This is a genomic window from Betaproteobacteria bacterium (genome assembly GCA_009693245.1).
In the GTDB taxonomy this organism is placed as follows: domain Bacteria; phylum Pseudomonadota; class Gammaproteobacteria; order Burkholderiales; family SHXO01; genus SHXO01.
Genome location: SHXO01000015.1, coordinates 1 through 41,509 on the forward strand (window position 1 = coordinate 1; position 41,509 = coordinate 41,509).

The following is a 41,509-nucleotide window of genomic DNA, read 5'->3' on the forward strand; positions in this document are numbered from 1 at the left end:
GCATTTCTTCGGGACAACCCCCGTCGGCGGCATGACCGCGAACTCCGGCTTGCGTCACCCCAGCGATGAACGAAGCCCAAACCCGATGCGCACCAGCAAGACAACGAGGGCGGCGCCGGTGCCGCCGTGACGCAAACGGATCGTGCCCGCGCACTCGGCAGGCGATTCATTAGCCACCGCTGCCAGCACACCACGATGCTCATCTTTGCGGAGCCCAACTACAAGTAGACCTCAAATGACGCAAAACAAAGCCTCACTTGACGGATAAAAATGTAAGCGGGCGCCACCACCCGCGCTGGCACTTCTGGACACTCATCTCGCGGCCGCATTGAGTACCTCCAGGAATTTCTCCGCCGGTTGATAGCCTACCACCCGGTAACCCGTCTCTTGCCCGCCCCGCCGGAAGAAGATGATGCCCGGAGGGCCGAAGAGGCCGAAGCGTTTTAGGATGGCACTGTCTTCCGCTGTGTTATGTGTGACGTCCGCTTGCAACAGAACGAATTGCTTGAGAGCCTGCTCCACCTTGGGGTCGCTGAAGGTGAAGAGTTCCATCTCCTTGCACGACACGCACCAATCGGCGTAGAAATCCAGCATGACGGGGCGGCCGTTGGCGGTGGCGATGCGCTGATCGAGATCGGCGGTGCTACGGACGCGCTCGAAGGCAACAGCGTGGCTCGGCGGAGCAGCGCCCTCGCGGAAACCTGATAGCGGTTGCAACGGGTCGCGACCGCCGGCTAGCGCGCCAACCAGCAACGCTACGCCAATGAGCAACATAATGACGCCCACACCTTTCCATAATTTACGGAAGCCGGAAGTGTGTGCGGGCAAGGGATCGATGGCGTGCAGGTAGATGGCGCTGACGATGAGGAGCGCGGCCCACAGCAGCATGTGAATGACGGCTGGGATGACAGGTGAGATCAACCAGATGGCCACTGCCAGCAGCAGCACGCCGAAGAAGTTCTTGACCGATTGCATCCACGCGCCTGCTTTCGGTAACAGCGCGCCAGCGGACCACCCCACCAACAGCAATGGCGCGCCCATTCCTAGGGCCATGGCGAAGAGGGCGGAACCGCCCAGCACCACGTCCCGGGATTGCCCGATGTAAACCAGCGCGCCCGCCAGGGGTGCGGCGACGCAAGGCCCCACGATGAGAGCGGAGAGCACTCCCATGATGAACACACTGCCAACGGTGCCGCCCTTTTGCTTACTGCTGGCGGCGGCGAACTTGGTTTGTAGGGACGAGGGCACCTGCAATTCGTAGAATCCGAACATGGAAAGTGCCAGTGCGACGAAAATCAACGCGAAGGCGCCCAGCACCCAGGCATTCTGCAAGGTGGCGGAAAGCATCGACCCGGACAGCCCGGCCGCCACGCCGGCCAGCGCGTAGGTAATGGCCATGCCGAGCACGTACACCGCCGAGAGGGTCACGGCTTTCGTTCGCGTGAGATGCGCGCCCTGGCCGGCGATGATTCCCGAAAGTATCGGGATCATGGGAAAGACGCACGGCGTAAGGGCCAGCAATAAGCCGAAACCGAAGAAGCTTGCGATAAGCGCCCAGAAGCTTGTGCCGCGAAAAAGTCTTGCGACCTGCGTTGTTTCGTCGAGTGGTTGCGCCTCCACTCGCGCGGTGGCCGGTGGCGCCACGGACGCCGGCTCTTCGGCGGGTTTGGCTAGGTCAATCGGAAGCGCGGCAGTGGTGGCTAGTGCCGCAAGGGTCAGTTGTACGCTCTTGGTCGTGGGGGGGTAGCACAGGCCCTTTTCGCTGCATCCTTGGAATTTGAGATCGACGGCGATTTCCTGCTTCGCAGCATCGGTACGCTTGAGGGATGCGATGGCCTGGAAGGGCCGGTGAAATACTTCCGTATCGCCAAAGTTGGGGTCCGATTTCTTCTCCCCGCGCGGCAGGGTGAACTTGTCGATTGATACACCGCTTCCCTTCGCGATGCTGGCGGAGGTTTTGTCGCGGTAGAGGTAGTAACCCTCCGCGGGTTTGAATTCGGCCACCAGGGTGTGGGCGTCCTTCGCGGTGAGGTTCACCTTGAAGGCTTGCTCGACGGGAAGAAATTCTTCCTCTTTCTCGGTGCTGGCGAAGTTCTTGAGTCTGGACAGCAAGCCGCCTTCGCTCGCCGGGGCGCTCTGCGCCATGGCGAGCTTGAGGGTGGTCCAGCGCGTTTGCGGCGTGTAGCAAATACCAACATCGGCGCAACCTTGAAATTGCGACTTCAACTTCATTTCGTCCACGCCTTCCGCACCCGACATGGGCACGCGGATGACGACATCGCCGCGATAAGTTTCCACCTTGCCGAAGAATTCGTCTTCCTTCAACTTCCCGGGCGGCAACTCGGGCGCGCCGAAGGTAACGCCGTTGGTGCCGGAGGCGAACTGGAACTTATCGCGGTAGAGGTAGTACCCTTCCGCGATGGCGTAGCGATACTCCACCATGTCGGTAGCGGCCAGCCGCACGGAGAAGCGGAAGGCTTGCTCCGGCGGCAGCACCTCCTCGCCGGCCTGGGCCAGACGGACGAAGCAGGCGAGCAACAGGAGTAATTTCCTCATGCGACTTCCGCGCGGATCCAGTTCATGTACGACGCCGATCCCGCCTCGATGGGGAGCGCGACGATCTCCGGGATTTCGTAGGGATGATGCGCACGGATCGCCTGCTCCAGCTCGGCGTAGCGGTCTCGCGTGGTTTTGATAAGCAGGGGTACTTCTTCGGCACGCTCGATCTGCCCTTTCCAGCGGTAGACCGAGCGGCAGGGCGCCAGGATGTTGACGCACGCCGCCTGCCGCGCTTCCACCAGAAGGGTCGCGAGGGTTTCGGCGGATGCTTGGTCGGGTAGGTTGGTGAGAACCACGATGGCTTCGTTCATGGGCAGGAGTGCATCATACGGTTTGGAGTCCGGTTCGGTTTCTCGCCGCCACTTCCGCCAGCGCGGCCGCGACATTGGGATAGCGAAACACCATTTTCAGTTCATCGATCGCCCGGCGGTTACTCAACCGGCGGGACTCTTGAAGAAAAGACAATGCATTGGCCGGAATGGTTTCCGTTGCTTGGCCCATGCTCACGCGTGGCGGCCGCGCAAATCCTAGGGCATCCGCCACCGCGTCGAAGTAGTCCCCCGCCTTGATCCACGCGCCATCGCTGGCGTGATAGACGCGGCCCCCTTGCCCCCGGTTCAAGGCCAAGAGCACGAGCCGCGCCAAATCCGAGGCGTGGACGTGGTTGGTGTAACTGTCTTCCTCCGCGCTAATGCTGGGCGTGCCGCGCTTCAAGCGCTCCACGGGCAAGCGGTCATGGGCATAGATACCAGGCACCCGCAGCACGCTCACGCGCACCTTGGAGCGTTTGCTCCAGTCTCGCAGTTGGCCCTCGGCGTGGGCGCGGCGGCTCGCGCGCTCGGTATTGGGCGCGATGCGATCCCACTCGTTCACCACCTCGCCTTGGCGGTCGCCGTAGACGCCGCTGGTGCTCAGATAAATAAACCGCTGTGGTAGAGTACGGCGCCTCGCGAGCGCGCGAACCAAGTTCACGGTGCGAGAATCCTGGGTGCCGGAGCTTGGCGGCGGCGCGAAGTGAAGAATGTCCTGCGCAATGCCCGCCAACCGGCGCAGGGATTCCGGCCGGTCCAGATCGCCCATGACGGGCGTAACGCCCGCCGCCCGCATCTGCGCGGCCCGCCCCGCCGAGCGCGCCAGCCCGTAAAGACGGTACCGGCCGCGAAGCAGGGGAAGCATTCTGGAGCCCATGTCTCCATATCCCACAATGAGAAGTCTGCGCATCGTGCGCATATTAGAACGCGAGGACGTAATGAAGTACCAGGTCACTATTCGGCCAACTAACCAAATCATTGAAGCCAATGACGATGAAACGGTGCTGGCCGCCGCCATGCGCCAGGGCATTACCATTCCCTACGGGTGCCGCAACGGCGCCTGCGGCTCTTGCAAGGGAAAGCTCGTGGAAGGCGAGATCGACTACGGCACTTACGCCGCCCACATTCTTCCCGATTACGAAAAGCGCGCAGGCTTCGCGTTGTTTTGCCAGGCCAAACCCCATTCCGACTTGGTGATCGAGGCGCGCGTGATCAACGTCCCCGGCCAGCCGGAGATGAATAAGCTGCCGTGCCGCGTGCAGAAGATCGAGCGTCCCACGGAAGATGTGGCCATTCTCACCTTGAGCTTGCCGGCCGCCGAACGACTCAATTTTTTCGCCGGGCAGTACCTGGAAATCATCATGCGCGACGGTAAACGGCGCGCTTACTCCATGGCCAACCCGCCCCATGGCGAGAATGTGGTGGAGTTGCATATCCGTGCCATGCCAGGCGGGGCCTTCACCGACTACGCCTTCAACCGCATCAAGGAGAAGGACATCTTGCGCTTCGAAGGGCCCATGGGCACTTTCTTCCTGCGCGAGGACAGCGACAAGCCCATCATCCTGCTCGCCAGCGGCACGGGCTTCGCGCCCATCAAGAGCTTGATCGAGGAAGCTTTCCACAACGGCATTCAGCGCCAGATGGTGCTCTACTGGGGCGGGCGCAAGCGCGCGGACATCTATCGCATGGAGCTGGCCCGGCAATGGCAAGCGAAGCACGAGAACTTTAGCTTCATCCCAGTGCTGTCCGAATCCCCGGAATCGGACGGATGGACTGGGCGTACCGGCTTCGTGCACCGCGCGGTGATGCGGGATTTCCCCGATCTATCGGGCTACCAAGTGTATGCCTGCGGCGTACCGGTGATGGTGGATGCCGCCAAGAAGGATTTCAGCGAGCAATGCAAGTTGCCGGAGGAGGAGTTCTTTTGTGATTCCTTTACGCCAGCCGCGGTGGCTGCCTCCTAGCGCACAAAAAGCACGTCTACCACAGAGGCACGGAGGCACGGAGAAAGGCTTTTCATTCACGACCCCATGTTCTTGCTCGCGAGATAGGCACTCTTTCAACCGCAAATCAAAAATGACTTCGCCTTTCTCCGTGCCTCTGTGCCTCTGTGGTGAGGTTCAAGCTTTAAGCATTCCCGGCCCACTCATTCTGGCGTGATTCGCGGTTTTGCGAGATGGCGAGTTTGAGGGCTCGTTCCAAGTGTTCCCGCACCCGGCTCGATTCACCCAAGTAATCCAGCAACCGGGCAAGTTCCAAGCGGGCGGCGAAGCTTTCTTCGATGGCAAGGCTCGCCTCCAGATAACTTCTGGCCTTTCCCCACAGGGCGGCGCGCGCGCAAATTTTTCCCAGGGCCAGGAGCAGCGCCCCATCCTTGGGGTGATCCCTCAACCAGGATTCGGCGTATTCCAACTGGCGCCGCGGATCGTCGCCGGTGCATTGGGCGTAGGTGTCCAGCAACGCCGGCTCCCATTGTTGCTGGAGAGATTTTTCGAGGAAGGCGGACGCCTCCTCCTTCTCGCCCACGGCCAGGAAAGCCTTGGCGCCTGCGTTCGCCGTGGCACTCTCCAATCGGTCTTCTGCCGCTATGCGGCTCCAGTACTCCCTCAGCGCGCGCGCACCGGGGCCCATGGCCCGCAGATTTTCTCTGTGGCAATGGCCCCGCAACCTGGCAAGCACCGCGGGTTCGAAGACTTTTCTGCGCTCCAGTTGGGGTAGCAGTGCGAGTACCTGGTCCCAATTGTGAGCCAGTTGCTGGGCGCGCAGTTCGAGATTGAGCGCGGCGGAGTGTTTTTCGGGTAAGCGCGACAACGCGCTCAAAGCGTCGTGATAACGCCGCTCGTCCAGCAGCAATTCGGCTTGCGTGATCAACCTCAGGTAGGCGCGGGCGGGTGCGTGATGTTCCATGGCGGCCAGATAATCGTCGCGCCCCTGAAAATTGCGCAGTTCATGGGAGCTACGCGCGGCGATCACGCCCGCTAGCGCGCGATGCTCCGGGCTCGCCGCGGAAGCGGCGGCGCGCTCGGCCTTTCCGTAGTGCGATTCGAAATAGGCATTGAGCGCTTCTTCCAGCGCCCGGCGCGATTGCTCGAACCTGGTATCCGCGCGAAACGCGCGCGCCTTCTCCGGCAGGGCGCGCATGAGCTGCGCACCGCGCACCAGCGCATAAAAGGCGACACAAGCAAGCAACAGCAATAGCACCGCTAAATTCAGCGATAGTTCGATGCGATGGGCCTGGAGGGCTATCAGCACGTAACCAGAGTTGTAATGTGCCGCCAGGGTGAGCACCACGGCGAGTGCAAATAACCCGGTTCCCAGGATGAGCGCGCGCATCTACCGGATACCCCTTTCGCGCGCGAGTTTGTCTTGATGCACGGCATCGAGGCTGGCGTGGATTCCGGGCAACTCGATGGACACATCGCTGGCATTGAGTCGCCCCAGGGTAGACAAGGCCAGGGCCACCTTCTTGTCGCTCGTGTCGAAATAACGCTGGATCCACTGGCTGGCCGCGCGCAAATCGGACTTGTAGTTGGCTTCATCCTGGCTCGACAGGCTCACTCGCGCGCTCAACAGCCGAATCTTCAAGTTCTCGCGCAGGAAAAAGCTTTGCGCCGGTGCGAGCAGCGGTACTTCTGGCCGCGACACCATTTCGATGCGCACCAGATTGCGTACGTCTTGCCAAAATTCCCGAAGAAAGCGCGTGAACGCACTGTCATTGGGATTGGCCGCGGGTGCTGGATGCACGGCGGGCCGTTCGTGCATCGCGAGCGGCCACAATTCCACCTGGTTGGCGATGTTTTCGATGCGCAGGGCCATTCCCACGATGTCGGCGGACGGCGCGCTCTTGAGCCGTTCTAGATCGCCTTGAATGGCGCGCCGGACCTGGGTGAACTGCGTGCTATCGGCGCGCTGCAAGCGGCTGTCGGCATTCTCCAGCGCCACCAACGCCGCCTTGAGATTTCTGGCCAGCTTCAATTGCTGGCTGGCGATCACCAGCATTTGCTCCACTTCGGCCAGCACGCGCTCATCCCGGCTGCGCGACAGTTCCATGTACAAGGACTCCAACGCCAGGCGCTGGTTTTGGGTTTCCGCGAAGCGGCTCTCCAAGGTATTGACCTTGAGGTCGAGCACGCGAACGGCCTCGCGCGTTTGGTCGGCGAGCAGCCGGCTGTCTTTGTTGAACTGTTCCGCCGCCGCGAGCTTCTGCACCAATTCCCTCTGCAAATCGCCGATCTGGCCGCGCGTGTCCAGCCAAATTCCGGCCACCAAGAGCAAGACTAGAACGACCGCGGCGATGAGTAGGGCAGGGCCATGCCCGCGGCCTGGCAAGGGTGCGGGTTGTGGCACTGGCGGGGGGGCGTTAGGTGTTGGGTCAGTCACAGATGCAAGATCTGGTTTCAGGATGGCGGCGCATTCTCACGGCGCAGCCGCGAAGTGAGTGATCAACCCGCGGGCGAGCGCCTCGTCGCCGGGCGGGGTAACGATCACTTGTTTCACCCCTTTTTCACGTGCGCGCGCGGCGATTTTCGGGTGCATGACGAACATGACCGCGGCGCACAGGTAAGCATACCCGCCCTCTCCGAGCAAAGTGAAGAGGTTCTCCAACCCTTCGGCGCTATTGATCACGACCGCCTGTATGTTTCCCTGGGCAAAGCGTTGCAGGACGGGCGCGGGATCGCTGGCGGGTAATAAGCGCCGGTAGCATTCCAAATAATCCACGCGGGCGCCGCGCTCGCGCAGGGTACCAGCAAGCAATTCTCGGCCGCCCAGGCCTCGCACGACCAGCAGGTTCTTGTCCTGGACGTTTTGCAACGCCTGGATGCGCAAGAGCGATTCGCTATCCGAGCCCTCGGTTGGCGCCAGGACGCGGGAAAGCCCTTGTTCTCGCAACGCCTGGGCCGTCGCGTCCCCCACGGCCAGAGCGGTCAAATTCGCGGGCCATGATCCATGGGCACGCACCGCGGCCATACCGTAGCGCGCCGCGTTGGCGCTGACAAAAATGGCGTATTCATACTGGTCCATCCGCCGCAAGATGGCGAGCGGCCCGGCGTGAAGCTCGATGGGTTCTATCTCGATGGTAGGAAAAAGGACCGGTACCGCGCCTGCTTCCTCGATCATCCGCGCGAGCCCCGCGGCTTGGGCTCCGGGGCGGGTGATGAGGATTTCAATCGCGCTCAACTTGGGGGAAAGGTCTTCAGCGCATCGAGAATAGGCGCCGCGCCTTGCATGCGGAGTTTGTCCGCCAATTCGAATCCGATTTGCCGCGCGCTATGCATGGACACTTCGCGCGTGAGTTCAGCGCGCACATATTGCGAGCCGTCGGGGCTCGCCACCACTCCGGTCACATGGGCAAACCGGCCTTCCATGCGTGCGTGCACGCCCAAGGGCAAGATGCAGCTTCCTCCCAGCGCCAGGCTCACAGCACGCTCGATCTGAACGCAAACGGCGCTCTCATGATCGTGCAACACGCCCACGAGATCCATGACGCTGGCACTACGCGCCAGGCACTCTATGCCCAAGGCACCTTGGCCCACGGCGGGAATGCTGTCCTCGAGCGGCAAGGGCGCGGTGATTCGGTGCGCAAGATCCAAGCGCTTGAGGCCCGCCACGGCCAGTATGATGGCGGCGAAACGGCCTTCGTCCAAGCGCCGCAGACGCGTTTGCACGTTACCTCGCAGCGGCTCGATCTTGAGCGCGGGATAACGCGCGCGAATCTGGCTCTCACGCCGCAGGCTCGAGGTTCCCACCACGCTGCCCGCCGGCAAGTCGCTCAACACAGCATAATCGTTCGATACGAAAGCATCGCGCGCGTCCTCGCGCGCACAGATGGCCGCCAGCGTGAACCCTTCGGGGAGTTGCACCGGCACATCCTTCATGGAATGCACGGCGATGTCCGCGCGGCCATCCGCCAGGGCTTGTTCCAGCTCTTTAATGAAGAGGCCCTTGCCACCAATCTTGGCAAGCGAGGTGGCGAGATTTTGGTCGCCCTCCGTGGTCATGCCCAACAGCTCGATCTCCACGGATGGGTAAGCCGCGCAAAGCCGCTCGCGCACATGGCGGGCTTGCCATAGAGCCAGCGCGCTTTCGCGGGTGGCGATAACCAGATTAGCGGGGAGTTGCGTCAAGAAGGGTACTCAAGTGAAGCCACGGGCTTTGTGGCCTCTGGGGATTCTATCAGCCCCGCCTTCGTGCCCTAGGACGCCAGTTGTTTGATGACGTGCTGCTGGCGCCGGCTCACCGGCAGGCGCTCAGTGGTTCCGCGCAGCTCCACCTGCCATTGCCCTTCGCCATCGTCTCCACCGCGTTCGAAACCGGCGATATGGGCACGGCTGACCAGGCAACTGCGGTGTATGCGCACGAAGCTATCGCAGAACTCTTGCTCCAGGCGTGAAAGGGAATCCTCGAGCAAATATTCGTGCTCATGGGTTTTGAGGGAAACGTACTTCTGGTCCGCGCGCATGTAGAGGATCTTGTTCACCGGCACCAAGGTGACTTTTCCGCGCTCGGTGACCGGTATGTGGGAGCGCGCGTCCGCCGCCAAGGCTTCGAGGGTGCTGGGCGTGAGCGGAGTTTCGCGCTTGATGCGTTTCAACGCATCGTGCAGGCGTTGGAGACGGATGGGTTTGAGCAAATAGTCCACGGCGTGCATTTCGAAGGCCTTGACCGCATAGACGTCGAAGGCCGTGGTGAAGATCACCGCGGGGGGCTTTTCCATGGCTAACAAGTGCTGGGCGGCTTCGATGCCATCCATGCCAGGCATGCGGATGTCTAGCAAAACGAGGTCCGCGTGAACCGTCTCGAGAAGTTCGATCAATTCATCTCCACTCGCCACTTCGCCAACGACCTGCGCAGGCACGCTCTCCGAGCAATCTTCCAATAAGTCCTTGAGCCGGTACCGGGCAGGACTTTCGTCGTCCGCGATCACAACGCGCAAAGCGGGGAGGGTCATGCCGCCTCCTTGAGATAGGGCATTCGAATATGAACGTGATACTCATTGTCGATGACTGTCGTACTCATGCTTGCCTCCGCGTCGAAGTGCAAGGACAAGCGCTCCCGAATGTTTCCCACCGCCATTTTGTTGCCGCCGTGGTGAGCGCCATTCTTACGATAGAGGTTCTTGAGCACGACGTGCACTTCGTCTCGCACGGAATAGGCATTGATGTGGATCACTCCGGTGCTCATGGACGGCTCTATCCCGTGATAGACGGCGTTCTCGACCAAGGGTTGCAACACCATGGGAGGCACGCGCGCATCCCCCGGCATCTTATCGATATGCCACTCCACCTTGAGACGGCCGCCTAGGCGGAGCTGTTCGAGATTGAGGTATTGGCGGGTGAGTTCCACCTCGGATTTCAGCGTGGACAACTCCCGGTTGTCCGCCATCAATACGCGAAATAAACCGGCCATGTCCTCCAAGGCGGCCTCGGCACGCTTGGGTTGCGCGCGCATCAGGCTCAACACGGCATTGATGCTGTTGAAGAGGAAATGCGGCCGAATGCGCGCTTGCAAGGCTTGTAGGCGGGCTTCCGAAAGGGCGGGCGAGAGCGCACGGCTGCGCAAGTGGAAGTAATAAAGCAAGGAGGCACTTGCCAGCGCGGTGACGAGCCAAGCACGCTCCAAGCGAAAGGGCGGGCTACCGCCACTCGCTTCGAGCAAGATGGGGTACACGATCGTGACGATAAGCAGCTCCAGAGCGGCCACGATCACCAAACCTGTGCGGTAGGTCATCCCGTGCAACCAGTCACCCAGGGCGAAGAGCGCTAGGACGCTCATGATCAGCACGGGCTGCACGAGTGCCGCCCCGTCCAGCAAGGAGCCCCAAATTCCCGCCCAAGAGTCGCCCCGCAGTACGGCCTCCAGCAGGCAAAACAGGTTGACCGAGCCCACGATGCGCAGAATGACACCCAGATTGCGGAAGTTCGGGAGCGCGTCCCGGTGGAGGGGCTGATTTATACTTACCGTCGCGCTCACACATGCCTCCTGGGTTATCCGTCACGGCGGCCGTGAGATTCATGCCGCAACCGCCACTCGCCGTCATCACCTCAACCGCCGAATCCGCCCTCCATGCAAGAAAAGAACCCAAATACCTGGTCAGGCCGCTTTAGCGAACCCGTGGACGATCTGGTGAAGCGCTACACGGCATCGGTGGGCTTCGACCGGCAGCTTGCCGAGTTCGATATTCAAGGGTCGCTCGCCCACGCGCGCATGCTGTGCGCCGTCAAAGTGCTGTCCACCCGGGATTTATCGGACATCGAGCGCGGCATGGCGCGGATACGAGACGAGATTCGCGGCGGGCGCTTTCAATGGTCCGTGGATCTCGAGGATGTGCATCTCAATATCGAGAAACGCCTCACGGATTTGGTGGGCGATGCCGGCAAGCGGCTGCATACCGCGCGTTCGCGCAACGACCAGGTGGCCACTGGCATCCGGCTCTATCTGCGGGATGCCATCGACCAGATCGATGCGCTGGCGCGTGCACTACAGACGAAGTGGGTGGACTTAGCGGCACAGCATACCGATACCCTCATGCCCGGCTTCACCCACCTGCAAGTAGCGCAGCCCGTGAGCTTCGGCCACCATTTGATGGCCTATTACGAAATGGTGAAGCGCGACCGCGGACGTTTCGCGGACTGCCGCGCACGAGCCAACCAACTGCCCCTGGGCGCCGGCGCCCTGGCGGGAACCACCTACCCAATCGACCGGGCCATGGTGGCGAAGGAGCTGGGGTTCGATGGCGTGTGCGAGAACTCCCTGGACGCCGTATCGGACCGCGATTTCGCCATCGAATTTTGTTCGGCGGCGGCGCTGTCGATGGTGCATCTGTCGCGCTTGTCCGAGGAACTCATATTGTGGATGAGCCCACGGTTCGGATTCATTCGCCTGGCGGACCGCTATTGCACCGGTTCTTCCATGATGCCGCAGAAAAAAAATCCCGACGTGCCCGAGCTGGTGCGCGGCAAGACGGGCCGGGTGAACGGTCACCTGGTGGCGCTGCTTACCCTGATGAAGGGCCAGGCCCTGGCCTACAACAAGGACAACCAGGAAGACAAGGAACCCTTATTCGATACCGCCCGTACACTGATCGATACCTTGCGGGTGTTCGCGGGCATGATGGACGGCCTCACCGTGAATAAGCAGGCGATGCGTAACGCCGCGCGCGAAGGATTTTCCACCGCCACGGATTTGGCGGATTACCTCGTGCGCAAAGGCTTGCCTTTCCGCGAGGCGCACGAGATCGTGGCCTTGGCCGTGCGCAAGGCGGCTGGGCAAGAAAAGGACTTAAGCGATCTCACCCTCGCCGAATTAAAGGAGTTCTCCGCGTTAGTCGAAGCGGATGTTCATCAAGCGCTCACCTTGGAAGGATCGCTGGCCGCACGTAATCACATAGGTGGCACGGCACCCCAGCAGGTGCGCGCGGCCATTGAACGAGCGCGCAAGGAGCTCGCCCCATGACAACCCTGTTGGAAGAACTTTTTTCCCTGAAGGGAAAAGTGGCTCTAGTCACGGGAGCAAGCTCCGGCATCGGAGAGGACATCGCGCGGACGCTCTCCGGCGCGGGCGCGGCGGTCGTGCTGGTCGCGCGCAACCAAGGCAAACTCGAAGCCTTGGCGACGCGTATCGAGCAGGAAGGCGGGCGCGCCGCTGTACTGGCCTGCGATCTCTCCCAGCGCAAGGAGACCTATCGTTGCGCGGGGGAAGCCCCGGGTCTATTAGGCGATATCGGCATCCTCGTGCATTGCGCGGGAATCAACCTGCGCCCGCCCGTGGATGAGATCAGCGAGAAAATCTGGGATGAGACCATGGCGATCAATCTCGATGCGCCGTTCTTCTTGACGCAAAAACTGGTTCCCGCCATGCGCCGCAAGAAGTGGGGACGCATCATTCACATCGCATCGCAACAATCGGTGCGTGCTTTCGGCAACAGCGGCGCCTATGGTGTTTCCAAAGGCGGCATCGCCTCGATGACGCGCGGCTTCGCCGAAGCCTGGTCCGCCGATGGCGTCACCTGCAACGCCATCGCGCCGGCCTATGTCAACACTCCCATGGCGGCGCCCGTGTTCAACGATCCGCAAAAATCCGCCTGGGGGGCTAGCCGGACCATGATCGGCCGCAACAGCGAGGTGAGCGATCTGCGCGGCGTAGCGGTGTTTCTTGCGAGCCAGGCTTCGGCCTACATGACGGGGCAGATCGTGTTCGTGGACGGGGGCTTCTCGGCGAAGTAGACGGCCCACCCTGGCGGAAGTGGCTCGCGAGGCTCGAATGCTTTACTTTAGCGCCTGCGGAAACATCTACCGCTAGGAAACCAACATATAAGGGAGGAGACTCATGAAACGCAGGTCATTTCTAAAGCAGGCGGCCACGGGCATGGCCGCGGGTGCGGTGGCGGCGCCCGCCATCGCCCAATCGGCGCCGAGCATTCATTGGCGCATGGCCACCAGTTGGCCCAAGAGTCTAGACACGCTCTACGGCGGCGCCGAGTTGATATGCCGCCGTGTGGGCGAAATCACCGACGGCAAATTCCAGATCCGCCCTTTCGCGGCGGGGGAGATCGTGCCCGCGACCCAGGTATTGGATGCCATCCAGGCCGGCACCGTGGAAGTGGGGCACACGCCAACCTATTACTACTTCGGGAAAGATCCTGCCTTCTCCTTTGGAACCGCTGCCCCGTTCGGCATGAACCAGCGGCAGAATTTCGCCTGGTGGTACTTCGGGGGCGGGGCCGAGGCCATGGCGCCCTTGCTCAAGGAATATGGATGCGTGGGATTTCCCGGCGGCGGAACGGGCTGCCAGATGGGCGGTTGGTTCCGCAAGGAGATCAAGACGATCGATGATCTCAAAGGGCTCAAATTCCGCGTAGGCGGGATGGCTGGCTTGGCGCTCACCAAGTTAGGTGTGGTGCCGCAGATGATTGCCGGCTCCGACGTCTATCCCGCCTTGGAGAAAGGCACCATCGATGCCGCCGAATGGGTAGGGCCCTACGACGATGAGAAGCTCGGCTTCAACAAAGTGGCGAAGTATTACTACTACCCAGGTTGGTGGGAAGCGGGGCCCATGGGCATGACGCTCATCAACGATAAGAAATGGGCCGAACTGCCCAAGGCCTATCAATCCGCGCTCATGACTGCTAGCGCGGAAGCGTGCCATTGGATGGTGGCCAAGTACGACGCGCAAAACCCGCCGGCGCTACGCCGTCTCGTGGGGTCGGGTACCATTTTGAAACCTTTTCCAAAGTCCGTGATGGAAGCGTGCGAGAGAGCCGTCTTCGAGCTCTACGACGAATTGATGGTGAAGAGCGCACACTGGAAGCGCATCTATCCAGGCTGGAAGAAATTCCGCGACGACCAGTTCCTATGGTTCCGGGTCGCGGAGACCACCTACGACAATTATGCCTTCACTTCAAAAATCGGAATGGGAAAGTAAGCGGATTGCGAGCGTGCAGCGTTAGCTTCCGCCAAGCCGCCCCGGCATGAAAACCGGGGCGGGTATGAGCATCTCAAAACAACCGGCCGCGCGTTCCGTGCGCATCGCCGTACCATAGACGTTCAACAAAAGGAAAACCATGAAACGCAGATCGTTTTTGAAGCAGGCCGCGGTGGGTGTCGCGGCCGGTGCCGTTGCGGCACCGGCCAGCGCGCAATCCAATCCAAGCATCAACTGGCGCATGGCCACGAGCTGGCCGAAGAGCTTGGACACCATGTATGGTACCGCCGACCACCTGTGCAAGAGAGTCGCCGAGTTAACCGACGGCAAGTTCCAGATCCGTCCCTTCGCCGCCGGCGAAATCGTGCCAGCGGCCCAGGTGCTCGACGCGATTCAAGCGGGCACCGTCGAGATCGGCCACACGGCGCCGACCTATTACTTCGGCAAGGACCCGGCCTTTGCCTTTGGCACCACAGTGCCCTTCGGCATGAATGCACGCCAGAACTATGCTTGGTGGCACTACGGCGGAGGCGCGGAAGCCATGGCACCCTTGTTCAAGGAGTATGGCGTCATCGCCATTCCCGCCGGCAATACGGGCGCTCAAATGGGGGGCTGGTTCCGCAAGGAGATCAAAACCCTTGAAGACTTCAAGGGACTCAAATTCCGCATCGCCGGAATTGCCGGGCTGATCATTGCCAAGATCGGCGGTGTGCCGCAGATGATCGGCGGACCGGACATCTATCCCGCGCTGGAGAAAGGCACCATCGATGCCGCCGAATGGGTGGGGCCCTACGACGACGAGAAACTCGGATTCAACAAAGTCGCCAAGCACTATTACTACCCAGGTTGGTGGGAGGGCGGTCCCATGCTCGCGGCCTTGATCAACGAAAAGAAATGGAATGAATTGCCCAAGGCATACCAGGCCGCCATCACCGTGTCCTGCGCCGAAGGCTATGCATCGATGCCGGCCAGGTACGACGCGTTGAATCCGGGTGCTCTGCGCAGGCTGGTGGCCAGTGGCACCAAGTTGAGCGCCTTCCCCAAGCCCGTTATCGAGGCTTGCGAAAAGGCCGCTTACGAGGTCTACGAGGAACTAGGTGCCAAGAGCGCCCATTGGAAACGCATCTATCCCGCGTGGAAAAAATTCCGCGACGACGAGTTCCTCTGGTACCGGGTTGCGGACTACGCTTACGACAACTACGCCTTCAACTCCAAGATCGGCGCGGGTAAGTAGTCTTTAGAGAAAGCAAACGGCCCGTCCATGACATGGACGGGCCGTTTGCTCTTGCGGATTAGTTGTTGCGCGCGCCGCCAGATCTATTTCGGGGCCGCGGGTGCGTCCTTACTGGGTCCCCCAAAGTCTGGGGCTGCCTCTTCTTGTCCTGGGGAGGCGTTACCGGAATCCGAGTCCGGAATCACGATCTCGACTTTGGAGGCATCCACCTTGGTGCGGTCCAAGTTAGCGGTCACCAATTGCGGGAAAACGATGACGATGGTGACCATGATAATTTGGATGATCACGAAGGGGACGGCGCCCCAATAGATCTGTCCCGTTGTGATGGGCGCCATTCGCAAGTTCGTGATCTTGTCGATGTATTCCTTGGCGGGCGCCACGCTGCGCAGATAGAACAACGCAAAGCCGAAGGGCGGATGCATGAAGGAGGTCTGCATGTTGACTCCGAGCAACACGCCAAACCAGATCAGATCGATTCCCAACTTGTCCGCAACGGGGGCTAGCAGCGGCACGATGATGAAGGCCAGCTCGAAGAAATCCAAGAAGAAGGCGAGCAGGAATACCATGACATTGACGACGATCAGGAAACCCAATTGGCCGCCTGGGAGACCCGTCAGCAAATGCTCTACCCATAGATCGCCGCTGACCCCACGAAAGGTCAGACCGAAGACCGTGGCCCCCACCAGAATGAAAATCACGAAGGAGGAAAGCTTAGCGGTGGTGTTCAACGCTTGCTTCAGTAGCGACCAGCTCAAGCGCCGGTTCATCATGGCAAGTATGACGGCGCCCGTGGCGCCCATGGCACCGCCTTCCGTGGGCGTGGCAACCCCGAGGAAGATGGTGCCCAGCACCAGGAAAATGAGTCCCAAGGGTGGAACCAGCACCACCAGCACGCGGGTTAGCAGCTTGGTCCCGCGAAGCGTGCGTGCCTCGGGGGGAAGTGCCGGCCCGGACTTGGGGTCGAGCATGGTCTTGCCGAACACGTACAGCGTGTAGAGTCCCGTCAGTACCAAACCGGGCAATATGGCCCCTGCGTACATATCGCCCACGGAACGTCCCAACTGGTCCGCCAAGACAATCAACACCAGGGAGGGCGGAATGATTTGCGCGAGGGTGCCCGAAGCCGCGATCACGCCACTAGCCAGACGCCGGTCGTAGCCGTAGCGCAACATGATGGGCAGCGAAATGAGGCCCATGGATATGACCGAGGCCGCCACCACACCGGTGGTTGCCGCTAGAAGTGCGCCCACGAAAATCACCGCGTAGGCCAATCCGCCGCGTACTGGACCGAACAACTGCCCGATGGTGTCGAGCAGATCCTCCGCCATGCCGCTGCGTTCGAGAATCAATCCCATGAAAGTGAAGAAGGGAATGGCGAGCAAGGTATCGTTCGCCATGATGCCGAAGATGCGTTCGGGCAAAGCCTGGTATAGCTCGGCGCTTAAGAGCCTCAATTCGATGCCCACTAGCCCGAAGGTCAAGCCGAGCGCGCCCAAGGCGAAGGCCACGGGGTATCCCAGTAGCAGAAATACCACCAACACCATGAACATCAGCGGCGCCAGATTGTTGGTGATGAATTGGATCATTTCGCATCCCCTTCCAGGACCGGGGCGCCGTGAAAGGAGTGCTTCTCCGAAGGATCCGGAATCAGCCCCTGGAGGAAGGCGATGCGCTTGATAAGTTCGGAAAGCGCTTGCAGAGTCAGCAAGAAGAATCCGGCGGGAATCATGAGCCGCGCTGGCCAGCGTATGAGCCCGCCCGCGTTCGCTGACGTCTCGCCGCTATTCCAGGCGTTCATGAAGAGCGGCCAGGAGGACCACATGAGATACAAGGTCACGGGCAACAGAAACACCACCGTGCCGAAAATATCGATCCAGGTCTGGGTGCTCCGCGAGAAACGGCTGGCCACGACATCGATGCGAATGTGCTCGTTATGCAAAAGCGTGTAGCCCGAGCATAACAGGAACACCATGGCGAACAAGTACCACTGCAACTCCAGCCAAGCATTGGAACTGATGTTCAACGCGTAACGCGACATGGCATTGAAAGAGCTCACCAGCACGCAAGCCAGTACCAGCCACATTATGGTGCGGCCAACCTTTTCGTTGAGCGCGTCGATGGCGCGCGATATGAATAACAGCATGTTCATGTTGGGTCCCTAGTTATCGTTCTAAGATCGCTAGCCATCCCTTGGCCAGCGCCGGGCTGGGATTGTTCTGCCTGCGCCCGTGAAGACTCCCCATGGCGCGGCGGCGGATTGTCGCATGATCCGCCGCCTTGTATACCATTGGGTGTATTTTCTTCCGGTCCCGTGAAGTTATGGTAACGGTATTGTTCACCCGGCAACGGAGAAGCACCATGGGAAATCTTGACCAGCGAAGCGGCGGGCGAGCCCCAGCCACGGCTGCCAAGGCATCCGTCCTCGCGCGCGGACCAGCAATGGTAGCGAAATCCCGCCGCCATGATAGGATGCCCCCGGCTCAACTCGAACAACAATCGATGCCCTCGCCCATAACGGCCGTGGAGGAGTACGGCCTGACCGCCTCCGAGAAAGGGGTACTGGACTTGGCAGCCCGCGGCTACCAAAACTCCGAGATCGCCCAGCGCCGCCACGTGAGCGTCGGTACGGTGAAAGCGCAGATGCACAGCATCTTCGAGAAGCTGGGTACGCGCAACCGCTTCGAAGCGTCTCTGCTGTACCGCATCGCGCTGAGCGTGGATCTGGACGAGCAACGCCGCGCCGAGGAAGGCGAGTTCGATTTCAGCTGGCTCAACCAGGTAGCGCTCACCATGGAGCGCTGGCCCAAGTGGCATGTGCTGTTTCAGCAGGGCGAACCAGGCGAGAAGCTCTACTACATCACCCAAGGGAACATTCGCCTGAAGGAAAAAAAGAACGTCATCATGGGGCCGCGCGATCTGTTCGGCGAGATCGCGGTGTTCACCCCTGGGCACCGCCTAACCTTCACCGCCATTTGCGAGACCGATGTGAGAGTGCTCACCATGACTCGCGAACAAGTGCGCCGCTGCTACCTGGTATATCCGCAGTTCGCCATCTACATCCTGTTCAGCATCATTCGGCGGCTCATGGCGGACCGCACCTGAAAAGTTGAGTACACTTCCTTCCCCTCGATTTCCGCGAAGGAAGTGACCATGACGGCTACCACTGCGAAGCGCTCGGCATCCGGATACGATCTCAGCCCGGTCAGCGGCAGGGAGCGCGACGAGCTTGCGCGCAAACTCACGCCCGAGGAACGCTACATCTTGCTGGATCACGGTACCGAGCGGCCCTTCTGCGGAATCTTGCTCAACCAAAAGCAAGACGGCGTCTATGCCTGCAAACTGTGCGGGCTACCTTTGTTCCAATCGGGATCCAAGTTCGAGTCCCACTCGGGGTGGCCCAGCTTCTACGAACCTTTCGATGCGGAGCATATCCGCGAGATCCGCGATACCAGCCATGGCATGGTCCGCACCGAAATTCGGTGCGCGCGCTGCGACGGGCATCTCGGCCACGTATTCCCCGATGGTCCTCCGACGACCCACCAGCGCTACTGTTTGAATTCCGCGTCCATGGACTTCTTTGTCGAAGGCACGCAACCCGCCGCCGGCTAACCTCAAAACATGGCTGGCCCGCTATCGCGCCTTCCCTACCCATACCGGAACGAGCACGCCGTCGTCACCGGCTTACTGGCCGGCCTTGGCGGCTACATTGATTGGACTTCGGTGGCATCCCAGGCGAAGCCCTGGGTGCAAGGGGTGCGGGAGCACCCGGCGCCGTTCTGGGTGTTGGAGTCCCTGCTAAAGGAATACCCCATCTCCAGCGCGGAAGGGCTGGCGTTGATGCGCTTGTCCGAAGCGCTGCTACGAGTGCCCGACGCGGAAACCGCCATGTTGCTTACAGCGGACCAATTGCGCGGCGCGGATTTCAAGGATGGATCGCAAAGCGTGCTGGCCAGCCTATCTTCGGCCGCCATCGCGTTATCGAATACCCTACTTCCAGATGCTGAACACCCCGGCATGCTGCAACGCCTGGGCGCCCAGACTGTTGTGGCCGCCGCCGTGCGCGGCATTCAACTGCTAGGCAGACAATTCGTATTGGGCCGCGATATGAGCGAAGCGTTGGCCCACGCGGATGCGCAGCGCGGCCGGTTTCCCCCGCCGCTATTCAGTTTCGACATGCTGGGCGAGGGGGCTCGCACGGAGCAAGATGCGCGGTGCTACTTTGCGTCTTATCGGTCGGCGATCGCGGCCATAGCCGCGCACGGCACCCACGGCGTGCTGGACGAAAATGACGGCATCTCCATCAAACTTTCCGCCTTATTCTCGCGTTACGAGGCCGCCCATCATGGCCGTGTGATGGCAGAACTGCTGCCTAGCGTGGTGGTGCTGGCGGATGCGGCGGCCGCCGCGAACATCAATCTCACCATGGATGCCGAAGAGAGCGACCGGCTAGAGCTCTCCCTGGATGTGCTGGAGGCCGTGGCGCGTCATGCCGCGCAAGAACATCCCCATTGGCGCGGCCTGGGCCTGGCCGTGCAAGCCTATCAAACACGCGCGCTGGACGTCGTGGAGGAGGTGGCACGGCTAGCGCGCAAACACGCGCCTGGTGAAGGGCGCCTATTGGGACGGCGAAGTCAAACGCGCCCAGGAACTTGGGCTGGAGAGCTATCCCGTCTTTACGCATAAGCACCACACCGATGTGGCTTATCTTGCGTGCGCACGTGCGTTGATGCTGGAAAAAGACGGCATCTATCCGCAGTTCGCCACGCATAACGCGGGAACCATCGCCGCCATTCTGCAAATCTCCCGCACGCTGAAAGCCCCTTTCGAGATGCAACGCCTGCACGGCATGGGCGAAGGAATCTATCGCGAAGTGCTGCATCACGAACCCGGTCTGCCGCTTCGCATCTATGCGCCCGTGGGCGAGCACCGCGATCTGCTCGCTTATTTGGTGCGCCGCTTGTTGGAGAACGACGCCAACTCGTCCTTCGTGCACCAGCTCGCGGACGATGCGCTTGACGCCGGGGCACTGCTCGCCTCCCCGCTACGCGCCGCCACCACGCCAGGGCAAATTCTGCCGCGCCATCTATATTCGGACCGCGCAAACTCCAGGGGATTCGACTTGACCTGTATGGAGCACCGCCAGCCGTTGCTCGATGCGCTGTCCGCGGTAGAGGTACCCCGTATAGCGATGAGCACGCCCGAAGACGCGCTTACCGCCATGCACTCGTTGCATGCCGCATGGGCGCCATGGAACGCCACCGCGCTGTAGGTTCGCACCGGTGTACTAAACCGGGCGGCGGATGAGCTCGAAAAGAGATTCGACCGCTTCGCGGCACTGCTGGTTAAGGAAGGGCGCAAGACCTTACCCGACGCCCTCTCCGAAGTACGCGAGGCGGTGGACTTTTGCCGCTATTACGCAGGTCTTGCCCTGCGGCAACTCAAGCCCGTGGCACTGCCAGGTCCCACGGGAGAGAGCAACGAATTGCGGTTGCGTGGCCGAGGGGTTTTCGTGTGCATTTCGCCGTGGAATTTTCCACTAGCCATCTTCGCCGGACAGGTGGTGGCAGCGCTGGTGGCGGGGAACACCGTGGCGGCCAAGCCAGCGGAGCAAACGCCCGCGGTCGCGAGCGCCTTTGTCGCGCTCCTGCACGAAGTAGGTATCCCGCAAGATGCGTTGATCTTGGTGCACGGCGCGGGCGATGTCGTGGGCGCCGTGTTGGTCGCCCATGAGCACTGCGCGGGCGTGTGATTCACGGGATCGGTGCAAGTGGCCAGACAGATTCAGCGCGCGCTGGCCGCCAAGACTGGTCCCATCGTTCCACTCATCGCCGAAACGGGGGGCCTCAACGCCATGATCGTGGATTCCACCGCGTTGCCCGAGCAGGTGGTGGACGCGGTGCTGCAATCGGCCTTCCGTTCCGCCGGCCAGCGCTGCTCGGCGCTGCGCTTGCTGTGCCTGCACGAAAGCGTTGCGGATGCGATGACCACCATGCTCGCCGGTGCCATGCAACAACTCGTGGTGGGCGATCCGCGCGAATGGTCCACGGACGTGGGCCCGGTCATCGATGGCGAGGCACACGCGAATTTGCGAGGCCATGTAGAGCGCCTGCAACGCGAATCCCGTTTAGCGGGCAGCACACCCATGGCGGAAGCCCTCGGCACCACCCATATCATGCCCGTGGCCTTCGAAATCGCGCGAGTGGCGGATTTGAAGGAGGAGATTTTCGGCCCCGTGCTGCATATCGTTCGCTGGCGCGGTGCCATCGATGAATTGATCGATGAAATCAATGAACTGGGATATGGGCTCACGCTGGGCATCCAAACCCGAATCGATAGCCGCGCCCGGTACATCGCACGCAGAATCCGCGCGGGAAACGTCTACGTCAACCGCAACATGACCGGCGCGGTGGTGGGCGTGCAACCCTTCGGCGGCGAGGGCTTGAGCGGCACCGGCCCCAAGGGCGGCGGGCCGCACTATCTACCGCGCTTTTGCGCCGAGCAAACGCTCACCATCAATACCGCGGCGGCCGGGGGCAACGTGGCGCTGCTGGCCGGAACGGCAGCGCCCCCTAAATCCGCTTGGCGATGATCTTCCATTCGGCGCTAGTCACCGGTGTGATGGATAGGCGGTTTCCTCGTTGCAATACGCGCATGCCCGCGAGCGCACCGAGGGTGCGCATCTCGGCGAGGCTGAGAAGGCGGGTCTTGCGCAGGAAGGTGACGTCCACGTGCACCCAGCGCGGATGGTCTCGCGTGGATTTTGGATCGTAGTATTTGCTTTCGGGATCGAACTGCGTCGCGTCGGGATAGGCGAGGCGGCTCACCTTCATGATGCCCGCGATGCCGGGTTCCGGGCAACTGGAGTTATAGAAGAAGGCTTCATCGCCCGCGCGCATCTCGCCGCGCATGAAGTTACGCGCCTGGTAGTTGCGTATTCCGGTCCAAGGCGAGGTTTTTTTCGGTGCCGCCGCCAGGTCCTCGATGCTGAATTCATCGGGCTCCGACTTCATGAGCCAGTAGTTCATAGGCGGATGTTAATAGGCAAATGCCCGCGATAGTGGAGCCCCCCCGCGAATGCCGTCAGACCGTGACTCTTGAACCTGCGGTTCAAGATCGGCCGCTTTCCGAGCACCTAAGGCACATCCGGCGAGGGACGCGCACACTGGCACTACATTGGGCCGCGGCCTAGTTTCCTACTTGGTTCGAAGAATTTACGGCCTATACAAACACCGCAGGGAGCAAGTCGTGAAGCTGGATGGCGCCGCCCGTTGTTCGGGCACGAACTGCCTTGAATTACTCGAACAACTCTTCCTGCGGCGCCACGGCGGAGTCGATATTAGCCGCCATCGAAATCATTCTACGTCGAAACTCGCCGATGTCAAAACCCGCGTCGATGCGGGTGGAAAGATACTCGTGCGCGATGTTGAGCGCGGCCATGATGGCGATGCGCTCGTTGCCGATCACCTTGCCCTCGGCGCGGATTGCCTGCATCTTCGCATCGAGGTAATCCACCGCCTTGAGCAGGCCTTCCTTTTCCTCGTCCTTGCAATTGACGCGAAAAGACCGTCCCAATATGCTGACGTCCATTCCCGGCTGGGGCGCTACTCGTCCTCGGGAATTCGGCTGAGGATCGTCTCCAGGCGCTCCTTGGCGTTGGAAATCTTCTCGGAGAGCTGCTTGTTGTCGCTTTGGCTCGCCGCTAGTTGCTGGCGTAGATCGTTGTTGTCGTGGCGTAGACGTTGGCATAGTTGGACCAGTTGGTTGATTTTGCCTTCGAGGTTGGTGATCTCACTTTCCATGGCCGCACTATAGTGAGAGCCGGCCGTAAAATCAACCGCTAGCTCTGACCCTGGCGCTACGGCGTGATTTCCGCTCTTTTGTACGTATTCGTTCCTAGGCTAAAATGCCTGCCGCGATGAGGTGCTCGGTCCGAATCCATCGGGCCAGAGTGAAACGGGAATCAGGTGCGGAAATTATCCAAAGCCTGTACTGCCCCCGCAACGGTAAGTAGTTAGAAACCGCTTCCATCCTTGACCACTGTGGAGGTCTTCAAGAATCCATGGGAAGGTAAGGCGGTTTGAAGAGAGCGATCTCTTCAACCTACCAGTCCGGAGACCGGCCTCCTCGCCAACCCTGAACGCCGCGGTGGGCAGCGGGGGCTTTCGATCATTCGTTTCGAAGTCCTCTCATGCCCTCGAAAACCTATCCAGATAGGGATAGCGCCGCGTTCTTTTCATAATCGTTTGGCGCGTGCGGCGGGCACGCTTACGCAGGAGAGTGCCGTGCGAGTGAAATACTTAATCCCCCTATTTTTTTCCCATGCTGGCGTAGCGCAAGACAATACGCCTGCCGAGCCTGTCACTGACGAAGTGGTCATTACAGCGACGCGATTCGAGGAGCATAATCCTTCCGTGCCCATGCTGCAGGTGATCGGGAAAAAGGAAATCGAGGCAAGCGGCCAGCGCTTCTTGCCGGACTTGCTTCAATTACAAAGTGGCATTTCCGTGCGGGACAACACGGGCAGCCCAGACAAGCAGGTGGACATGCGCGGATTCGGCGTCACGGGAGACCAGAATACCGTGATCCTCATCGATGGCCAGCGTTTGACGGAGAATGAACTGGCCTCGGCGAACTGGTCGGCTATTCCCATCAGTAGTGTGGAGCGCATCGAAATCATTCGCGGCGGCGCGGCTGTGCTTTACGGTTCGGGCGCCACGGGCGGGGTCATTAACGTGATCACCAAGAAGCCCGCGCCCGGCGCGCGCGCGGCCCAAGTGTCGGCCGGATTAGGCAACCATGCCACCACGGATGTACGGGCCAATGGCACCATCGCGAGCGACGTTCTAGGGATGACGCTGGCCTTGAACCGCTACGATAGCGACAACTTCCGTGTAAACAACGAAATCTCTCAAACAGGGCTTAACGTCGGTTTCGATTCGCTAAATGCCGGCCCCCTGGTTTCCGTGCGGTTCGCCGCTGAAGAGCAGGATCTTCGCTTGCCCGGCGCGAGAAGCCGGGCGCAGTTGATCACGGACCGGCGCGGTACGGCTACACCCGATGACTTCTCCAGGCGCGACAGCAAGCGCGTGGGTTTGACGGGAATCGTACCCGTGGCTGGCGGCGAGTTCCGCGCCGATTTGAGTTACCGGAATCGCGACACGTCGTCTTTTCAGATTGGAACCAACGTGGAGGCGAAATCCGAGGCCTTTGCCGTGTCGCCTCGCGTCCGGCTACCCTTTCATCTCGGCGCGGTGGAATATGCATTCACCGCAGGTGTGGATTGGGACCGGTGGGATTACCAAAGCAACCGGGTTTCAACCTTCTCCACCACGGATCTTGCCTCCACACAGGAGAACCGTGCCGTGTATGCGCAAAACACCTTCAGCTTCCCCAGCCTCACCACCCTCATCTTGGGCGGGAGAGCGCAGAAGGTGGAGTACGAAGCGCGCGACGCAGCCAGCGCCCAGCCATACGCCGCGGGTAGCCAATCGCGCAACCTGCAAGCCTATGAAGTCCAAGTGAAGCAAGCGTTCGGCGAGAGTTGGGTAGCCTATGGAAAGCTGGGCCAGAGTTTTCGCCTGGCCACGGTGGATGAGGTGTATGCCCCCTTTGGAGGACCTAGCTTCGACGCCATCGTAACTTTCCTGGGGCCACAGAAGTCCCACGACCGTGAAGTTGGGTTGCAAATGAAGCGGCGGCGTGTGCAGGGCAGGTGGGTGGCTTACCACATGAATCTCACCAACGAGATTCACTTCGATCCGGTCACTTTTTCCAACACCAATTATCCGCCCTCGCAGCGCTACGGGTCCGAGTTCGATGTGGCCTGGCGGCTATCCGATCGATTCGTGATTCCCGGTAACGCCACTTATACGCGAGCGAAATTTCGCTCGGGTAGCGTTGGCGGCACGGATGTATCAGGCAAGGAGTTGCCGCTGGTGCCGCGCTACAAGGCCAACATCGGCTTATTGTGGAACGCGGCGGACACGGTCTCCGGCGGCGTGAGTTTGAACTGGGTGGGCGAGCAGCGCTTCGATAACGATGAATCCAACACCTTCGCGGACAAGATACCGGCCTTCGCCACGGTGGATACACGCCTTGGCGCGCGCTTCGGCCCCTGTCTTCTCTCCGGAGAGATTCGCAACCTGCTCAATGAGAAGTACTACACCTATGGGGTGAGGTCCCTCTCCTCCTTGAACTTCAACGCCTATCCGGCCGCGGAAAGATCTTTTCTTGTGACGGGGCAATGCCGGTTCTGACAGACAACGCGCCGGACCCTTCCACCGAACCGTTGACCGGCGCGATGGCGCGTTCTATATCAGGCACCGGATGCCAGCAAGCATCCGGCAATTGAATAACAAGCCGGGTCCGCCGGACCTGGATGTGCTCGAGCCGCAAGCAAATAATGGAGGAGTCCATGATTTTCCGTAATCGTCTGGCATTCATCGCATCTGGCCTGGCCGCCGCGGCATTCGCCTAGGCACCAGCCTTTTCGCAAGTCCAAAAACTAGGCAAGGGCGAAGGCGTCGTGGACATCGTCGCCTGGCCCGGCTATATCGAGCGCGGCGAGACCGACAAGAATTTCGACTGGGTTACCGATTTCGAGAAGAAGACCAGCTGCAAGGTGCGCGTGAAAACCGCGAATACCTCCGATGAGATGGTGGCCTTGATGAACGAAGGCGGGTTCGATCTGGTCACGGCCTCGGGCGATGCCTCCATGCGCTTGGTCGTGGGAAAGCGCGTGCAGGAGGTCAACACCAAGCTCATCCCCAGCTACAAGAACGTCGATCCGCGCCTGCAAGACGCACCGTGGCATACGGTAGGGAGCAAGCACTACGGCGTACCTTACCAATGGGGTTACAACGTACTGGCCTACAACACCAAGGTCTTCTCCTCGCCGCCCAAGAGCTGGGAAGTGGTATTCAAGGAGATGGATCTGCCGGACGGCAAATCCAACAAAGGCCGGGTGCAAGCCTTCGACGGCCCCATCTACATCGCCGATGCGGCGCTCTACTTGATGAAGACCAAACCCGAGTTGGGGATCAAGAATCCCTACGAGTTGGATGACAAGCAGTACAAGGAGGCGCTCGGTCTTTTGCGCGCGCAGCGCAAACTGGTCTCGCGCTATTGGCACGATGCCTTCGTCCAGGTGGACGACTTCAAGAACGAAGGGGTAGTGGCCTCTTCTTCATGGGGCTTCCAGGTGAATCTGCTGCAAGGCGAGAAGCAGCCCATCGCCAGCGTTGTTCCCGTGGAAGGCGCCACGGGCTGGGCGGACACCACCATGATGCACGCCAACGCCGAACACCCGAATTGCGCCTATATGTGGATGGAGCACTCGCTCAATAACAAACTGCAGGGTGACTTGTCGGCTTGGTTCGGTTCCGTGCCCGCGGTTCCCGCAGCCTGCAAGGGCAACAAGCTGTTGACCGACGAGGGCTGCGCCACCAACGGTTATAACGAATTCGACCGCATCTGGTTCTGGCGCACGCCGGTGGCCAACTGCGGCGGCGGGCGTACCTGCGTGCCCTACTACCGCTGGGTCACCGACTACATCGCCATTCTGGGCGGCCGCTAGATTTCGCATACGATCAAGGCCGGTGAGAGCACTCACCGGCCTTGTGGTATTTAGTCCAGACCATGGCCGAGACTTCAGCCCCCGCGGTACGCTTCACGGGCGTGTCCCGCTATTTCGGCGAGGTACGAGCCATCGACCAGATCTCCATGCAGATCGCCGATGGAGAGTTCTTTTCCTTGCTGGGTCCATCGGGTTCGGGTAAGACTACCTGCCTGAGACTCATCGCGGGCTTCGAGCAGCCCGACGCCGGCGAAATCGAAATCCATGGCCAAGCCGTGGCGGGTGTGCCTCCCTACGAACGCGACGTCAACACGGTGTTTCAAGACTACGCGCTGTTTCCCCACATGAGCGTGGGAGAGAACGTGGAGTACGGGTTGATGATCCGCAAGGTAGCGCCCGCGGAGCGCCGCCGCCGCGCCGCCGAGATGCTCGAACTGGTGAAGTTGAGCGGTTCGTCGGGCCGAAAACCCAGCCAGCTTTCGGGCGGCCAGCGCCAGAGAGTGGCCTTGGCACGCGCGCTGGTGAACCGGCCCCGCGTGTTGTTGCTGGACGAGCCCCTGGGTGCCCTGGATCTCAAACTGCGCGAGCAAATGCAGGTGGAGTTAAAGGCGCTGCAACGGCAGGTGGGCATCACTTTCATCTATGTCACCCACGACCAGGGCGAAGCACTGGCCATGAGCGACCGCGTGGCGGTGTTCAACCACGGGTGCATCGAACAAGTGGGTGCGCCCGGCGATATTTACGAGCGCCCGGCCACCAGTTTCGTGGCGGGCTTCGTGGGCATCTCCAATGTGTGCGAAGGAGAACTCGCCCTGCGGCTCAGCGGCGGCACCCAGCCCTTCATCATCCGCCCCGAGAAGATTCGTCTGGCCGATCCGCTGGCTCTTGCGCTGGATTCCTGGCGCTCCGCGACCGGTGTGGTCGAGTCCCTCGTCTATCTGGGCGCGGCCACGCGCTACAACGTCGTGCTCGAAGGTGGCGGCCGCCTGAGCGCCCTGCGCCAGAATTCCAATGAACCCTGCGAGGGACCCAAGCAAGGCGAGCGCACGCGGTTGACCTGGCAACCCAAGCACGAACATCCGCTGCGTGGCACGGCGCCATGAGCGCTGCGAACGCGGCGCCCCCAGGCATGTGGCATCGCGCCTCCAATGCTTTGTATTTGCATCCGCGAGCGCTTCTATTTTTGCTGCTCACCCCGCCATTGCTCTGGCTGGGAATCATCTATCTGGGGTCGTTGTTCGCGCTCCTTGCACAGAGCTTTTTTTATATCGACGAGTTTTCCGGGTTGGTGGTACGCGAGTTTTCCATCATCACGTGGGGGCAGCTCGTCACGCTGTCCAATTTCGACATCATCCTGCGAACCACCGCCATGGCCGCGGTGGTTACGGTGGCCGCGGCCCTGCTCGCTTTTCCCCTGGCTTTCTACATGGTGCGCCACGCCAGCACTCGCATGAAGGCGTTGCTCTACGTCGGCGTGATGCTGCCCCTGTGGTCGAGTTATCTGGTGCGTGTGTACTCCTGGAAGTTGATCTTGGCTAAGGAAGGCATCATTACATGGCTGGCGGAGAACCTCGGCCTGCTGTGGCTGCTGGAAGGAATACTCGCGATCCCTGTAATCGGCGGACCGTCTCTCTCCACTTCCGACATCGGTACCTTTCTCGTATTTCTCTACGTGTGGCTGCCCTTCATGGTGCTGCCCATCGTGGCCGCGCTAGAGCGTGTTCCGCCTTCTTATATCGAGGCCTCCGCGGACCTCGGCGCCAATCCTCGCCAGACCTTTCGCCGCGTGATATTTCCGCTAACGCTTCCCGGCGTGATCGCGGGTTCCATCTTTACCTTCTCCTTGACCCTGGGCGATTACATCATCCCAGGGATCATCGGGACCTCCCATCCTTTCATCGGCCAAGCGGTCTACGCGCACCAAGGAACGGCGGGAAACATCCCCATGGCCGCCGCGCTCACTATCGTGCCCATCGCCATCATGGCGGTCTACTTGGCCCTCGCCAAACGCATGGGAGCCTTCGATGCGCTCTGAGGCGGGTGCCACGCGGGGAAAGGCGGGGCGTGGCACCGGGGCAGGCTGGGCGTTGAAGCTGGGCGCTTTGCTCACTGTATTGTTCTTGCACATCCCCTTGTTTTTCATTTTTCTCTACGCCTTCAGCTCGGACGCGAAGACCTTCAGCTTCCCACCGCCGGGCTTCACCACCAAATGGTTCGCCATCGCCTGGGAGCGGCAAGACATTCGCGACGCCCTCGCGCTCTCCGTTCAAGTGGGCGCGGCGGCCACGGGTATCGCGCTGATTCTGGGAACATGCGCGGCGGCGGCGGTTTGGCGCTCGAAGTTCTTCGGGCGAGAGAGCATTTCCCTGCTGCTCATCCTGCCCATCGCGCTGCCCGGCATCATCACCGGCATCAGCTTGCGCAGCGCATTGGGATTGATGGAGATTTCCTTCAGCTTCTGGACCATCGTGGTGGGGCACGCCACCTTTTGCGTGGTGGTGGTGTACAACAACGTGCTCGCGCGCTTCCGGCGAACTTCCCACGCGCTCATCGAAGCTTCCATGGATCTGGGCGCCAATGGCTTGCAGACCTTCCGCCATGTAGTCTTGCCCAATATCGCCACGGCGTTGCTCGCCGGAGGAATGCTAGCCTTCGCCCTGTCCTTCGACGAGGTGATCGTGACGACCTTTACCGCGGGCCAGCAGTCCACCTTGCCCATCTGTATGCTGAGCGAATTGGTGCGCCCGCGCCAGCGGCCTGTCACCAACGTGGTTGCGGTATTCGTAATCGCCATCACCTTCATCCCCATCTTGCTCGCGTTCTACCTCACGCGCGATACGCATGAGGTGGCGGGAGCGGGGAAGTGAGGCCTTAATAATTTTCTTAAAGGAGCCACAAAATGAGCAAGGAAGTATTCAATCGCGGTCTCGAAATTCGCAAATCGGTGTTAGGAAAAGAGTACGTGGAGAAGTCTATTGCATCCGCCGACGACTTCAATATGCCGCTGCAGGAATTGGTCACCGAGTATTGCTGGGGCGCCATCTGGGGCCGGGAAGAACTCCCCAAGAAGACCCGCAGCATGCTGAACCTCGCCATGCTCTCCGCGCTCAACCGCCCGCACGAACTGAAAATGCACCTCGCCGGCGCGCTGAGAAATGGCGTGACCAAGACCGAGATCCGCGAGATTCTGCTGCAGGTTGCCATTTATTGTGGCGTGCCGGCGGGCGTGGATGCATTCCGTGTGGCACGCGAGACCTTCGCGGAATTGGACGCAGCGGCGAAGAAGTAGACCGAGTGCCCCGATCGCGAAACAACAAGGAGGATTACTCATGATGCACAAGAGCATGGCAATAGCGGCGTTATCTGGAATGGCGGCGGCATTCGCCATCGGCATCGCGGTCGGGCAGGGTACGCCGCCAACAGAAAACAGGGGCCTAAAGGCGAGTGACCCGGTATTCATCGACCTCACGGACGAAATCGAAATCGTGAAGGGCCGGCAACTGCGCTTGCGTGTCATCACTCTAGAGCCGGGTGGAGTGGCCGCCCTGCACAGCCACAACGGGCGCCCGGCCGTGGCTTATATCTTGGAAGGCACGCTAACGGAGCACATCGAGAACGGCGGCACCCACGAGCGCCGAAAGGGTGAGGCCTGGTCCGAAGGCAAGACCGTCACTCATTGGTCGGAGAACAAAGGCGGCACGCCGGTGAAGCTGGTGGCTGTCGACGTGTTCAAGCCCTGACCGATTGGCGTGGCCGTTGGAGGGACGCTGGGGCGATCAAGATAAGAAAGCGCCGTAACCTAAGCGGCCGGAGAGGCTCGCTTCTCGATTTTCGGAATCGAGCTGTCCATACATGCCCAACTCGGGGCTCGCGATACCCAGATCTTGGCTACCAATTTCCGGGTCATCAAGTGTGCCGGCGCGAACAAAACATTCAAGGTATCTTTACGGGCCGCCGTCGGCTCCTGGTACGAGTGCACATCGGAAGGGCGGCGCACCGTCCGCAAACAGGAAGGTCTATGGAAATAGAGAGAGTACTTAGCGGCGATCGCCGCATGGAAATGTGGGCCTTTGAGTGGGATATGACCCATACTACGGGACGGAAGGCCAACCGAAAGTTTATCGGCTACGAACAGCCCGTGCGCTCCGCACAGGATCAGGCGGCAGTCGTGCAGGAGGCTGGCGACGAGGAGGTCATATCCGCTGCTCGTGCGGCCTACTGCGACGAGTTTCTGAGAGCGCTGCCGGAGGGCTACAACACCTTTCTCGGCGAGCGCGGCGTGCGCCTCTCGGGAGGGCAGCGCCAGCGCATCGTGCAAGCCGCATTGGAAGCGGCCATGCGAGACCGCACGACCCTCGTCATCGCCCACCGCCTCGCCACGGTGCAAAGGGCGGATCGCATTGTGGTGCTAGACCATGGCATGATCGTGGAGGAGGGGACGCACGCTTCCCTGGTGGCCTCGAACTGGATGTATGCGCGGCTGGCCGCTTTGCAATTCAACGACTGAAGCCGTTCAATAACTGGCGCGAGGGGCGAGGCGATGAACCAGAATGCCGTTGTCCGCGTGTGTGGCCTGTGTCTTGGCGGCGGCAAGCAACTGGTCTTCGGCACAGGGGCAAGAGCCCCCACCGGCCCAGCGTGGTAGCGGTAGACCGGCATCCGCACCTGCTAAGTCACAACGAGAGGGTGGATCCAACGAGCGGTTAAGAAGTTCTTGTCCATGGCCGATATCAAGCGCGCATCACTTACGCCGCCGCTTTCCTGGGGCGAAAGCGATGGCCGAGTTGGCGTGTTATCCTTTTTTCATAGAGGCTATGCCACTAGCGCCTAGAGCGGAGAATTTTCGCAGGTTTTACCGAGGAATCGCAGGGTACGTGGATGGAGGGAGAGGGCGATGAGTAGACAGTTGATGATTACCTACTACGCTGACCGCGAGCTGTTGGGCTTGGTGTCCGATGAGGATTACGAAGCCTTCAAGGACCTTCTGCTGGGGGCCCTGCACAACGAGTGGCCCAAAGCCGGTGTGAACGTGGACGACGCCGAGCACGCTTACGTCGAGGTTGAACTTGCTCCCGGTGCCAAAGGGGAAGCCCCTCTGGACGAACAAGCTCGCGCGGACGTCGAAGCGCGTGTGATCGAGATCGCCAACGACGTGATCGACACGCGGGAGTGGGCGACGGAAGACACCGAGAGCTACGACGAGGAATACGAAGAGGAGATCGAGGAGCGCCGCTTAGGCGAGGACCGCGAGGACTACTAAACGGGCTTGGCCCGCGGGCCCTGCCGTCAAGAATTCCGCCTCCGTGCCGAAATAATACCCTGTCATAACGGCGCGCAGATAGGGGGTAAGATGATTCCGGGCAGCGAATTGGATTTTCTGCGCGGTGCCGCTGGGCAGTACCCGGCGGCCCAATTTCTTCAAGGTCCCTTAAACCTTTCCGCTCTCGCTAATGGCGGGAGCGAACTCCAGGCACCCCCTCCGGGCGACTCCTCCGAGGTCAACCTGTCCGATGCTTCCAAGTTGCTTGGCCTTATGGATTCCGATGGCGGCGGCTCGGCGTCTTTGCTGAGTGCTTTCAGCGCTCTCGTGGAGAAGCTGGCGGGCCAGAAGGTTTTCAGCCTAACCGTGGACTCCCAAAAACTCGAAACGAGTTACTTCACCCTGGATACGGTCAAGGAGCGCTTACGAGTGGGTGCCGGCGCCTCGCCCCTGGACTACCGGTACAGCGCGTTTCATGCCGAGGCGCAGACTTTGTCTTATTCCGCGCAAGGAACGCTTACGCTGGAGGATGGTACGAAGCTTCAATTCAGCTTTCAACTGGAGGCCGCCCAAGTCTATGTGGAGGAGACCCAGGCACGGGTACGAATAGACGGCTCGTGGTTGCCCGCCGCCCAGAATGCGGCCAGCCCGGGTATGTCGGTCCGCTCTCGCGACAATGGGGCCGACATCGCTCTCGATCATCATGGTGTAAGACAGCTCCTGGACGGCTTGGCGCTCCCAGGGCACCGGCACGCCTATGGCCATGACAAGCGAGACGCTGTGCTACAAGACGGCTAGTTCTTTCGCAGCCGCCGCGCGAACACTTCCATTTCCTTGGCGGCCTGTTTATCGCCCTTGGCCTGCGCGACGCCGATGCCTTGCTCATAGGCCGATAAAGCTTCTTCCTTGCGGCCACAATCGGTGAGCGCGCGCCCTAGCAGCTTCCATGCGGCCGAGTATCCAGGGTCGAGTGCCACGGCACGTTGCAAATGACTCACCGCCTGGCTTGGTTGCTCCAGCTTGAGATACTCGCTCCCGATGCCAAAGCGCAGCAGCGCGTTGTCCTTGCCATTCTCTAGCATCTTGAGAAAGTTGGCGAGGGCGGACATTACAACTCAACGCGGCTGCCCAGTTCGACCACGCGGTTGGTGGGAATCTTGAAGAATTCCGTGGCGTCCGCCGCATTGCGCGACATCACGGCGAAGAGCTTCTCGCGCCATAGCGCCATGCCGGGTTCGTGGTGAGTGGGCACCAGGGTCTGGCGGCTCAAGAAGAATGAGGTTTCCATCACGCCGAATTCGAGACCCTTGGGCTTGCACAGTTCCAGCGCCCTGGGCAAATCTGGCTCATCCTTGAAGCCGTAGTGCACGATCAGCTTGTAGAACTCGTGACCAATGGGGATGATATCCACGCGCTGGGCATCGGGCACGTGCGGTATGTCCTCGCTCACCACCGTCAGCAAAACGATGCTCTCGTGCAGCACTTTGTTGTGATTCAGGTTGTGCAGCAGCGCGTGTGGCACGCCTTCCTGCGTGGCGGTGAGGAATACGGCGGTGCCCGCCACGCGCTGCGGGGGATGCAGCATCAGGCTCTTGATGAAGGGCTCCAGCGCGATAGACCCCGGATGTAGGCGCTCGAACAAGAGCGCACGCCCGCGCTTCCAAGTGGCCATGAGGGTAAAGGCCACGAGACCCACGACAAGGGGAAACCAGCCCCCATCGAGTATTTTCGTGGCGTTGGCGGCGAGATAGGGGATATCGATGCACAAGAACAAGCCGGCGACGAGCGCGGCTCGCCATCGCGCCCATTTCCATAGTTTGCGCATGATGAAGTAAGCCAGTATGGAATCCACCGTCATCGTGGCGGTGACCGCGATGCCGTAGGCCCCCGCCAATGCACTGGAAGACCCGAAGCCCAGCACCAGGCCGATCACTGCGACGTATAGTCCCCAGTTGATCCAGGGCAGGTATACCTGTCCGATGGCTTCCTCCGACGTGTGCCGGATCAACATCCTCGGGCAATAACCCAATTGGATCGCCTGCCTTGTGAGCGAATAGGCGCCGGAGATGGTGGCTTGCGAAGCGATGACGGTGGCCAGCGTGGCCAGGACCACCATCGGGTAGAGTGCCCAATCTGGGACGAGATGGAAAAACGGATGCTGCAAGGCTTGGCTATCGTGCAACAGCAAGGCGCCTTGGCCGAAATAATTGAGCAAGAGCGCGGGAAACACGAAGAAGAGCCAGGCCATGCGTATGGGCCGCCGGCCAAAGTGCCCCATGTCGGCATACAGGGCTTCCGCTCCTGTGACGCACAGCACCACCGCACCCAACGTCAAGAAAGCTGCGTAACCGTTGGCAAGGAAGAACCGCCAGGCGTGGAGCGGGTTTATCGCGGCAAGGACGCCTGGCTCCAGCGCGATGTTGATGACACCCAGGATGCTTAGCACCGTAAACCAGAGCACCATGACGGGGCCGAACAAGGCGGCAACCTTGGCTGTCCCCAATTGCTGGAAGGTGAACAGCCCCGTGATAACCAATAAGGTAAGCGGGATTACGTAAGGTTTTAGCAGGGGTGTGGCGACTTCCAGCCCTTCCATGGCGGATAGCACCGAGATGGCCGGAGTAATCATCCCGTCGCCATAGAACAGCGCCGCACCGAAAATCCCCAGCGCCATGAGCTTGGCGCGGCCGCCTTTTTCGCTACTGGCGCCGCGCAACACCAGCGCCATCAGCGCCATGATGCCGCCTTCGCCGCGGTTGTCCGCCCTCATCATGAAGGCCACGTACTTGATGGTGACGATGGCCACCAAGGACCAGAACATTAGCGAGAGAACCCCCAGGACATTGCCGTGATCGAGGGCCAAACCGTGCGCGGGACTGAAGGCTTCCTTGAGGGCGTAGAGCGGGCTGGTCCCGATATCGCCAAACACAACGCCCACCGCACCCACCGCCAGCGTGAGAGCGCTGGCCTTGTGGCCATTGGAGCCGTGGGCGGAAGAGGTCATGAAGAGAGTTTTTGGGAGATGGAATTTCCGCGGCGGCGCATCATAGCATTGAACCCGCGACCCACGGGGCTTTGCGAGCAGCGCCTTTGTCCTTACCATTGCCGGACAGCAACCGTCTCGAACTTGCGCCTGAGGCCGCGGGGAAAGCCGTACCTCAACGCGAAGCGCCCCGGCCCTTAATCCAACGAATGCAGTGAAAATCGCTCCCGCCAACCCTGGCCACGACCTCACGCCGCTCCATTGGGTGGCTGAGTCCGTTCGAGAAAAACTCGAACGGATGGGTATTCATACAGAGCAGGATCTCCTCTTGCACCTGCCGCTGCGATATGAGGATGAAACCCAACTCCACGGGCTTAGCGATGCACCGGTAGGCGTCGCGGTGCAAGTGGAAGGTGTCGTGGTCGGCCAAAAAATTCAACCGCGTCCGAGGCGCATGCTGTTATGTACCCTGGAAGTGGATGGCGAACCCTTGCAACTCCGCTTCTTTCATTTCTATCCGAGCCAGATCAAGCAACTCGCCACGGGAAATCGCTTGCGCGTCATGGGCGAGGTGCGAAGGGGATTCTTCGGCGCCGAGATGGCCCATCCGCGCTACCGGATCGTGCGGCAGGGCGAGGCGTTGCCCGCCGGTCTAACGCCGGTGTATCCCACAACCGCCGGGTTGTCGCAACGCATCTTGCGCCAGCTCATCGAGCGCGCGTGGGATGACGTGGATGTGAGCGACACTCTCCCGCCAAATCTCGCGGATGATTTGGGGCTCCCACCGCTGGAAAGCAGCCTGCGCCTGCTGCATTCTCCCGATCCCAAGGTGCCCGCCATGGCGCTGGCGACGCGCACTCATCCGGCGTGGCGGCGCATCAAGTTCGAGGAGCTGCTTGCCTTGCAAATTTCCATGCGCAAGCATCGCCAACGCCGCCAGCGGGCTCGCGCGCAGCCGCTCGCGAGTAACGAATTGCTCGGCGCCCGCCTGCTGGAGAATCTGCCCTTTCAACTCACCGTGGCCCAGCAAGGCGCGCTCGGGGAAATTCGCGCGGATCTCGCGAAACCCCATCCCATGCAACGCATCTTGCAAGGCGATGTGGGAAGCGGCAAGACCATCGTCGCGGCACTCGCGGCGCTGCAAGCCATCGAAAGCGGTGCGCAGGTGGCCGTCATGGCGCCCACGGAAATACTCGCCGAGCAGAACTTCAATAAGTTTCGCGGTTGGTTGAGCAAGCTCGGGCTGGAGGTCATCTGGCTCGCGGGGACCCAGGGCAAGAAGCAACGCCGCGAGGTGCTCGCGCGCGTGGCCTCGGGCGAAGCGCACGTCGCCGTGGGAACCCACGCGCTATTTCAAGAGCAGGTGGAGTTCTCCCGCCTGGGTCTTTGCATCGTGGACGAGCAGCACCGCTTCGGTGTGCAGCAACGCTTGGCGTTGCGGCGTAAAGGTACGGATGGCGTATCGCAGCCGCACCAGCTCATGATGAGCGCCACGCCTATTCCGCGCACCTTGGCCATGAGCTTCTATGCCGATTTGGACGTGTCCGTCATCGGCGAACTGCCTCCCGGCCGAACGCCCATCGTTACCAAGTTGCTGGCCGATACGCGCCGCGAGGAGGTCGAGCACAGAATCCGCGATGCCTGCGTGCAAGGAGGACAAGCCTACTGGGTGTGCCCATTGATCGAGGAGTCGGAGGCCTTGCAGCTCAAGACCGCGCTAGAGACCTTCGAGCGCATTCAGACCACCTTCCCCGAGTTGCGCGTGGGGCTCGTGCACGGCCGCCTCAAGGGCGAGGAGAAAGCAGCCGTCATGGAAGCCTTCAAACAAGGCGCTATCCAGCTCTTGGTCGCCACCACGGTCATCGAAGTCGGCGTGGACGTGCCTAACGCTTCCATGATGGTGATCGAACACGCCGAGCGCATGGGCCTCGCCCAATTACACCAGCTTCGCGGGCGCGTGGGGCGGGGCACGCGGGCGAGCGTTTGCGTGCTGCTCTACCAACAACCCTTGGGCGGGCTGGCACGGGAGCGCTTGCGCATTATTTTCGAGAACACCGATGGTTTCGAGATCGCGCGCGAAGACCTTCGCCTACGGGGCCCGGGCGAACTTCTAGGCGCGCGCCAGAGCGGCATGCCCATGCTGCGCTTCGCCGATTTGAATACAGACGCGGATCTGCTGGAAGCGGCGCGCGAGGCTGCCGCGAGCATGCTTAAAGAGCATCCGGATTTGGCGCGGGCGCACTTACAGCGCTGGTTGGGCGGCAGGCAGGATTACTTGCGCGTTTGAAGGTGCCCGGGAGCCTCTCGAAGCATCCGCTCGCATACAATGAAAAGCATGGACACGACTATGTTCGCGCGCATCAGCGACCGGCTCTATGCTTACGAGAAGCTGATTCGCCTCGACAAGCCTATTGGGACGCTCTTATTGCTATGGCCCACGCTGTGGGCGCTGTGGTTATCCTCCGGCGGGCGGCCGGATTGGGCGGTGGTCTGGATTTTCGTCCTGGGTACCGTGTTGATGCGTTCGGCGGGATGCGCAATGAACGACTTCGCCGACCGGAATTTCGATGGGCGCGTGAAACGTACCCAGGACCGGCCGCTGGCTAGCGGGCGTGTGAGTCCGAAGGAAGCATTGATTGTGGCTGCCGTGCTGGCTTTATTCGCTTTCGCGCTGGTGTGGCAACTAAGGCCGCTGGTAATCAAACTGTCCTTTGCCGCCTTGTCGGTTGCGATGACCTATCCATTCGCGAAGCGATTTATCTCGCTACCGCAAGCCTACCTGGGCGTGGCCTTTGGTTTTGGTATTCCGATGGCGTATGCCGCTCACCAAGATTTATTACCGGCTATGGCCTGGTTACTCCTTGCCGCCAATATTTTTTGGGCCATGGCCTATGACACAGAATATGCCATGGTGGACCGCGACGATGACCTCAAGATCGGCATCAAATCCTCCGCCATTTTGCTGGGCCGGTTCGACGTGGCGGGCGTGATGATGTCTCACGCCCTGTTTTTCGCCCTGTTGGGCTTTGCCGGTTGGTGGCAGCAATATCGCTGGCCTTACTTCGCCGGTTTGGCGTTGGCCGCGGTGCTCGCGGCCATGCAGTATCCGATGATCAGGCAGCGCGGTCGCGACAGGTGCTTCAAGGCCTTTCGCTTCAACAACTGGGTGGGCGGCGCGATTTTCCTGGGCTGCCTGTTCGCATACTGAAAATAAAACGTGCGCTACAAGGATTTGCGCGACTTCATGGCGCGATTGGAAGAACAAGGCGAGTTGAAGCGCATCGGCGCGGAGGTCTCTCCGAATCTGGAGATGACCGAGATATGCGATCGCGTACTCAAGAAAGGGGGGCCGGCTCTGTTGTTCGAGAAACCCAAGGGACACAGCATCCCGGTGTTGGGTAACCTCTTTGGAACCGCGCGCCGTGTGGCCTTGGGTATGGGGGAGGATTCGGTGGAGGCTCTGCGTGAAGTCGGCAAGTTGCTGGCCTTTCTCAAGGAACCCGAGCCTCCCAAGGGTTTGAAGGATGCCTGGGAGAGAATGCCGGTCTACAAGAAGGTGCTGGACATGGCGCCCAAGGAAGTGCGCGGCGCACCGTGCCAAGACGTTGTGTGGGAAGGTAACGATGTGGATCTCGCGCGTTTACCCATTCAGACGTGCTGGCCCGGCGATGTTGGACCGCTCATCACGTGGGGCCTGACGGTCACCAAGGGCCCGCGCAAAACCCGGCAAAATCTGGGGATCTACCGCCAGCAGGTGATCGCGCGCAACAAGGTCATCATGCGCTGGCTTGCGCACCGGGGCGGGGCGCTGGATTTTCGCGATCACCGCGAGGCCAATCCTGGCGAGAAATTTCCGGTGGCCGTTGCGCTGGGCGCGGACCCCGCCACCATTCTCGCCGCCGTCACACCAGTGCCAGATTAGCTCTCGGAATACCAATTCGCGGGACTACTGCGCGGAGGGAAAACCGAACTCACCCAATGCATGGGTTCTGAGTTGCGCGTGCCAGCCAGCGCCGAGATCGTGCTGGAAGGCCACATCGCCGCTGGCGAAACGGCGCTGGAAGGTCCCTTCGGTGACCGCACCGGTTACTACAACGAGCAAGAAGTTTTTCCCGTTTTCACCATCGATCGCATCACCATGCGCCGCGATCCCATCTATCACAGCACCTACACCGGCAAGCCCCCCGACGAACCGTCCGTGCTGGGCGTGGCGCTGAACGAAGTATTCGTGCCGCTGCTCACCAAGCAGTTTCCCGAGATCACCGACTTCTATTTGCCACCGGAGGGGTGCTCCTACCGCTTGGCCGTGGTGAGCATGCGTAAGCAGTACGCCGGCCACGCCAAGCGCGTCATGTTCGGCATCTGGTCTTTCTTGCGCCAGTTCATGTACACCAAGTTCATCGTCGTTGTGGACGAGGACATCGATGTGCGAGATTGGAAGGAAGTCATATGGGCCATTACCACGCGCACCGATCCCGCGCGCGATACCTTGATCGCGGAGAACACGCCCATCGACTATCTGGATTTCGCGAGCCCTGTTTCTGGCCTGGGATCCAAGATGGTAATCGATGCCACCAACAAATGGCCAGGAGAAACTACGCGTGCGTGGGGGAAACCTATCGCGATGGATGCGGGCGTCCTGGCGCGGATCGACGACCTTTGGGAGCGCTTAGGGTTGCAACTGCGTATCGCGCCGTTAGAACCTTAGCACCAAGCTGGCCGATACCAGCGAGACATCCGATTCCCCCACGGTAAATTCATCTCCCAGATTGGGGGAAAATTCGGCGTCCACTCTCAGGGCGAGGTTTCGCTCTAGGCCGATTTCGGTACCCACCCCAAAAACCAGCGACGTGCCGGTAGCATTGGTCTTGGCGCCGTTCACGGTGGTATCGATGTCCCAGAAGAATGCACCGATCTTGGGTTGTACGACGACTTGGTCGTTCAGGCGCAGCTGCACCACACCTTGCAGCGCCACGCCAATGGGTTCGAACTTGAAACTGTTCCCGCCGGGATTGGCGCGCGTCTCGCCGAGTCCGTAATAACCAGCTTCCACGCTGAAATGTTCGGAGAGGTCAAAGCCCACGAAAGCCTTGGTGCCCGCGGAGTTGGTATCGCAACTGGTGGCCACGACCGTGCCGAAGTCGCACTCGCTCCCGTGATTGGCCCAGCCCACGCCACCGCCGATGTATAGCCCCGTGCCGTGCTCGGCGCGGGCGAGAGGAATGAAACACAGGAAAGCGAGTAGTGCAGTCTTGGTGAATCGCATGCTGTTCCTCCATGGATGTGATGGATCGTGATCCCATAACGGAAGGGGCAGGCAAACAGTGTGGACAGGCCGCTATACTGCCCATCTGCTTAGGGCACGAAACGAGTCCGGTGCCTGGCTGTCAACGCCCGGATTTGCCAGGGCGTTATGCAACTCACGCCGGCTGCCGACCAAGGTTTATTGTTCCTAGTCCCGGACGGCGTGGATTAGCCTAAGCATGGAAACGGGTTTCTTCCGGCCGGCAAAGTCATTAGAATCGCGCGGCTTTTTAATCATTGGAGAAGGTATCATGAAGAAGATCATCGCCACCGTCGCTATCGCGTCTGGGTTGGTATTAGCGGGACAAGCCAGTGCGGATATTAAGCTGGCGCAAAAACATATGTGCATGGCCTGCCACGCCGTGGCCCATAAATTGGTCGGGCCATCCTACAAGGATGTGGCCGCCAAATACAAAGGCGATGCCGGTGCGGCGGCCAAGTTGGAAGCCAAGGTGAAGGCAGGTGGAAGCGGTGTCTGGGGAGCCATTCCCATGCCGCCCAACAACAATGTACCCGATGCGGACATCAAGGCTCTGGTGAAGTGGGTGCTATCGGCGCAATAATCGCGGCGGCCTAAGGAAAAAAAGCCGGTCCTTGTACCGGCTTTTTTGTTCCCTACGCGAGCGCGTCCCTGCATGCAGGTGCCCGCCCCAACTCAATGAATTGAAGGGATTTGTTTGACATCTGTATGACGTCGGAGAATAATCCGCGCAGTTTTTGCCATCATCCTTCCAATGAGGAGTCCCATGAATTCTCGCAATCCATTGCCCGGATTTGCCAAGACCGTCCTAACGGCCACACTCGCTATCGCCCTGGTTGCCTGCGGAAAGAAAGAGCAAGCGCCCCCGCCCGCCGCGCAAGC

36 protein-coding genes, 3 pseudogenes and 1 riboswitch are annotated in these 41,509 nt (G+C 60.7%); of the genes and pseudogenes, 22 read left to right on the plus strand and 17 right to left on the minus strand.

Annotated features, from left to right (window positions below; genetic code table 11):
• Nucleotides 1-312: 312 nt before the first annotated feature.
• From dsbD to EXR36_04035, 3 genes are read right to left on the minus strand one after another with little or no spacing between them, the layout of a single operon-like run.
• Nucleotides 313-2,556 carry a protein-disulfide reductase DsbD gene (dsbD, locus tag EXR36_04025; protein ID MSQ58817.1) on the minus strand — a complete coding sequence of 748 codons (2,244 nt, stop codon included), beginning with the start codon at nt 2,554-2,556 and terminating at the stop codon, nt 313-315.
• Nucleotides 2,553-2,870 (minus strand): divalent-cation tolerance protein CutA, encoded by a 318-nt coding sequence (locus EXR36_04030; protein MSQ58818.1) that lies wholly within the window; start codon nt 2,868-2,870, stop codon nt 2,553-2,555. The genes dsbD and EXR36_04030 overlap by 4 nt, the downstream gene beginning before the upstream one ends.
• A 13-nt stretch (nt 2,871-2,883) precedes the next feature.
• The gene (locus tag EXR36_04035; protein ID MSQ58819.1) at nt 2,884-3,780 is read right to left on the minus strand and encodes an NAD-dependent epimerase/dehydratase family protein; all 897 of its coding nucleotides are present in this window, start codon (nt 3,778-3,780) and stop codon (nt 2,884-2,886) included.
• Nucleotides 3,781-3,808: 28 nt separating this feature from the next.
• On the opposite strand from EXR36_04035, the gene EXR36_04040 reads away from it, so the two are divergent.
• Entirely contained in the window at nt 3,809-4,834 is a 1,026-nt protein-coding gene (locus tag EXR36_04040; GenBank protein MSQ58820.1) for a CDP-6-deoxy-delta-3,4-glucoseen reductase, read from the plus strand.
• 163 nt (nt 4,835-4,997) lie between these two features.
• On the opposite strand, the gene EXR36_04045 is transcribed toward EXR36_04040, so the two are convergent.
• From EXR36_04045 to EXR36_04070, 6 genes are all read right to left on the minus strand, one after another.
• Nucleotides 4,998-6,203, minus strand: coding sequence for a heme biosynthesis protein HemY (locus EXR36_04045; GenBank protein MSQ58821.1), 1,206 nt, complete (start codon nt 6,201-6,203; stop codon nt 4,998-5,000).
• Entirely contained in the window at nt 6,204-7,274 is a 1,071-nt protein-coding gene (locus tag EXR36_04050; GenBank protein MSQ58822.1) for a hypothetical protein, read from the minus strand. It abuts the gene before it with no gap.
• Between the two features lie 12 nt (nt 7,275-7,286).
• On the minus strand, nt 7,287-7,988 hold the full coding sequence (locus tag EXR36_04055; protein MSQ58823.1) for a uroporphyrinogen-III synthase: 702 nt from the start codon (nt 7,986-7,988) through the stop codon (nt 7,287-7,289).
• Nucleotides 7,989-8,044: 56 nt separating this feature from the next.
• Nucleotides 8,045-8,995: a hydroxymethylbilane synthase gene (gene hemC / locus EXR36_04060; protein MSQ58824.1), complete on the minus strand. Its 951-nt coding sequence runs from the start codon at nt 8,993-8,995 to the stop codon at nt 8,045-8,047.
• A 68-nt stretch (nt 8,996-9,063) separates the two neighbouring features.
• A complete protein-coding gene (locus EXR36_04065; GenBank protein MSQ58825.1) occupies nt 9,064-9,819 on the minus strand; it encodes a response regulator transcription factor in 756 nt (251 codons plus the stop codon).
• Nucleotides 9,816-10,823: a sensor histidine kinase gene (locus tag EXR36_04070; protein ID MSQ58826.1), complete on the minus strand. Its 1,008-nt coding sequence runs from the start codon at nt 10,821-10,823 to the stop codon at nt 9,816-9,818. Before EXR36_04070 ends, EXR36_04065 begins: the two co-directional genes overlap by 4 nt.
• 111 nt (nt 10,824-10,934) lie before the next feature.
• Here EXR36_04070 and argH point away from each other — a divergent pair, with 111 nt between their 5' ends.
• The 4 genes from argH to EXR36_04090 all read left to right on the plus strand — a co-directional run bounded on the left by argH (nt 10,935) and on the right by EXR36_04090 (nt 15,525).
• Nucleotides 10,935-12,323, plus strand: a complete 1,389-nt coding sequence (gene argH / locus EXR36_04075) for an argininosuccinate lyase (GenBank protein ID MSQ58827.1) — start codon at nt 10,935-10,937, stop codon at nt 12,321-12,323.
• Nucleotides 12,320-13,093: an SDR family oxidoreductase gene (locus EXR36_04080; protein MSQ58828.1), complete on the plus strand. Its 774-nt coding sequence runs from the start codon at nt 12,320-12,322 to the stop codon at nt 13,091-13,093. The genes argH and EXR36_04080 overlap by 4 nt, the downstream gene beginning before the upstream one ends.
• A gap of 103 nt (nt 13,094-13,196) precedes the next feature.
• Nucleotides 13,197-14,291 carry an ABC transporter substrate-binding protein gene (locus tag EXR36_04085; GenBank protein ID MSQ58829.1) on the plus strand — a complete coding sequence of 365 codons (1,095 nt, stop codon included), beginning with the start codon at nt 13,197-13,199 and terminating at the stop codon, nt 14,289-14,291.
• A gap of 139 nt (nt 14,292-14,430) precedes the next feature.
• Nucleotides 14,431-15,525: a twin-arginine translocation signal domain-containing protein gene (locus tag EXR36_04090; protein ID MSQ58830.1), complete on the plus strand. Its 1,095-nt coding sequence runs from the start codon at nt 14,431-14,433 to the stop codon at nt 15,523-15,525.
• An 83-nt stretch (nt 15,526-15,608) separates the two neighbouring features.
• On the opposite strand, the gene EXR36_04095 is transcribed toward EXR36_04090, so the two are convergent.
• Both EXR36_04095 and EXR36_04100 read right to left on the minus strand, forming a co-directional pair.
• Nucleotides 15,609-17,111, minus strand: a complete 1,503-nt coding sequence (locus tag EXR36_04095; GenBank protein MSQ58831.1) for a TRAP transporter large permease subunit — start codon at nt 17,109-17,111, stop codon at nt 15,609-15,611.
• Entirely contained in the window at nt 17,108-17,674 is a 567-nt protein-coding gene (locus EXR36_04100; protein ID MSQ58832.1) for a TRAP transporter small permease subunit, read from the minus strand. Before EXR36_04100 ends, EXR36_04095 begins: the two co-directional genes overlap by 4 nt.
• Before the next feature lie 170 nt (nt 17,675-17,844).
• Here EXR36_04100 and EXR36_04105 point away from each other — a divergent pair, with 170 nt between their 5' ends.
• From EXR36_04105 to EXR36_04115, 3 genes and pseudogenes are all read left to right on the plus strand, one after another.
• Nucleotides 17,845-18,627: a cyclic nucleotide-binding domain-containing protein gene (locus EXR36_04105; GenBank protein MSQ58833.1), complete on the plus strand. Its 783-nt coding sequence runs from the start codon at nt 17,845-17,847 to the stop codon at nt 18,625-18,627.
• Nucleotides 18,628-18,675: 48 nt separating this feature from the next.
• Nucleotides 18,676-19,134, plus strand: coding sequence for a peptide-methionine (R)-S-oxide reductase (gene msrB / locus EXR36_04110; protein MSQ58834.1), 459 nt, complete (start codon nt 18,676-18,678; stop codon nt 19,132-19,134).
• A 9-nt stretch (nt 19,135-19,143) separates the two neighbouring features.
• A pseudogene (locus EXR36_04115) lies at nt 19,144-22,114 on the plus strand (L-glutamate gamma-semialdehyde dehydrogenase).
• Here the strand turns inward: EXR36_04115 and EXR36_04120 are convergent.
• The 3 genes from EXR36_04120 to EXR36_04130 form a co-directional block, all read right to left on the minus strand.
• A complete protein-coding gene (locus EXR36_04120) occupies nt 22,095-22,550 on the minus strand; it encodes an EVE domain-containing protein (protein ID MSQ58835.1) in 456 nt (151 codons plus the stop codon). The pseudogene EXR36_04115 and the gene EXR36_04120 sit on opposite strands and share 20 nt — an antisense overlap.
• Nucleotides 22,551-22,818: 268 nt before the next feature.
• Nucleotides 22,819-23,112: a cell division protein ZapA gene (locus tag EXR36_04125; GenBank protein ID MSQ58836.1), complete on the minus strand. Its 294-nt coding sequence runs from the start codon at nt 23,110-23,112 to the stop codon at nt 22,819-22,821.
• Nucleotides 23,113-23,126: 14 nt separating this feature from the next.
• Nucleotides 23,127-23,324, minus strand: coding sequence for a hypothetical protein (locus EXR36_04130; GenBank protein MSQ58837.1), 198 nt, complete (start codon nt 23,322-23,324; stop codon nt 23,127-23,129).
• 102 nt (nt 23,325-23,426) lie between these two features.
• Nucleotides 23,427-23,664: riboswitch (cobalamin riboswitch) on the plus strand.
• A gap of 149 nt (nt 23,665-23,813) precedes the next feature.
• Here EXR36_04130 and EXR36_04135 point away from each other — a divergent pair.
• The 10 genes and pseudogenes from EXR36_04135 (at nt 23,814) to EXR36_04180 (ending at nt 33,158) form a co-directional block, all read left to right on the plus strand.
• Nucleotides 23,814-25,781: a TonB-dependent receptor gene (locus tag EXR36_04135; GenBank protein MSQ58838.1), complete on the plus strand. Its 1,968-nt coding sequence runs from the start codon at nt 23,814-23,816 to the stop codon at nt 25,779-25,781.
• Between the two features lie 269 nt (nt 25,782-26,050).
• Nucleotides 26,051-27,100, plus strand: coding sequence for an extracellular solute-binding protein (locus EXR36_04140; GenBank protein ID MSQ58839.1), 1,050 nt, complete (start codon nt 26,051-26,053; stop codon nt 27,098-27,100).
• Nucleotides 27,101-27,162: 62 nt separating this feature from the next.
• Entirely contained in the window at nt 27,163-28,203 is a 1,041-nt protein-coding gene (locus tag EXR36_04145; GenBank protein MSQ58840.1) for an ABC transporter ATP-binding protein, read from the plus strand.
• Entirely contained in the window at nt 28,200-29,135 is a 936-nt protein-coding gene (locus EXR36_04150) for an ABC transporter permease (GenBank protein MSQ58841.1), read from the plus strand. The genes EXR36_04145 and EXR36_04150 overlap by 4 nt, the downstream gene beginning before the upstream one ends.
• Complete coding sequence (locus tag EXR36_04155) at nt 29,125-29,967, plus strand: ABC transporter permease (GenBank protein ID MSQ58842.1); 843 nt, start codon at nt 29,125-29,127, stop codon at nt 29,965-29,967. Before EXR36_04150 ends, EXR36_04155 begins: the two co-directional genes overlap by 11 nt.
• 32 nt (nt 29,968-29,999) lie before the next feature.
• Complete coding sequence (locus EXR36_04160; protein MSQ58843.1) at nt 30,000-30,389, plus strand: 4-carboxymuconolactone decarboxylase; 390 nt, start codon at nt 30,000-30,002, stop codon at nt 30,387-30,389.
• Between the two features lie 79 nt (nt 30,390-30,468).
• Nucleotides 30,469-30,840 (plus strand): cupin domain-containing protein, encoded by a 372-nt coding sequence (locus EXR36_04165; protein MSQ58844.1) that lies wholly within the window; start codon nt 30,469-30,471, stop codon nt 30,838-30,840.
• Between the two features lie 434 nt (nt 30,841-31,274).
• Nucleotides 31,275-31,607 (plus strand): annotated as a pseudogene (locus EXR36_04170) (ABC transporter).
• 387 nt (nt 31,608-31,994) lie between these two features.
• Nucleotides 31,995-32,360, plus strand: a complete 366-nt coding sequence (locus EXR36_04175; GenBank protein MSQ58845.1) for a hypothetical protein — start codon at nt 31,995-31,997, stop codon at nt 32,358-32,360.
• A 90-nt stretch (nt 32,361-32,450) separates the two neighbouring features.
• Nucleotides 32,451-33,158, plus strand: a complete 708-nt coding sequence (locus tag EXR36_04180; protein MSQ58846.1) for a hypothetical protein — start codon at nt 32,451-32,453, stop codon at nt 33,156-33,158.
• Here the strand turns inward: EXR36_04180 and EXR36_04185 are convergent.
• Nucleotides 33,155-33,469, minus strand: coding sequence for a tetratricopeptide repeat protein (locus EXR36_04185; GenBank protein MSQ58847.1), 315 nt, complete (start codon nt 33,467-33,469; stop codon nt 33,155-33,157). The genes EXR36_04180 and EXR36_04185 overlap by 4 nt on opposite strands.
• A complete protein-coding gene (locus EXR36_04190; GenBank protein ID MSQ58848.1) occupies nt 33,469-35,364 on the minus strand; it encodes a potassium transporter Kup in 1,896 nt (631 codons plus the stop codon). Before EXR36_04190 ends, EXR36_04185 begins: the two co-directional genes overlap by 1 nt.
• A 199-nt stretch (nt 35,365-35,563) precedes the next feature.
• Here EXR36_04190 and recG point away from each other — a divergent pair, with 199 nt between their 5' ends.
• The 3 genes and pseudogenes from recG to EXR36_04205 all read left to right on the plus strand — a co-directional run bounded on the left by recG (nt 35,564) and on the right by EXR36_04205 (nt 40,051).
• The gene (gene recG / locus EXR36_04195; GenBank protein MSQ58849.1) at nt 35,564-37,630 is read left to right on the plus strand and encodes an ATP-dependent DNA helicase RecG; all 2,067 of its coding nucleotides are present in this window, start codon (nt 35,564-35,566) and stop codon (nt 37,628-37,630) included.
• 60 nt (nt 37,631-37,690) lie between these two features.
• Entirely contained in the window at nt 37,691-38,551 is an 861-nt protein-coding gene (locus EXR36_04200) for a 4-hydroxybenzoate octaprenyltransferase (GenBank protein ID MSQ58850.1), read from the plus strand.
• Nucleotides 38,552-38,560: 9 nt separating this feature from the next.
• Nucleotides 38,561-40,051, plus strand: a pseudogene (locus EXR36_04205) (4-hydroxy-3-polyprenylbenzoate decarboxylase).
• Here EXR36_04205 and EXR36_04210 read toward each other — a convergent pair.
• Nucleotides 40,040-40,609 carry a hypothetical protein gene (locus tag EXR36_04210; GenBank protein ID MSQ58851.1) on the minus strand — a complete coding sequence of 190 codons (570 nt, stop codon included), beginning with the start codon at nt 40,607-40,609 and terminating at the stop codon, nt 40,040-40,042. The pseudogene EXR36_04205 and the gene EXR36_04210 sit on opposite strands and share 12 nt — an antisense overlap.
• A 289-nt stretch (nt 40,610-40,898) precedes the next feature.
• Between EXR36_04210 and EXR36_04215 the strand changes: the two genes are divergently transcribed.
• Nucleotides 40,899-41,210: a c-type cytochrome gene (locus EXR36_04215; protein ID MSQ58852.1), complete on the plus strand. Its 312-nt coding sequence runs from the start codon at nt 40,899-40,901 to the stop codon at nt 41,208-41,210.
• The last annotated feature ends 299 nt before the right edge of the window (nt 41,211-41,509 follow it).

Bases quoted from the DNA above. Each gene is read 5' to 3' on its own strand.
- dsbD (MSQ58817.1), bottom strand. From the start codon at position 2,556: ATGAGGAAATTACTCCTGTTGCTCGCCTGCTTCGTCCGTCTGGCCCAG.
- EXR36_04030 (MSQ58818.1), bottom strand. From the start codon at position 2,870: ATGAACGAAGCCATCGTGGTTCTCACCAACCTACCCGACCAAGCATCC.
- EXR36_04035 (MSQ58819.1), bottom strand. From the start codon at position 3,780: ATGCGCAGACTTCTCATTGTGGGATATGGAGACATGGGCTCCAGAATG.
- EXR36_04040 (MSQ58820.1), top strand. From the start codon at position 3,809: ATGAAGTACCAGGTCACTATTCGGCCAACTAACCAAATCATTGAAGCC.
- EXR36_04045 (MSQ58821.1), bottom strand. From the start codon at position 6,203: ATGCGCGCGCTCATCCTGGGAACCGGGTTATTTGCACTCGCCGTGGTG.
- EXR36_04055 (MSQ58823.1), bottom strand. From the start codon at position 7,988: ATGATCGAGGAAGCAGGCGCGGTACCGGTCCTTTTTCCTACCATCGAG.
- EXR36_04065 (MSQ58825.1), bottom strand. From the start codon at position 9,819: ATGACCCTCCCCGCTTTGCGCGTTGTGATCGCGGACGACGAAAGTCCT.
- argH (MSQ58827.1), top strand. From the start codon at position 10,935: ATGCAAGAAAAGAACCCAAATACCTGGTCAGGCCGCTTTAGCGAACCC.
- EXR36_04080 (MSQ58828.1), top strand. From the start codon at position 12,320: ATGACAACCCTGTTGGAAGAACTTTTTTCCCTGAAGGGAAAAGTGGCT.
- EXR36_04085 (MSQ58829.1), top strand. From the start codon at position 13,197: ATGAAACGCAGGTCATTTCTAAAGCAGGCGGCCACGGGCATGGCCGCG.
- EXR36_04090 (MSQ58830.1), top strand. From the start codon at position 14,431: ATGAAACGCAGATCGTTTTTGAAGCAGGCCGCGGTGGGTGTCGCGGCC.
- EXR36_04095 (MSQ58831.1), bottom strand. From the start codon at position 17,111: ATGATCCAATTCATCACCAACAATCTGGCGCCGCTGATGTTCATGGTG.
- EXR36_04100 (MSQ58832.1), bottom strand. From the start codon at position 17,674: ATGAACATGCTGTTATTCATATCGCGCGCCATCGACGCGCTCAACGAA.
- EXR36_04105 (MSQ58833.1), top strand. From the start codon at position 17,845: ATGGTAACGGTATTGTTCACCCGGCAACGGAGAAGCACCATGGGAAAT.
- msrB (MSQ58834.1), top strand. From the start codon at position 18,676: ATGACGGCTACCACTGCGAAGCGCTCGGCATCCGGATACGATCTCAGC.
- EXR36_04120 (MSQ58835.1), bottom strand. From the start codon at position 22,550: ATGAACTACTGGCTCATGAAGTCGGAGCCCGATGAATTCAGCATCGAG.
- EXR36_04125 (MSQ58836.1), bottom strand. From the start codon at position 23,112: ATGGACGTCAGCATATTGGGACGGTCTTTTCGCGTCAATTGCAAGGAC.
- EXR36_04130 (MSQ58837.1), bottom strand. From the start codon at position 23,324: ATGGAAAGTGAGATCACCAACCTCGAAGGCAAAATCAACCAACTGGTC.
- EXR36_04145 (MSQ58840.1), top strand. From the start codon at position 27,163: ATGGCCGAGACTTCAGCCCCCGCGGTACGCTTCACGGGCGTGTCCCGC.
- EXR36_04150 (MSQ58841.1), top strand. From the start codon at position 28,200: ATGAGCGCTGCGAACGCGGCGCCCCCAGGCATGTGGCATCGCGCCTCC.
- EXR36_04155 (MSQ58842.1), top strand. From the start codon at position 29,125: ATGCGCTCTGAGGCGGGTGCCACGCGGGGAAAGGCGGGGCGTGGCACC.
- EXR36_04160 (MSQ58843.1), top strand. From the start codon at position 30,000: ATGAGCAAGGAAGTATTCAATCGCGGTCTCGAAATTCGCAAATCGGTG.
- EXR36_04165 (MSQ58844.1), top strand. From the start codon at position 30,469: ATGGCGGCGGCATTCGCCATCGGCATCGCGGTCGGGCAGGGTACGCCG.
- EXR36_04175 (MSQ58845.1), top strand. From the start codon at position 31,995: ATGAGTAGACAGTTGATGATTACCTACTACGCTGACCGCGAGCTGTTG.
- EXR36_04180 (MSQ58846.1), top strand. From the start codon at position 32,451: ATGATTCCGGGCAGCGAATTGGATTTTCTGCGCGGTGCCGCTGGGCAG.
- EXR36_04185 (MSQ58847.1), bottom strand. From the start codon at position 33,469: ATGTCCGCCCTCGCCAACTTTCTCAAGATGCTAGAGAATGGCAAGGAC.
- EXR36_04190 (MSQ58848.1), bottom strand. From the start codon at position 35,364: ATGACCTCTTCCGCCCACGGCTCCAATGGCCACAAGGCCAGCGCTCTC.
- EXR36_04200 (MSQ58850.1), top strand. From the start codon at position 37,691: ATGTTCGCGCGCATCAGCGACCGGCTCTATGCTTACGAGAAGCTGATT.
- EXR36_04210 (MSQ58851.1), bottom strand. From the start codon at position 40,609: ATGCGATTCACCAAGACTGCACTACTCGCTTTCCTGTGTTTCATTCCT.
- EXR36_04215 (MSQ58852.1), top strand. From the start codon at position 40,899: ATGAAGAAGATCATCGCCACCGTCGCTATCGCGTCTGGGTTGGTATTA.